Origin of the sequence: Vineibacter terrae (assembly GCF_008039615.1) — a bacterium.
Taxonomy (GTDB): domain Bacteria; phylum Pseudomonadota; class Alphaproteobacteria; order Reyranellales; family Reyranellaceae; genus Vineibacter; species Vineibacter terrae.
The window spans coordinates 56294-113964 of sequence record NZ_VDUZ01000015.1 but is presented as its reverse complement, the minus strand read 5'-3'; the positions used below and the strand labels follow the sequence as shown (position 1 = coordinate 113964).

The following is a 57671-nucleotide window of genomic DNA, read 5'->3' as shown; positions in this document are numbered from 1 at the left end:
GCACAGCTGCCGGCCTGGCATATCCCGACGCCCGAGGTGATGCCGGAATACACGACCCTCGTCCTGCGCAAGGCGATCGGCGAGCTGCTGACGCCACCGTCGCGCGCCATCCTGGAGACCGAGGTGCTGCCCGCCTACCTGCCGAAGCGGCGCTGGTTCTCGGCCAAGCAGGATCGCCTCGAGCGGGTGCAGATCGCCTATGCCCTCCCGCGGTCGATCGAGGGGCGCGGCGAGGAGGTGATGCTCACCGAGATGGAGGTCGAGCACGACAGCCGCCGCGGCCGCTATCTGCTCCCCTTGGGAATCGTCTGGGAGGACGAGAACCCGGGGTCCCTGGCACAGCAACTCGCGTTGGCGCGCGTCCGCCGCGGCCGCCGCGTCGGACTGCTCACCGACGCCTTCGCCATGGGCATGCTGCCGCGGACGTTGCTGACCGCGCTGAAATCGAGCGCGACGGTGCCCAGTCCTGAAGGGACCATCGAATTCCGGGCCACGAGCCTGATCGACAGCATCGAGATCTCCCAGGAACCACAGCTGCGCTATCTCTCCGTCGAGCAGTCCAACAGCTCGGTGATCATCGACGATCTCGCCATGCTCAAGCTGCTGCGCAGCGTGCAAGGGGGCATCCATCCCGAATCCGAGATGACGCGGTACCTGACGGAGAAGGGCTTCGCCAACGCGCCCCAGCTGCTCGGCGAGATCGTCCGCGTGGCGCCCGACGGCACGCCCAACACGCTCGCCATCGTGCAGAGCTTCGTTCGCAACCAGGGCGACGGCTGGGGCTGGACGCTGGATTTCCTCGCCCGTGCCATCGAGGAGGTCGCCGTCACCGGCGATGTCGGCCAGGGCGAAGCCGATGCCTTTGCCGCCTATACGCGTTTCGCCGAAGCGATCGGCCGGCGGCTGGCGGAAATGCACGCGATCCTGGCTGCGCCCTCGGACCAGCCCGACTTCAATCCCGAACCGGTGTCCCAGGACGACGTCACGGAATGGTCGGATGCCATCGCCGAGAGCCTGAGCGCCGCCCTCGACGTGGTGCGCGCAACCAGGACCTGGCCAGACCAGCAGGCCGCCGACAGCGCATCGAACGTGCTGGCCCGGCGCCGGCAGCTGCTGGCCCTGCCGAAGCAGCTTGCGCCGGCGGGCATGGGCGCGCTCAAGACCCGCACCCATGGCGACTTCCACCTCGGCCAGGTCCTGGTCGTGCAGGGCGACGCCTTCATCATCGACTTCGAGGGCGAGCCCGCCCGGCCGCTGTCCGAGCGGCGGCGCAAGAGCAGCCCGTTGCGCGACGTCGCCGGCATGATGCGCTCGTTCCACTACGCCAGCGCCGCCGCGGCGCCGGGCCGTTCGGCGACCTCGCCACAGACCGGCGAACGGCGTGCCACGCTGCTTGAACGTTTCCGGCGCGACGCCAGCAGCGCTCTGCTGCGGGCCTACCGCGCCGCGCTCGGGACCGCCCCACATCCCTGGGTCGGCAAGCGCGCCGCCCCACACCTGCTGGAGCTCTTCCTGCTGGAGAAGGCCGCCTACGAAATCCACTACGAGGCCGCCAACCGGCCGACCTGGCTGGCATTGCCGGTCCTGGGCCTCGCCGGCCTTGCCGACCGACTGCTGAAGAAATCACCGGTGCTCGAGGATGCCTAAGGCCATGGTTCAGCACGCAGCCATCGACACCGGCGTCATCGATGCGCTGGTCAGCGGGCACGCCGGCGACCCGTTCGCCGTGCTGGGGCCCCATGACGGCCCTGGCGGCCACACCATCCGCGCCTTCCTCCCGGGCGCCTGCCGGGTCGACGTGCTGGCCCGGGACACCGGCGAGGCGCTGGGCACGCTGACGGAGGTGCATCCCGGCGGCGTGTTCTGCGGACCGGCCAAGAACAGACGACCCTACGTGCTGCGCATCGATTGGGGCAGCGCCGTGCAGGAGACGGAGGATCCCTATTCGTTTGGTCCTTTGGTCGGCGAGCTCGACCTCCATCTGATCGCCGAGGGCACGCATCAGGACCTGTCGTCCTGCCTCGGCGCCGTGCCCATGGCGGTCGAGGGCGTGCGGGGCGTCCGCTTTGCGGTCTGGGCCCCCAACGCACGCCGCGTCTCCGTGGTCGGCGATTTCAATCAATGGGATGGGCGCCGGCATCCGATGCGACGGCGCCACGGGGCCGGCGTCTGGGAGATCTTCATCCCCCGCCTCGTCGTGGGCGCGCCCTACAAGTACGAGCTGATCGGCCCCTCGGGCACGCCACTGCCGTTGAAGGCCGATCCCGTCGCGCGTGCCAGCGAGCCGCCGCCGGCGACCGCCTCGGTCGTCGCCGATGCTGCCCCCTTCCATTGGACCGACCAGGCATGGTGCCACGAGCGCGCCAGCCGCCAGTCCGCGACCGCGCCGATCTCGGCATACGAGGTCCATGCCTTGTCATGGATGCGGCCGGATGGCCGATCCCTGGATTGGGACGGCCTGGCCGATCGGCTCGTGCCCTACGCGGCCGACATGGGCTTCACCCACCTGGAGCTGCTGCCGGTCATGAACCACCCGTTCGCGGGCTCCTGGGGCTATCAGCCGATCGGGATGTTCTCGCCATTGGGCGGACTGGGCCCGCCGGTCGGCCTGGCGCGCCTGATCGATCGCTGCCATCGCGCCGGTATCGGCGTGCTGCTCGACTGGGTGCCAGGACATTTCCCCAGCGATGCCCATGGCCTGGTCCGCTTCGACGGCACGGCGCTGTACGAGCACGAGGATCCGCGCGAGGGCTTCCATCGCGACTGGAACACGCTGATCTACAACTACGGACGGCACGAGGTGCGCGCGTTCCTGATCGCAAGCGCGCTGCACTGGCTGGAGCACTATCACGTCGATGGCCTGCGGGTGGATGCCGTGGCCTCGATGCTCTATCGCGACTACAGCCGGCCGGCCGGCGAATGGATTCCCAACATCTACGGCGGCCGCGAGAATCTGGAAGCCGTCGCGTTCCTGCGCCAGCTCAATCAGACGATCGCCCAGCGCTATCCCGGCGCCGTGACCATCGCCGAAGAATCGACGGCATGGCCCGGCGTGACGCGTCCGATCGGCGAGGGCGGCCTCGGCTTCACGTTCAAGTGGAATATGGGCTGGATGCACGATTCGCTGCAGTACATCGGGCGCGATCCGACCCACCGCAGATACCACCATGACGAGTTCACGTTCAGCGCGGTCTACGCTTTTTCTGAGCGCTACGTGCTGCCGCTGTCGCACGACGAGGTGGTGCACGGAAAGCGATCGATCATCGGACGGATGCCAGGCGACCACTGGCAGCGTTTCGCGAATCTGCGCGCCTATTACGGCTTCATGTGGGCCCATCCGGGCAAGAAGCTGCTGTTCATGGGAGACGAGTTCGCGCAGGAGCGGGAATGGAACCACGACGCCCAGCTCGACTGGCATCTGCTTGACGATCCCATGCATCGCGGCGTGCAGATGCTGGTGCGCGACCTCAACAGGATCTACCGCGTCGAAGGCGCCCTGCATCGCCTGGACAGCGATCCCGGCAGCTTCCACTGGGTGGTGGTGGACGATCGCGACCAGAGCGTGTTCGCCTTCCTGCGATACGGACATGCCGGCGACCGCACCATCCTGTGCGTCTGCAACATGACGCCCGTCCCGCGCCACGGATATCGGCTGGGGGTTCCGGCCGCTGGCCTGTGGCACGAGCTCCTGAACAGTGATGCGGCCGTCTACGGCGGCTCCAATGTCGGCAATGGGGGAATCGTCATGGCAACGGACGTGGAAGCGCACGGCCTTCCAGCATCGCTCACGCTCACCCTGCCGCCGCTGGCCACCGTCCTGCTGCGCCAGGGCGGCTGATAGATGGTCCCCATTGCCGATCGTCTGCTGGCGGGCCGGCCCTATCCCTTCGGCGCGACCTGGGACGGCCTGGGGGTCAACTTTGCGGTCTTCTCCGCCCACGCGCACAAGATCGAGTTGTGCGTCTTTGACGCCTCCGGCCGCAAGGAAGTGGCGCGGCTGGCGCTGCCGGAATGCACCGACGAAGTGTGGCACGGCTATCTGCCCGACGCACGACCCGGATTGATGTACGGCTACCGAGCTCACGGCCCCTACGAGCCCCGGCATGGCCATCGTTTCAACCCGCACAAGCTGCTGCTGGACCCGTACGCCAAGCGCATCGCCGGAGAGGTGCGGTGGACCGACGCCCTCTTCGGCTACCGCGTTGGTAGCCCGCGCGGCGATCTGTCGTTCGACCGGCGCGACAGCGCCGCCGCCATGCCGCGGGCCATCGTCACCGTCGACGATATGTTCAGCTGGGAGAACGACAAACGGCCGGACATCCCGTGGGCGCAGAGCGTCATCTATGAGATGCATGTCCGGGGCGCCACGATCCGTCATCCCGACATCGTCGTTCCCGACCGTGGAACATTCTCGGCGCTGGCCGATCCGAGATTCATCGACCATCTCCACACGCTGGGCGTGACGGCCGTCGAGCTGCTGCCCGTTCAGGCGTTCCTCCAGGATCGCTTCCTTGCCGAAAAAGGGCTGCGCAACTTCTGGGGCTACAACACGCTGTGCTTCTTCGCGCCCGAGCCCCGCTACCTGGCCGACGGGTCGCTCATGAGCCTGCAGATCGCCATACGGCGGCTGCACGCAGCGGGCATCGAGGTGATCCTCGATGTCGTCTACAATCACACCTGCGAGGCCGGCGAGGCTGGTCCGACGCTGTCGCTGCGTGGACTGGATCACGCCAGCTACTATCGCCTGCAGCCGGATAATCCGCGGCAGCTGGTCAACGATACCGGCTGCGGCAACACCCTGAACCTGCCGCATCCGCGCGTCCTGCAGATGGTCATGGACTCGCTGCGCTACTGGGCCACGATGTTCCATGTCGACGGGTTTCGCTTCGATCTGGGCGCCAATCTGGGCCGAGAGGCCTCCGGTTTCGATCCCGGCTCGGGATTCTTCGATGCCCTGCGGCAGGATCCCGTCCTGTCCCGGCTCAAGCTGATCTCCGAGCCGTGGGACGTGGGGCCCGGCGGCTATCAGCTCGGCAACCATCCGTCGGGCTTCGCCGAATGGAACGACAAGTTCCGCGACTGCGTGCGGCGCTTCTGGCGCGGCGACGAAGGGCAGCGGCCCGAGCTAGCGGCCCGGTTGCTGGGATCCGGCGACATCTTCGAGCATCACGGACGCCGGCCCTGGGCGTCGATCAATTTCGTCACGGCGCATGACGGATTCACGCTGCAGGACGCCGTGAGCTACAGCCAGAAGCACAACGAGGCCAATGCCGAGGATAGTCGCGACGGACAGAATGAGAATTTCAGCGCCAACTGGGGCGTTGAAGGACCAAGCGACGATCCCGCGATCATCGATGTGCGCGAACGCATCAAGCGCGCGATGCTGGCGACGCTTCTCTTCTCGCATGGCACGCCGATGCTGCTGGCCGGCGATGAGATCGGGCGAACCCAGCACGGCAACAACAACGCCTATTGCCAGGACAACGAGACGACCTGGACCGACTGGGACGCCGCGCGGCTTCGCAGGAACCAGGCAATGATGCGGTTCACGGCCCGACTGCTCGAGCTGCGCCGCAGCCATCCGAGCCTGCGGAGCGATCGCTTCCTCCATGGCAGGGTCGAGCTGCTGCCGGGGCTGCGGGATGTCGGCTGGTTCGACGTTGATGGCGGACCGATGCCGGACGAAGCCTGGAACCAACCCCAAGACCACACGTTGGCACTGCGACGGGCCTGCCGAGTGGCACGAAGTGGCATCGACGCGACCCTGTTGCTGCTGAACGCCGGTGCCGCCAGGCAGAACTTCAAGCTGCCAGCGCCGGCATTGCCCTGGGTGACGCTCCTGGACTCGGCTGCGATCGAGCGCGCAAGCCGCGATGCCGTTCATGACGTGGTGAGGGTCGAGGCACGCAGCATCGTCCTGCTCGCCGCGCATATCGATGGAAAGGCGTTGTGATCAATCGGTTCTCGCACGCACTTCCCTTCGGCGCGTCGCTCCAACCGGACGGCAGCACGCGCTTTCGGCTATGGGCGCCGGACTGCGAGTCGGTGGGGCTTGAGGTTGACGGCCTCCCTGCCATCGCGATGCAGCCCGAGGCCGGCGGGTGGTTCAGCATCGTCGCCCCCTGCGCGGCGTCTGCACACTATCGTTATCGGGTGCGGCCGGACCTTGCCGTGCCGGATCCGGCGGCGCGCGCCCAGGCAGATGACGTCCATGGCGCCAGCGTCGTCGTCGATCCTCATGGCTATGTCTGGCAGCACGCCGACTGGTGTGGCCGGCCCTGGCACGAGACGGTCCTTTACGAAACGCATGTCGGCCTGATGGGCGGCTTCACAGGCTTGGCGAAGCGGCTGCCGGCCCTGGCGGCGCTGGGCGTGACGGCCGTCGAGCTGATGCCCATCGCTGACTTTCCGGGTGACCGGAACTGGGGCTACGACGGCGTGCTGCCATTCGCGCCCGACGCTGCTTATGGCACGCCCGATGAGCTGAAGGCATTGATCGACACCGCCCATGGCCTTGGCGTCATGGTGTTCCTGGACGTCGTCTACAACCACTTCGGCCCCGACGGAAACTACCTCAACGCCTATGCATCGCGCTTCTTCAGCGCCGACAAGCCGACTCCCTGGGGCGCCGGCATCGATTTCCGCCTGCCGGAGGTCCGGTGGTTCTTCATCGAAAACGCGCTCTACTGGCTGCAGGAATATCGCTTCGACGGCTTGCGGCTGGATGCCGTCCACATGATTGCCGAGCCCGATTGGCTGGACGAGCTTGCGCGCTCGGTTCGCGGCGCAATCGAGCCCCACCGGCATATTCATCTTGTCCTCGAGCATGACGGCAATGCCGCCGGCCATCTCACACGCGGCTTCGACGCACAGTGGAATGATGACGGCCACCACGCCCTGCACGTCCTGCTGACGCAGGAGCGCGGGGGCTACTATGCCGACTATGCCGATGCGCCCGCCAAGCATGTCGCGCGCTGCCTGGCGGAAGGCTTTTCGTATCAGGGCGAACCGTCCGCCTATCGCGGCGGCGAAGCACGCGGCGAGCCCAGCGCCCATCTGCCGCCGACGTCCTTCGTGCTCTTCCTTCAGAACCACGACCAGATCGGCAACCGCGCTTTCGGCGAGCGCCTCACAACCCTATGCCGGCCGGAGGCGTTGCGGGCGGCAACGGCGTTGCTTCTGCTGTCGCCCCAGATCCCGCTGGTCTTCATGGGCGAGGAATGGGGCTGCACCAAGCCCTTCCTGTATTTCACCAGCTATACCGATGCGCTCGCGGAAGCTGTCCGCGAAGGGCGGCGGCGGGAATTCGCGCGCTTCCCGGCGTTCGAGTCACCTGAAGAGCGGTCGCGTATCCCCGACCCCAACGCGCCATCGACCTACCGCGCCTCCGATCCGCAGGCTCCGTCGGCCGCATCGAGCCACGATCAGGGCTGGCTCGCCCTGTATCGCGGGCTCCTGGCGATCCGCCACAAGGCGATCGTGCCACACCTGCCCGGGGCCCAGGCCCTGGAGGCGCTGGCTGTCGACGACGCTGCCGTGCGCGCATCGTGGCGGCTGGGCAACGCCGCGGCACTGACGATCGCCTTCAACCTGGCCGCGGGACCTGCCAACTGCGGACCTCTCCAGGGAGAGGTGGTGTTCGCCACCGACGACGATGCGCGCCGTCTCGGCCCGCACGGCACGCTCCCACCTTTCAGCCTGATCGCCCTGCTAGCCGCCCCGAGCTCATGATCGATCCCACGCTTGCCTCTCTCGCCAAGGCGGCGGGTATCCTGGTTCATTGGAAGGATGCGTTCGGCAATCCGCAAGCCACCAACCCCGAATCACTGCGCGCCGTCCTGACGGCACTGGGCTTGCCCGTGGCGACGGATCGGCAGGTCCGCGAAAGCCGTGCGGCGCTGAAGGCCTCGGCCAAGGCGGCCGCCCTGCCCGCCCTGGTGACAGCCGTCGCAGGAGACGCCGTCGTGCTGCCATCCGGAGCGGCGACACCGGCGCGGTACCGCATCGACTGCGAGGATGGCCAGCAGATCGATGGCATGGCGTCCGTCGCCGCCGGCGGCAAGGTCACCCTGCCGCCTGTCGCAGCGAGCGGATACCACCGGCTGGTCCTGGATCATGGTGCGACGACGCTGGCGGTTGCGCCGCACCGCTGCTTCGGCATTGCCGACAGCCCCGGTCGCGCGCGCACCTGGGGCGCGACCGCTCAGCTCTATGCGCTGCGCCAGGCCGGCGACGGCGGCATCGGCAGCTATGGCGCGCTGGCCGTGCTTGCCCGTGCGCTGGCGAAGGAGGGTGCCGACGCGCTGGCGGTCAGCCCGGTGCACGCCATGTTCGCCAACGCCCCAGCGCGATACAGCCCCTACGCACCATCCAACCGCCTGTTCTTGAACGTCCTTCATGTCGACGTAATCGAGCTTTGCAAGCTGGCTGGTGTTGATCCGGACGCCGAGCCGGCGGCGCGGATGCAGCATGGCGAGGCGCTTGAACTGATCGATTGGCCGGCTGTGTCGGCCGCCCGGCTGAGCTTGATGCGCCAGGCATTCGATGCCCTGACAGCACGCGGCCTGCTGTATCCCGATGCCCCCCTAGGGCGTGATTTCGCCGCGTTCAGGCACGCGCAGGGTGTCGCGCTCGAGCGGCACGCGCGGTTCGAGGCGTTGCAGGCCCGCGTGCTGCGCGAGGACACGAGCCGCTTCCACTGGCAGACATGGCCTGAAGGATTTCGCGATCCCGGCAGCGACGCCGTCGCCGCCTTCGCGCGCGGCAGCAATGACGATGTCGCGTTCCACGCCTTCCTCCAGTGGCGCGCGGCGCTGGGCTTGGCCAAGGCGCAGGCTTCGGCGATCGACGGCGGCATGCGGTTCGGCCTGATCGCCGATCTTGCGGTGGGCACCGATTCGGCCGGCAGTCATGCCTGGGGCCATCAGCGGGAGATGCTGCCGACGCTGTCGGTCGGCGCACCGCCGGATCTCTTCAATCCGCTCGGGCAGGACTGGGGATTGACGACGTTCTCGCCGCACGCGCTGCAGCAGACGGGCTATGCGCCGTTCCTCGACCTGCTGCGGGCCGTGCTGCGCCACGCCGGCGGCGTGCGTATCGACCATGTGCTGGGCCTGAAGCGCCTATGGATGGTCCCGCACGGCGCATCGGCGCGCGACGGAGTCTATCTGACCCATCCCTTGCATGATCTGCTGCGTCTCGTGGCGCTCGAATCCTGGCGTCACAGGGCGCTGGTGATCGGCGAAGACCTCGGCACCGTGCCGCACGGCTTTCGCTCAACGCTGCGCGACGCCGGCATCCTGGGCACGCGCGTGCTGTGGTTCGAGCGCCGCAGCACCGGCTTCGTGCCAGCGCAACGATGGCCCGCGGAGACAGTGGCCACCAGCTCCACGCATGATCTGCCGACCATCGCCGGCTGGTGGGCGGGGCGGGACATCGAGTGGCGCGACCGCCTCGGCCTCCTGGGTGCGGACGACACGGCGGCAGGCTTGCAGGAGGACCGGCAGGCCGACCGCAAGGCGTTGTGGAGCACCTTGTGCAAGGCTGGCGTTGCCCAGGGTGAGCCGCCTGCGCGCGACGCCCCCCAGGATGTGCTGCGCGCCATCGCGGCTTTCGTCGGCAGCACGCCCTGCACGCTGGCGCTGCTGCCCTTGGAAGACATCCTGGGACTGGTCGAGCAACCGAACCTGCCGGGAACCATCGAAACCCATCCCAACTGGCGGCGCCGGCTGCCGCTCGCGGTCGACCGCCTGATGCAGGACCCCGCGGTCCGACTGCGGCTCGACGCGCTGTCGTCCAGCCGGCGAGCCCAATGACCGCGCCACGGGCAACCATCCGGCTGCAGTTCCATCGCGGCTTCACGCTCGACGACGCCGCGGCGCATGTGCCGTATCTCGCGGCCTTGGGCATCAGCCACGTCTACGCATCGCCGCTGCTGGCAGCACGTAAGGGTTCGAACCACGGCTACGATACGATCGACCACGGTGCCATCAACCCGGAGCTGGGCGGCGAGACCGCCCTGCACCGCCTGGTGACCGCTCTGCGTGCCCACGGCATGGGGCTGATCCTCGACATCGTGCCCAACCACATGGCTGTCGGCGGCGACGACAATGCCTGGTGGCTCGACGTCCTCGAGTGGGGGCGCCACAGCCTGCATGCGACGTTCTTCGACATCGACTGGCGGCCGCGCGATCCGTCACTGCACGGCAAGGTGCTCGCACCGTTCCTGGGCAGGCCCTACGGCGATTGCCTGCGGGACGGCGAGATCGCGCTGCGATTTGATCCCCAGGACGGGCGGCTGTTCGCCGCCTACTACCATCATCGGTTTCCCCTGGCGCCGCGGACCTACGCCGGCGTCCTGGAAGGCAGCCCCGCCTTTCATGAGCTTGCGGGCTATTTCTCCCGGACGCTCGCCGGCCCTCGCAATCGTCGTGCGACGCGGCGCGCGATGGCCGAGCTGCGCCATCTGCTGCAGGAACGCGCTGCGGGCAGCGACGGCGGCACGGCGATGGACACGCTGCTGGCCGGCTTCGATGGCCGGCATCATGAGGGACGGCAGCGGCTGCATGCGCTGCTGGAGCAGCAGCACTACCGCCTTTGCTGGTGGCGCCTCGCGGCCGACCGCATCAACTGGCGCCGCTTTTTCGACGTCAACGGCCTGGCGGCCCTGCGGGCCGAGCTGCCACGCGTATTCGACGCAACGCACGCCTTGATCTTGCGGCTCTTCGGTGAAGGGCTGATCGACGGCGTGCGTGTCGATCACGTCGACGGCGTGGCCGACCCGCAGGGCTATTGCCGCCGGCTGAGGGAGCGGCTCGAGGCGCTCGCCGGCCGGCGGACCGGCGATGCGCCTGCCGGCACACCCTATGTCGTCGTCGAGAAGATCCTGGCGCCCGGGGAGCAGCTGCGCGCCTCGTGGCGGACCGACGGCACGACCGGCTACGACTTCATGAGCGAGGTCTCGGCGCTGCAGCACGACCCGGACGGCGAGGCCGCGCTCGCGGCCCTGTGGCGCGACATCGCGAACCAGTCCGGCGACTTCGAGGACGCAGCGCATGCCGCCAAGCGAGAGCAGCTGAGCACGGCTTTTGTCGGCGCCTTCGATGCGGTCGCAGCCGAGCTGATCGGCTTCATGGCGCAGGATCCGACGGCCCGGGATATGTCGCCCAGCGCCGTGCAGCGCGCCCTGGGCGCCCTGCTTGTCCATCTGCCTGTGTACCGGCTGTATGGTGGCCCGCCCCTGGACAAGGATGACCGCGCCGTGCTGGCGACGGCGCTGCGTGGCGCGTGGCGGCGTATCGCCCCGCCGGACCGGCCGGCATTGCGCCTCGTTGCCCGCGCGCTCGGCCGGCCTGGATTCCTGGCGACGCCGGACCGGCAGCACCATCTGGCGCTGCAGCTGCAGAAGCTCTCCGCGCCGCTGGCCGCCAAGGCCGTCGAGGACACGGCGTTCTATCGCTATGGATGCCTGCTGTCGCGCAACGAGGTCGGCGCGTCACCCTCGCAGTTTGCGCTCTCGCCCGCGGCATTCGACGCCGCCTGCCGGCAGCGCCTGGAGACATTTCCCGACGCGCTGCTCGCAACCGCCACCCACGACCACAAGCGGGGCGAGGACACGCGCGCACGCCTTGCCGTCCTCAGCGAGACGCCGCAGATCTGGGCCGACGCCGTGCGTGGCTGGATGGCGATGAACCGGCATCTGCACGTCGGCGCCGGCCCAGATCCCGCCGACGAGCTGATGCTCTACCAGATGATCGTCGGCGCCTGGCCGCCGGACCTGCAGCCCCGCGACAGCGCGGGACTCACGGCCTACATCGAGCGGCTCGCCGCCTGGCAGCAGAAGGCGACGCGGGAAGCCAAGCGGCGCACCAGCTGGCAGATGCCTGATGTCCGCTACGAGGATGCCTGCCGCCAGTTCCTGACGCGGTCGCTTGGCGAGCATGTGCCGTTTCGCGACAGTGTCCACCAGCTCGTGCGCCGGATCGAGCGCGCGGGCGTGGTGAACGCCCTGACACAGGCCCTGCTCCGCATGACGGTGCCGGGGGTGCCCGACCTGTACCAGGGCACGGAGCTGTGGGATTTCAGCATGGTCGACCCTGACAACCGCCGGGCCGTCGACTTCGCGCTGCGCCAGCGGCTGCTGCAGCACGCCGGGCCGGCCGCATCGCTCCTCGCCAACTGGCGTGACGGGACGATCAAGCAGCACGTGGTCGCCCGCACCCTCGACTTGCGTCGGCGCCGCCCCACCCTGTTTGCACGGGGAGAATACCTGCCCCTGCAGACGGATGGTCCCCATGGAGCCAGCGTGATCGCCTTCGCACGCCTGCTTGAAGACGCCGCCGTCGTCGTCGTGGCGACACGCCTGCCCTTGCGCGTGCATCCCGACATGCAGGCGGCGCTGGTTCGGCCGGACCTGTGGCAGGACACGTCCGTCGTCCTGCCGCCATCGCTGCGGCAAGCGGCATGGAAGGACGTCCTCAACGAGAGGGCGCCGTTTGCGGCCAGCGAGCGCCTGATGCCGCGCGATGTTCTGGGCACCCTGCCCGTCACGCTGCTGGAGCGCGTCGCGTAGCGGCAGCCTCAATCGGCTGACGTCTCGCGCAGGCGCTGGGCGTACACGTTGATGATCAGGGCCAGCAGCAGGATCAGGCCGCGGATCAGGATCTTCAGGAAGCTGTCGATATTGACGTGGTCGAGGCCGTTGTTCAGCACGCCCAGCACGAACAATCCGACGATGGTGTTGCCGATGCCGCCACGGCCGCCGAACAGGCTCGTGCCGCCGACCACGACGGCGGCGATCGAATCCAGCAGGTAGGTGTCGAACTCGTTCTGCTGGGCGCTGCCGAAATGGGCCACGCCCAGCATGCCGGCAATGCCCGAGCAGACCGCTGATATCACCATCACGGCCCCGAGGATCAGCTTGACGTTGACGCCGGCATTCTCGGCCGCCTCGCGATTGCTGCCGACCAGGTACACGTAGCGGCCGAAGCGCGTGTAGGTGAGCACGAGATGGCTCAACAGCAGCACGAAAGCGGCGACCAGGACGATGCACGGGATGCCGCCGACCGAGCCCGAGCCCAGGGTCGAGATCAGGGCGGGAATCTTGTAGGCGATCTGGCCGCGCACCAGCAGCGCCGAGATGCCGGCGGCGATCTGCATCATGGCCAAGGTCATGATGAAGGACGGGATGCCGATCACCACCAATCCGGCAGCGTTGACCACCCCCAGCGCGCTGCAGGCCACCAGCGCCAGCAGGATCGCCACCCATCCCGGGACAGGGACGTTGGCGATGTTGACGTAGGAGTCCTGCAGCGTGAAGTAGGCGACGGCGATGCCCGTGGCGTTGGCGATGCTGGCCACCGACAGGTCGATCTCGGCGCACAGGATCACGAAGGTCAGGCCGGCGGCGATGATGCCGGTCACCGAGACCTGGGTGAGGATGTTGCCGACATTGCCCAGCGTCGCGAACGACGGGCTGACGACCGAGAAGAACACGATGAGCACGATCAGCGTCAGGAACGGCGCGATGTTGCGCATCTGGCTGCGCGCGATCGCGCCCAGGCCACGCCGGGCCGGCGCCGGATGAGCCGTGGAAGCGCTGGTGATGTCGTCATTCATCGCTCACGCCGCCTCCAGCAGCCGATCCTTGCTGACGATCTCGTCGGCGAACTCGCGCACCAGCTCACCCTTGCGCAGGACCAGGATACGATCGGCCATCGAGAGCACCGTCTCCGGCTCGCTCGACACGATGACGACGGCCAGGCCCTGCGCCTTGAGGCCGTGCACGATCTTGACCACCTCGTCCTTGGCGCCCACGTCCATGCCGCGGGTCGGCTCGCTCAGCACCAGCACCTTGGGCGGATAGGTCAGCCACTTGGCGAGCGCCACCTTCTGCTGGTTGCCGCCGGACAGCGCGCCGAGCAGGGCATCGACGCGCGGCGGCCGGATGCGCAGCGCCTCGATCTGGCGCTGTGCCAGTGCCCGTTCCTGCGCCGGCTTCAGGAACAGCCGCGACAGGCGGCCCAGGATGCTGATCGACGTGTTCTTGTAGACCGGCTCCTGGTGGAACAGCATCGCGCGGCGACTGTCGGGCACAAAGGCGACGCCGGCGCGCCGCGCGCCCGCCGTCCCGCCGCGCCGCAAGCGCCGGCCCGCGACGCGGATCGATCCGCGCTCGGGCGTCATCTTGCCGAACAGCACGCGCGCCAGCTCCGCCTGGCCGCAGCCCATGAAGCCGTAGATGCCCACGACCTCGCCGGCCCGGACCGACAGCGAGACGTCGCGCAGGCTGCGTCCCAGGCACAGGCCGTCGGCCTCGAGCACGACCGGGCCGGCGGCCGGCGCGGCCAGACGGATATCGTTGGTGTAGCTCTCCTCGAGCTCGGCATGGCCACGCCCGATCATGCTCTGGATCAGCCCGCCCTTGGTCGTGTCGGCCGCCGGGACCGTCATGATCTTGCGGCCGTTGCGGAACACGGTGACGGTGTCGGCGATGCTGAGGATGTCGTCGATGAAATGCGAGATGAACACGATGCTGCGGCCGGCGGCCCGCAGGTGACGCAGCGCCGAGAACAGACGCGCGATCTCGGGCGGCGACAGCGCCGAGGTCGGCTCGTCCAGGATGATGATCCGCGCGCCCGAGAACAGCACGCGCGCGATCTCGACCAGCTGCTGCATGCCGATCGGCAGGTCGCCCATCTGCTGCCGCGGGTCGGCATGCACGCCCAGCCTGGCCAGCAGCGACTCGGCCTCCTGCGCCATGCGCCGCCATTGCACCATGCCGAGCCGGTTGGTGATCTGGGTGCCGAGGAAGACGTTCTCGGCGACGCTGAGGTCCGGGGCGATGCTGAGCTCCTGATGGACCATGGCGATGCCGGCCGCGTGCGCGTCGCGCGTCGAGCGGAAGCGCACCTCGCGGCCGTCGAGCAGGAAGCGGCCGGCATAGTCGGCGTGAACGCCGGCGATGATCTTCATCATCGTGCTCTTGCCGGCGCCGTTCTCGCCGACCAGGCCGTGGACCTCGCCGGCGCGCAGCGTGAAGTCGACATCCTGCAGGGCCTGCACGCCGCCGAAGGCCTTCGAGACGCCGACCAGCGACAAGATCGGCGGCGGTGCGTCGGCCACGAGCCGGCTCAGATCAGGAAGTGATCCTGCATCCACTGCATGCCGGCTGCGTTCGCCTTGGTGACGACGGGCCCGTCGGTGATGACGTGCTTGGGGATCCCCTTGCCCGTCTTCTCGCCGCCGGCCACGGCCGCGACGCCGGCCACGATCGCCCCGCCATGGATGCGGCAGGAGGGATTGCGCACGGTCGCGAACATGCGGCCGTCGCTCACCGCCTGGATGGCGGGCGGCATGGCATCGACCCCGCCGATCAGGATGTTGGTGCGGTTGCGCGCCTTCATGATGTTGTAGGCCGCCAGCGCCATGTCGTCGTTGTGGAAGAAGGCGGCGTCGATCTGCGGGTACTTGGTCAGGTAGGTCTCCCACAGCCGCGCCGTCTTGGACACGTCCCAGTCGGCCGGCTGGGTGTCGAGCACCTCGATGTTGGGATACTGCTTGATCACCGACTGAAAGCCGCGCGCCCGGCCCTGCGCGCCGGTATGGCCCAGCGCGCCCTGGGTCATGATGATCTTGCCCTTGCCGCCCATGGCCGTGGCCAGGGCCTGCGTGACGGCGCCACCCATGAACTCGTTGTCCGGCGCCAGGAAGGAATGCACGTTGATCTGCTCCAGCGGGGCGATCAGCGTGTCCATGTCGATCACGGGGATCCCGGCGTCGATCATCTTCTGCACGGGCTGCGTCAGCGTGCCGATGCCGAAGGCCTGGATGGCGACGAAGTCCCATTTCTGCGAGGCCATGTTGTCGATGGCCGAGCGCTGCTTGACGGCATCGAGCTGGCCGTCGAACCACGTCACCTCGACGTTGAACAGCTTGCCCCACCATTCGGCGGCCTGCTTGCCCTGCGCGCACCATGTCGCCTGCAGGCCGGCGTTGGAGAAGGCGGCTTTCAGCGGCTTCTCCGACCGGCCGATCACGGCCTGCGCCAGCGCCGGGCTGATGCCGGCGCTGGCGAGCAATGCCGCCGCCAGGCCGGATGCGGCCGCGACCTGCATGAAGTCGCGCCGCGTCGTCGGGAGATCATCGTCCGTCCTAGACATCGTTTCGCTCCCTTCTTGCTTGACGGGGGATGGTTTACCGCAACCCGATCGATGTCAATTGCCCGCCGCGCGGGGTCGCCGACGGGCTGCTGCCGCCCCACCAGCGGCGGTGCAGCTTGTCGAGCCAGAGGTAGATCACGGGCGTGGTGTAGAGCGTCAGCGCCTGCGACAGGATCAGCCCGCCGATGATGGTCAGGCCCAGCGGCCGGCGCAGCTCCGAGCCCGGGCCGCTGGCGATCAGCAGCGGCACCGCGCCCAGCAGCGAGGCCAGGGTCGTCATCAGGATGGGCCGGAAGCGCTCCAGGCAGGCCTGGAAGATCGCGTCCTCGGCGCTGAGCCCGCGGCGGCGCTCGGCCTCGAGCGCGAAGTCGACCAGCATGATGCCGTTCTTCTTCACGATGCCGATCAGCAGGATGATGCCGATGACGGCGATCACCGTCAGCTCGGCGCCCGACACCTGCAGCGCCAGCAGCGCGCCCAGCCCCGCCGACGGCAGGGTCGAGATGATGGTCAGCGGATGCGCCAGGCTCTCATAGAGCACGCCGAGCACGATGTAGACGGCGATCAGCGCCGCCAGGATCAGGAGCGGCTGCGTGCCGGCGCCGGACGCGAAGGTCTTGGCGTCGCCCGCGAACTCGGTGCGGATCGTGGCCGGCATGTGCAGTTCCGCCACCGCCCTCTGGATGTCGGCGCTGGCCTGCTCCAGCGCCGTGTCGCTGGTCAGGTTGTAGGAGACGGTGACCGACGGGTACTGGCCCTGATGGTTCACGACCATCGGCGCCGAGCCGCGCTCGATGCGGGCCACCGCCGACAGCGGCACCAGGATGCCGCCGGCCGCCGGCACATAGATCTGCCCGATATCGGATGGGTCGCGCTGGAACTGCGGCTCGACCTCCATCACCACGCGGTACTGGTTGCGCTGGCCGTAGATCAGCGAGATCTGGCGCTGGGCGAAGGCGTTGTTCAGCGCGCTGTCGATGTCCTGGATGCGCACGCCCAGGCGTGAGGCGGCGGTGCGGTCGATCACGACATTGGCCTGCAGGCCGGCCTGCTGGCGGTCGGTGGTAATGTCGGTGATACCGGGCAGCTGGCCCAGGCGGTCGACGACGCGCGGCACCCAGCGCTGCAGCTCCTCCAGATCGTCGCTCCACAGGGTGAACTGGTACTGCGACTTGGAGCTGCGCGCGCCGGCACGCAGGTCCTGGATCGCCGCCAGGAAGGTGTTGATGCCGGCGATGCGGGCCAGCCGGACCCGCAGCCGGTCGATGACGCGCTGCGGCGAGATCCCGTCGCGCTCGGCCAGGGGCTTGAGGCTGATGAACAGGCGCCCCTGGTTGGCCGTGGTGCTGAAGAACGAGGCGCCCAGCGACGAGCCGACGCCGGCGATCGCCGGATCGGAAGTCACGACCTCGACCACGCGCCGCTGCAGCTCGACCATGGTGCGGAACGACACGTCGGTCGAGGCCTCGGTGAAGCCGAACAGCAGGCCGGTATCGTCCTGCGGGAAGAAGCCCTTGGGCGTCTTGATGTAGAGCGCGACGGTGAGCGCCAGGGTGGCGAACACCACGACCAGCGCCACGACCCGCATGTGCAGGAAGAGCCGCAGGCTGCGCGCATAGACGTTGACCATGGCCGACTGCACGGCCTCGACGGCGCGGTCGAGCCAGGTTGCGGTCGCGCTCGGCGCGGCGCGCACGAAATGGGCGCACACCATGGGCGTCACCGACAGCGACACCACGGCCGAGATGGCGATGGCGAAGATCAGGGTGACCGAGAACTCGCGCAGCAGCGCGCCCAGGATGCCGCCCATGAACAGCAGCGGGATGAAGGCCGCGACCAGCGAGACGCTGATCGACACCACCGTGAAGCCGATCTGCTGCGCGCCGGCGAAGGCGGCCCGCAGCGGCGAGAGCCCCTTCTCCAGGTTGCGGAAGACGTTCTCGATCATGACGATGGCATCGTCGACCACGAAGCCGACCGACACGGCCAGCGCCATCAGCGACAGGTTGTTGATCGAGAACCCGGCCAGCCACATCGCCGCCAGGGTGCCGGCCAGCGACAGCGGCACCGTCACGCCGGCGGCCACCGTGGCGGCGCCGCGGCGCAGGAACAGGAACACCACCATCATCACCAGGATGGCCGCCGCCATCAGGGTGAGCTGCATGTCGTCGACGCTGGCGCGGATGGTGGTGGTGCGATCCGACAGCACCGACACGTTGATGCCGGCCGGAACCCAGCGCCGCAGCTCGGGCAGCAGGGCATGGATGCGGTCGACCGTCTCGATGACGTTGGCGTTGACCTGCTTGGTGATGTTCAGCAGGATCGCGGGCTGGCGGTTGAACCACGCCGCCGAACGGCTGTTGCGGGTCGACTGCTCGATGGTGGCGATGTCCGACAGCCGCACCACGACGCCGTCGGCCGACACGCGCACGACGATGTTGCCGTAGGCGGCCGGCGAGCGCAGCTGGTCGTTCAGCGCCAGCGTCGCGGTGCGGTCGGTGCCGTCGAGGATGCCGACCGGCGAGACGGCATTGGCGTTGGCGATCGCGGTGCGCACGGTTTCGGCCGACAGCCCCATGGCCGCCAGCCGGCCGGGGTCGAGCCGCACCCGCACCGCCGGCTGGTCGGCGCCACTCACCGTGACGTCGGCCACGCCGTCGATCTGCGACAGGCGCTGGGCGATCACCGAATCGGCGGCGTCGTAGATCGCGCTGGCCGACACCGTGTCCGACGTCAGCGCCAGGATCATGATCGGCGTGGCGTTGGGATTGGCCTTGCGGAAGGTGGGCAGCGACGGCAGGTCCAGCGGCAGGTCCGTGGCCGCCGCATTGAGCGCCGCCTGCACGTCGCGCGCCGCCTTGTCGACGTTGCGGCTGAGGTCGAACTGGATCGCGATCGAGGTCGAGCCCAGCGTGGTGGTCGAGGTGAGCTCGGTGACGCCCGCGATCTTGCCCAGCCGCCGCTCCAGCGGCGCGGCCACGGTCGCGGCCATGGTGGCGGGATCGGCGCCCGGCTGCGACGCGCTGACCCGGATGGTGGGCAGGTCGATGCTGGGCAGGCTGGCCACCGGCAGGAAGCGGTAGGCCACCGCCCCGATCAGGATCAGGCCGATCGCCAGCAAGGTCGTGCCGACCGGCCGGCGGATGAACGGGCGCGAGATGTTCATGGCATCCCCCTCCCCCGGAGGGCAGGGCATTCGCATATGACCTCGCTGTCATCCCGAGCGCCAGCGAGGGATCTCCTGCGGCAAGGCGCACGGTGCGCAATTCGCGGGAGATCCCTCGCTACGCTCGGGATGACGGTAGGGGCATATGCGATCGCCCTGGCCTTCGCGGGGAGAAGGGAGGAATGCATCGCGCCGAACACCGCCCCTACTCCGCGCCCTGCGCCTGGGGCCGCGGGGCCACCAGGGGCGGGCGGCCGCCGAGGCGCACGCGCAGGCCTTCCATGGCGAGATACACCACCGGCGTGGTGTAGAGCGTCAGCAGCTGGCTCAGCAGCAGGCCGCCCACGATGGTGATGCCCAGCGGGAAGCGCAGCTCCGAGCCGGTGCCGTTCTCGAACACCATCGGCAGCGCGCCGAACAAAGCCGCCAGGGTGGTCATCATGATCGGCCGGAAGCGCAGCAGGCAGGCCTGCATGATGGCGTCGTGCGGCGAGAGGCGCTCCTTGCGCTCGGCCTCGAGCGCGAAGTCGATCATCATGATCGCGTTCTTCTTCACGATGCCCATCAGCAGCACGATGCCGATCAGCGCGATCACCGACAGGTCCTGCCGGCACACGATCAGTGCCAGCAGCGCGCCGACGCCGGCCGACGGCAGGGTCGACAGGATGGTGAGCGGATGGATGAAGCTTTCGTACAGGAAGCCCAGCACGATGTAGATCGTGATCACGGCGGCCAGGATCAGCCACGGCTCGCCGGCCAGCGACTTGGCGAACTCGGCGGCATCGCCCGAGAAGCTGCCGATCACCGACTCGGGCATGCCGATCGCGCGCTCGGCGTCGGCGATGGCCTTCACCGCATCGCCCAGCGACGCGCCGGGCGCCGGATTGAAGCTCAGCGTCACCGACGGGAACTGCTCCTGGTGCGCGATCACCAAAGGCGCGGTGATGCGCCGGACCTGCGAAAACGCGCCCAGCGGCACCTGCGGGCCGGCGGTGGACTGGACGTAGAGGCTGGCGAACGCTGCCGGATCCTGCTGGTAGCGCGGCATCGCCTCCAGCACCACGCGGTACTGGTTGGCCTGGCCGTAGATGGTCGAGACCTGGCGCTGGCCGAAGGCGTCGTAGAGCGTGTCGCCGATCATCTGCATGCTCACGCCCAGGCGGCCGGCCATCTCGCGGTCGACCTGGACGAACACGCGCAGCCCGTCCTCCTGCGCTTCCAGCGCCACGTCCCGCAGCACCGGCGCGCCGCGCAGCGCATCGGCCAGCTTGTGGGCCCAGGCCGTGACCTCGCTGCGGTCGGTCGACACCAGCGTGTACTGGAACTGGGCCCGGGCGGAACGGGTGCTGATCTGGATGTCCTGGACCGGCTGGAAGTAGACCGTGAGCCCGGGGATCTCGGCCGCCACATGCTGCAGCCGCTCGACGATCTCGCTGGCGACCGCGCGGCGCTCGTCGCGCGGCCGCAGCGCGATGCTGAGCGTGCCGGTGTTGGGCGCCGGGTTGACCGGGCTGACGCCGACCACCGACACGACGCCGGTCACGTCAGGGTCCTTGCGGATCGCGGCCTCGATCTGACCCTGCAGGCGCTGCATCTCGGCGAACGAGGCCTGCGGGTTGCCTTCGGTGATGGCAGTGATCAGGCCGGTGTCCTGCTGCGGCAGGAAGCCCTTGGGCGTCACGACATAGAGCCAGACCGTGGCCACCAGGGTGACGGCCGTGACCAGCAGCGTCAGCGTGCGATGCCGCAGCACCCATTCCAGGGTGACGCGGTAGAAGGCCAGCGTGCGGCCGCTGGCCGCCTCGCCTTCCGATCGATGGCCGGTGCGGCCGGCCGACAGCAGCCGGCTGCACATCATGGGCGTCAGGGTCAGCGAGACGATGGCCGACACCACCACGGCGATGGTCAGGGTCAGGGCGAACTCGCGGAACATGCGCCCGACCAGCCCGGTCATGAACAGCAGCGGGATGAACACCGCCACCAGCGACACCGTCAGCGAGATCACGGTGAAGCCGATCTCGCGGGCGCCGCGCAGCGCCGCGTTGAAGGGCGACTCGCCCTTCTCCATGTGGCGCACGATGTTCTCGATCATCACGATGGCGTCGTCGACCACGAAGCCGGTGCCGATCGTGAGCGCCATCAGCGACAGGTTGTCGAGGCTGAAGCCGCAGAACCACATGACGCCGAAGGTGGCCACCAGCGACAGCGGCAGGGTGACGCCGGCGATGATCGTGGCGCGCACCGTGCGCAGGAAGATGAACACCACCAGCACCACCAGCGCGGTGCTGAGCGCCAGGGTGAACTGCACGTCGTGCACGGAGGCGCGGATGGTGTTGGTGCGGTCATAGACGATGGCGAGGTTGACGCCGGCGGGCATGGCGCGCTGCAGGCGCGGCAGCTCCTCATGGATGCCCTTGATCGTGGCGATGACGTTGGCGCCGGGCTGGCGCTGGATGGCCAGCACCACAGCCGGCGTGCCCTGGTACCAGCCCGCGACCTTGTCGTTCTCCAGGCCGTCGATGATGTCGGCGACGTCGCTCAGCATCACCGGCGCGTCGTTGCGGTAGGCGACGACAACCGACCGGTAGGCCTGCGCCGCCACGATCTGGTCGTTGGCGGCGATGGTGTAGGCCTGCTGCGGGCCATCGAGCAGGCCCTTGGGGCCGGCGACATTGGCGCCGGCGATGGCGGTGCGCAGATCCTCCATGTCCAGGCCGTAGCCGGCCAGCCGCGCCAGGTCGGCCTGGATGCGCACCGCCGGACGCACGCCGCCCTGCACCGCCACGTTGCCCACGCCGGTGACCTCGCTCAGGCGCTGCGCCATCATGGTGTCGGCGATGTCGCTCAGCTGCCGCAGCGGCAGCGTCGCCGAGGTCAGCGCCAGGGTGACGATCGGCGTGTCGGCCGGGTTCACCTTCAGGTAGACCGGCGGATAGGGAAGATTTCGCGGCAGGGTCGAGCCGGCGGCGTTGATGGCGGCCTGCACGTCCTGGGCCGCCGCGTCGATGTCGCGACCGAGGTCGAACTGCAGCGTGATCTGGCTGACGCCGTAGGAACTCGACGACGTCATGGTCGTGAGCGACGAGATCTGGCCGAACTGGCGCTCCAGCGGCGACGTCACCAGCGCCGCCATGGTGTCGGGATTGGCGCCCGGCAGCTGGGTCGTGACCTGGATGGTGGGGAAATCGACCTGCGGCAGCGCCGAGACCGGCAGCCACCAGTAGCCCAGCATGCCGCCCAGCATGATGGCGATGCCCAGCAGCGTGGTGGCGATGGGCCGGCGGATGAAGGGCGCCGAGACGCTCATGGCTTGGCGTCCGGCTTCCCTTCGGACTTGCCCGCCTTGTGACGGCCCTCGCCGCCACCACCGGCACGGGCGCCGGGCGGGCGGGCGCCGTCGGGTGGATTGCCCGCGGGCGGCCGCGCCGTGTCGCCGGCGGGCTGCGAGATGGCGACGCGGGTGCCGTTGGCCAGGCGGGCGAAGCCGCTGGTCACCACCTGCTCCTGGGCATCCAGGCCGGTGGCGATCACCGCCCGCCGCTCGTCCTGCTGCGTGATGGTCACGGGACGCATCGCGATGGTGCTGTCGGGCTGGATCACGAACACGTAGGGGCCATTGGGGCCGCGCTGCACGGCCGCGGCGGGCACCACCACGACCTGCTTCAGGGTCGCGGTCAGCAGCCGCACGCCCACGAACTGGCCGGGCCAGAGCTGCAGATCTGCGTTGGGGAACTCGGCCTTCAGCCGCACGGTGCCGGTGGTCTGGTCGACCTGGTTGTCGACCACCTGCAGGATGCCGCGATCGGCCACGGTGCGCCCGTCGGCAGCCAGGGCCTCGACCCGCAGCGGCTCCTTCGCGAAGGCCTTGTTGACCTCGGCCAGGTTCTGCTGTGGCAGGTTGAACAGCACCGAGATCGGCCGGATCTGGGTGATCACGACGATGCCGGTCGCGTCGGAGGCATGCACGATGTTGCCTTCGTCGATCTGGCGGATGCCGGTGCGGCCGCTGATCGGGGCCACGACCTTGGTGTAGCCCAGGATGGCGCGCGCGTTCTCGATGGCGGCTTCGTCGGCCTTGATCTGGGCCTCGAGCTGGGCCGCCTGCGCCCGCGCCGCATCGGCCTGCTGCTGCGAGCCGGCGTTCAGCTTCGCGAGCTGGGTGTAGCGGTCGACATCCATCCTGGCGTTGGCGAGCTGGGCCTGGTGCTGGGCCTTGAGCGCGACCGCCTGGTCGAGCTGGGCCTGGTAGGTGGTGGGGTCGATCTCGGCCAGCACGTAGCCGCGCTCGACGTCCTGGCCCTCCTTGAACGAGATCTTGATGAGCTTGCCGTCGACCTGCGGCCGCACGGTCACGGTGTTGAGCGCCTTGATGGTGCCGACGCCGTTCAGGTAGACCGGCACGTCGGCGATGCTGGCCGCCGCGGCCAGCACCGGCACCGGCCGGTCGGCGGGCGCGCCCGGACGGCCGCCGGCGGGCCGCTGGCCCTGCTGTTGCTGCTGCGAGCGCGGCATCACGGCGATCGCGACCGCGCCGGCGGCAACGACCAGGACAGTGACCAGGAGCAGCGGCCGAACCAGCTTCTTGATCATGGGCCCAAGGCGCATCTAACGCCCCTCCCCTTGACCGCGTCGAGGCATGTATCGGCCCCTTTCATAGCCCAGAATCGACGGGCAGGCGTGCCAGGATTTCAACGGACCGGCCCGCAAGGACGGTGGCGGCATCGTGACCGCAGGTATACGCAAGGCGATCCCCCAACATGGCCTCTACGGCTCCATACGCGGCGGCCGTCCGATCCATCCCCGGTCCCGTGGTTGCCCCGGACATGCGGCACGCGCTGTTCGGGCATGCACGAAATTTTTCTGCGCCGGATATGCCGGCAATTCGATTCGGCAACGGTCGCAAAGACTTGGAGGGTCGCTGACGACTACCGGAAATTACCGGAAACCCTGTATCCGCGACGCCCGGAGCATGTGATCCATTCCTTCCCCCGGAGGGCAGGGCGATCGCACATGAACGGAAGTTTCGACTACCTTCCCCCGCTTGCGGGGGAAGGTGGCGCGAAGCGCCGGTTGGGGGGCGCTTCAACGCAAATGGTGCATCTCATCGAGCACCTGCGCCGTTGCAACACCCCCCATCCGCCCTTCGGGCACCTTCCCCCGCAAGCGGGGGAAGGTAGTCGAAAACCCATATGCGATCGCCCTGCTCCGGCAGAAGGGGGATGGTCGAACTGACTCGATCGCGCGGCTAATATCGAATCCGTTACAACATCCCCCTTCCGGCGCTTCGCGCCACCTTCCCCCTCCGGGGGAAGGCAAGATCCGAGAGGAAGGTCGACGATGCATCGCTTGCCGGAGAAGGGCATCGCCTGGGAGGCGCTGGAGCGGCAGATGCAGGCTGCCAAGGCGCAGGACGTCGACTGGGTCCATGGCCGCGCCGCCGTCTACATCCACTATGCCGGCGAGGACGTGCTGGAGGTGGCGAAGAAGGCCTACCTCATGTTCTTCTCGGAAAACGGCCTGGGGCTGCGCGCCTTCCACAGCCTCGCCACCTTCGAGCGCGAGGTGGTCGGCATGGGGCTCAGCCTGCTGAACGGCGGCAATGACGGCCGCGGCGCGATGACGACCGGCGGCACGGAGAGCATCTTCCTGGCGGTGAAGGCGGCGCGCGACTGGGCGCACCGCACGCGGCCCGTGGCCGGCACGCCTGAGATCCTGCTGGCGCGCACCGCGCATCCCGCCTTCGACAAGGCCGCGCATTTCCTGGGCCTCGGCACCGTGCGCGTGCCGGTCGGCCCCGACTTCACCACCGACGTGGCCGCCATGCGCCGGGCGGTCACGCCGCGGACCGTGATGGTGGTGGGCTCGGCGCCGGCCTATCCCCACGGGGTGGTCGACCCGATCACGGACCTGGCCGCGCTGGCCGCCGAGGCCAATCTCTGGATGCATGTCGATGCCTGTGTCGGCGGCTATATCGCGCCCTTCGCCAGGAAGCTGGGCGCGCCGATCGCCGATTTCGACTTCGCGGTGCCGGGTGTCACCTCGATATCGGCCGACCTGCACAAGTACGGCTATGCCGCCAAGGGCGCCTCGACCTTGTTCTTCCGTGACGCCGACGCCTTCGGCTTCATGGCCTACGATTTCGACAACTGGCCGCGCGGCCGCTACCTCACCAACACGCTGGTGGGCACCCGCGCCGGCGGCGCCATCGCCGCCGCCTGGGCGGTGATGAACTACCTCGGCGAGGCAGGCTACCTGCGGGTCACCGAGCGCATCCTCGCCACACGGCGTGCCTACGAGGACGGCCTGGTCAGGCTGGGCCTCAAGGTGTGGGGCCGGCCGGAGCTGGGCATCCTCGCCTATGGCAGCGAGCGGCACGACATCCAGGCGATCGGCGAGCGGCTGGCCAGCAAAGGCTGGCTGGTCGGCTACCTGACCGAGCCGATGGGCATCCACCTGATGCTGAACCTGACCCACGAGCCGGTGGTCGATGCCTATCTGGCCGATGTCGCCTGGGCCATGGAGACGGCCGGCACGACGGCGGGGACCGCACGCACCGCGACCTACTGAGGCCGTCATGGCCGGCCTCGCGGCCGCAGGCGGCGCGGCGGCGGGTCGGCGTCGTCCGCCAGGCGTTGCGCCCGCAACGCCTGGCGCAGCAGGACCAAGTCAAGCCGACGCTCGATCAGCTCGCGTTCCAGCACCGCGATGCGCTGGCGGGCCCGCGCAAGATCGCGTCCGCCCGTTGCGGATACCGTCGGCAGGCGCGGCCGCCCCGGCCCGCGCAGCGCGTCAGCGCCACCACGGCGGAACCGATCTCGCCAATCGTAGAGGAGCTGACGCCGCAGCTTCAGCCGCCGCGCCAGAGTGCCCAGCCGCTCACCGGCCTCCAGCCGCGCCACCACCACGAGCTTCAGCAACAGCGAATGCGCTGCCGTCGGCGCGGCATCGCCCTCAAAAACCGTCCCCATTATCGCTGCCCTGAATCGGGGACACGCTGCGGCGATTCCGTCTGCGGGAAGGCCGCGAAGAGCGCGCAGCGGGTCCGCGCCGGATGGTGCCTGGCGCGCGTCATTGACAGCAGCGCCCGTAGTGCCGGGATCGATGGCGCCTGCCGGCAGGGCAAGCGTCCTCGATATCGGCACCTGCAACTGGGGACACGGCGTTGCCAATCCGCCTGCGCCATTTGCGCTGTCAGCGGCGTGGGGCGCCTCCAGGGTCGAAGGCGACATGCCGGGCACGTTCTGGACCGGTGCAGCAAAGCTCATGTGTCGATCCCGATGACGAATGGAAGAGGTCGGGCCGGATAGCGGCCACCGGCGCCAGCCTGTCCAGCAAGCGCGACGATGGCGGGCTCCGTGTCGTGGAGCTGACGCAAGCGCCCGTGCCTCGACCCGGCGGCGGCCTTGCCCCTTGCGGCGGGGCCCACGAATGCGCCCGTTGGCCCCGGCGGCGGGCAGGTTAACTCCAGCCACATCTATACGCTATTCTTCTTTGGAGAACAAGAATTTTCGGTCTTCGGGTCCCGACTCTGCCGTCCCGTCCAGGGACACTCGTCGAATTCTCCCACCCATGACAGGTTACATGTAACCAGGATCGGAGCGCCTCCCATGGCCTCGGCATCAAAGCCCGCGCCGTCCCGCGTGAAGGTGCGGGAGCATCGTGAGCGCCTGCGGCGGCAGGGCTTGCGCCCCATACAGATCTGGGTGCCTGACGTGCGCGCGCCGTCGTTCCGGTCGGAAGCGCATCGCCAGTCGCTCGCGGTCGCAGCGAGCGCCCATGCGAGCGAGGATCAGGCCTTCATCGACGCAGTATCGGATCGAGGCGATGAATGAGACGGGGCGACATTTGGACTGTCGCGGGCGGCCAGGATTACGCCGGCAAGCCACATCCTGTGGTCATCGTGCAGGATGACAGTTTCGATGCGACGGCCTCGATCACAATCTGCGCCTTCACCACCGATGAGACCGATGCTCCGCTGTTTCGCCTGCTCGTGGAGCCGAACGACCGCAACGGACTGCGCGCCGCTTGCCGTCTGATGGTGGACAAGATCACCACTGTCCCGAAGACCAAGGTCGGCACGTATCTCGGAAGACTGGACGACGAAGACGTTCTACGGCTCAACCGGGCCATCCTGGTGTCCTGGGACTGGCCGTGTCGCTGAAAAGCAAAGCCTGAGGCTTGAGCCAGTTGCCCAAGAATCGCGGTCGAGGCCTCATGGTTCGAGGCATCGCATCTGCAGACTCAACCAAAGCACCATCAACGCGATCGGCAGCGGCATCGACAGCGCACCTGGTACCGACCATCGGTGGAAGGTGAGTCGCGACTGTCGTCCCGAGCGCCCCTTCGACAGGCTCAGGAGAGGGATCTCCTGCGAATAGCGCACTGTGCGTCCCACGCGGGAGATCCCTCGCTGCGCTCGGGATGACAGTCGCGACGCGCCACGGAGTGGCGCGCCCCCAGCGTGTGATCGCGATGATGCCCAAGATCGGCGCCCGCCCAAGGCCCAGAGTCCAGGGTTGCCACCGGCCGGCGAGGAGCACCGAACCTATGGGGTTCAATGACCGTGAGCGGGCGGTGATGATGGTACACTGATTTGTGGAAGTGCGGGAGGGAAGGTGTGCGCACCGGTTTGCCAGAACGCGGTAGTCCACAATGGGTAGGAATTGTCGTTGCGGCGTTGCTCTGCGGCATCGCCAGCCCGGCGCAGGCACAGACCAGTGAAACGCCCACGGGGAACGCCGAGCAGACGATCGTCCAATGGAAAGCCAGCAACGCGACCTGCCGTGGTCAGCCTGTGCCGGCGCTCGCCGCGGTTGCTGCCTGCGAGCAACGCGACACCTTCTCCAAGCTTCTCGCCCAGATGAGCTATTGCTACGGACCGGCCGACAACGCTGGGCCGGCGACCTGGAGCCCGTGCGACGCCGCCAAGGCCGCGCAGGCCTCCGCCCTGGCGCGCACGACAGTCCGCTTTCACAGGATGGGCGGCGTTTTCGTGCTGTCGGCGGCGATCAATGGCAGTGCCAAAGCCCACTTCGTCGTCGATTCCGGTGCTGCCAACGTGCAGATCCCGCAGGAAGTCGCCGACGAAATGAAGCGCAACGGCACGCTCACCGACGCCGATTTCCTGGGCCAGCGGCGATTCCTGCTGGCCGACGGCAGCGGGCTGCAGCAGCGGGTGTTCCGGCTGAGGACTTTGCAGATCGGCGGCAGGACCATGGAGAATGTCCTGGCCGCGGTCGGCGCGCCGCGGAGCCGGGCTCTGCTGGGACAAAGCTTCCTGCGGCGGTTGAGCTGGTGGAAGATCGACAACGTGAAGAACGCCATCGAGCTCGAGTTCACCGGGTCGTTCCACGAGCCTGACTGGAAATAAATCTGAGCGACAAGACCGGCTCACCGTACTCAGTAGTCTTCATGGTGAGCTTGTCGAACCATGAAGGCATCGCACTGGCAGCGGTGCGGTGCTTCATGGTTCGACAAGCTCACCATGAAGCGCTTTCCCTATTTCCAGTTCCAAGGTCACCGCGCGAGTCTTCTACTGGGGCCAGCTGATGGCAGCGGCATTGCTCGGCTCGATTCCCGTGGCGATCATCTATTCGTTCTTCGTCGAGCACTACGTCGCGGGACTGACGGCCGGCTCGGTCAAGGGCTGAATGCCGCGCCGGAATGCGAGGAGCTGAGCCGCTTCGCGATCGGTGCAGGACCCTGCTTGCAACAGGCGCATCCGCACCTATGTTCATGGCCCGGCCCTTCAGGTCGGATCGACACGCTTCCGGCAACGATCTCCCTGCCTGAAAAAGGGACATCCTGAGCGCCGCCCGGGCGGCACGGCCGTTTTGTTGCGTGCGGTAGTCGGAGGTGTTATGCCGCGACAATCGACATTGAGCTTCGAGGCAATCTCGATGGCGCGAGGCGAGCCTGGGGGGCCGGCACAACCGCATCGCGCCACGGCGCGGTCCGTGCTCGGCGGAGTCCATCTGCTGCTGGCACTGGCGATGGGCGGGACCGCCGCTGCCCAGGCACCGCCGCCGGCGGTCACGGTGGCCGCGCCGCTGCAGCGCGAGGTGGTGGAGTACGACGAGTTCACCGGCCAGTTCGCCGCCGTCGAGTTCGTCGAGCTGCGCGCGCGCGTGAGCGGCTACCTGCAGTCGCACCATTTCGAGGAAGGCCAGATCGTCAAGAAGGGCGACCTGCTGTTCGTGATCGATCCGCGGCCGTTCGAGGCGGCGCTGGCCTCGGCCAAGGCCCAGCTCGGCCAGGCCCAGGCGCGTGTCGAGCTCGCCGACCGGCAGCTGGCGCGCGCCGCCGAGCTGCGCGGCCGGGATTTCGTCGCCGCCAGCACCTACGACGAACGGCTGCAGGAGCAGCGCGTCGCGACGGCCGCCGTCGAGATCGCCAAGTCGGCCGTGCGCACGGCCGAGCTCGATGTGGAATTCGCGCGCATCCTGGCACCGGTCAGCGGCCGCATCGGCCGGCGCGAGGTCAGCGACGGCAACCTGGTGAGCGGCGGCTCGGGCGCCGGCAACACCCTGCTCACCACCATCGTGTCGATCGATCCGATCTATTTCGTGTTCGACATGAGCGAGGGCGATTTCATCGCCTATCAGCGCGCCGTGCAATCGGGCAGGCTGCAGTCGACGCGCGATGCCATCACCGTCTTCGCCCGGCTGCGCGACGAGCCCGACTGGCCGCGCGAGGGCAAGCTGAACTTCGTCGACAACCAGGTGAATCGCAGCGCCGGCACGATCCGCGCCCGCGCCGTGTTCCCCAATCCGGACGGCTTCCTCACGCCCGGCCAGTTCGGCCGCATCCGCCTGCCGGGCTCGGAGCCCTACAAGGCGCTGCTGATCCCTGATGCCGCGATCCTCACCGACCAGTCGCAGAAGATCGTGATGACGGTGAATGCCGAGGGCGTGGTGTCGCCGAAGATGGTGCGGCCGGGCCCGATCTACGACGGCCTGCGCATCATCCGCTCCGGGCTCACGCTCGAGGATCGCGTGATCATCAACGGCCTGGTGCGGGCGCGGCCCGGCGCCAAGGTCACGCCGCAGCCGGGCGAGATCAAGGGCGCCGGCGAACGTCGGCCGGGATGACGACGTCATGCGGTTCACGCACTTCTTCATCGACCATCCGATCTTCGCCTCCGTCCTTTCGATCCTGATCACCATCATCGGCACGGCGGCCTATTTCACCCTGCCGGTGGCGCAGTTCCCCGACATCGCGCCGCCCACCATCGAGGTGCGCACCTCCTATCCGGGCGCCTCGGCCCAGGTGATCAGCGACACGGTGGCGACGCCGATCGAGCAGGAGATCAATGGCGTCGAGAACATGCTCTATGTCTCGAGCCAGGCCACGGGCGACGGCCAGCTCGTGATCCAGATCACCTTCGCGCTGGGCACCAACCTCGATACGGCGCAGGTGCTGGTGCAGAACCGCGTCGCCATTGCCGAGCCGCGCCTGCCCGAGGAGGTGCGCCGCATCGGCGTGACGGTGCGCAAGAGCTCGCCCGACCTGCTGATGGTGATCCATCTCAGCTCGCCCGACGCCAGCCGCGACCTGCTCTACATCTCCAACTACGCCACCCTGCAGATCCGCGACGTGCTGGCGCGGCTGGACGGCGTCGGCGACGTGCGCGTGTTCAGCGCCCGCGACTACGCCATGCGCGTCTGGCTCGACCCCGACCGGATCGCCGCGCGCGGGCTCACCGCCGGCGACGTGGTGGCGGCGCTGCGGGCCCAGAACGTGCAGGTCTCGGCCGGCGTGCTGAACCAGCCGCCCATACCGCGCCCGTCGGCGTTCCAATACAACATCGAGGCCCTGGGCCGCCTGCAGGATCCGCGGCAGTTCGAGAACATCATCGTGCGCAACGACCCGGACGGCCGCGTGACCCGCGTGCGCGACATCGGGCGGGTCGAGCTCGGCGCCCAGGACTACACCACCAACGGCTACCTGGAGCAGCGCGAGGCCCTGCCGCTGCTGATCTTCCAGCGCCCCGGCTCCAACGCGCTCGAGACCGCCGCCCGCCTGCAGGCCACGATGGCGCAGCTCTCGAAGTCGTTCCCGCCCGGCCTGCACTACGACATCAAGTACAACCCGACCGAGTTCATCCAGCAATCGGTCGACGCCGTGGTGCACACCATCTTCGAGGCCGTGGTGCTGGTCGTGCTGGTGGTGATCCTGTTCCTGCAGACCTGGCGCGCCTCGCTGATCCCGATCATCGCCATCCCGATCTCGCTGGTCGGCACGTTCGCGGTGCTGGCGGCGATGGGCTATTCGCTCAACAACCTGTCGCTGTTCGGGCTGGTGCTGGCGATCGGCATCGTGGTCGACGACGCCATCGTCGTGGTCGAGAACGTCGAGCGCAACCTGCGCAACGGCATGAGCCCGCGCGACGCGGCGCACGAGACCATGGACGAGGTCGGCGGCGCGCTGGTCGCCATCGCCATCGTGCTGTCAGCGGTGTTCATTCCGGCGGCCTTCATTCCCGGCATCTCCGGCCAGTTCTTCCGCCAGTTCGCCGTCACCATCGCGGCCGCGACGCTGATCTCGTGCTTCGTGTCGCTGACCCTGAGCCCGGCGCTGTGCGCCATCCTGTTCAAGCCGCACCAGGCGCATGCGACGCCGTCGCGGCTGACGCGGCCGATCGTCGCCTTCTTCGACGGCTTCAACCGCGGCTTCGATTGGCTTGCCGCATCCTACGGCCGCATGACGGCACGACTGGTGCGGATGATCGCCGTCGTGCTCGCGGTCTATGCCGGCCTGCTGGTCCTGACCGGCTGGCAGTTCGGCCGCGCCCCCACTGGCTTCATCCCGCAGCAGGACCAGGGCTACCTGATCACCGTGATCCAGCTGCCGCCGGGCGCCTCGCTGGCGCGCACCGACGAGGTGGTGCGCCGCGCCGCCAAGGAGATCATGCAGATCGAAGGCGTAGAGTCGCTGGCCGCCTTCGCCGGCTTCGACGGCGCCACCTTCACCAACGCCTCCAACGCCGGCGCGATCTTCGTGGTGGAGAAGAGCTTCGAGGAGCGGGCCAAGACGGGCATCACGCAGGACAAGATCCAGGCCGAGCTGCAGCGCCGCCTCGGCGCCTTCCAGGAAGCGTTCATCATCACCATCAAGCCGCCGCCGGTGCGCGGCATCGGCAATGCCGGCGGCTTCAAGATGATGGTCCAGGACCAGCGCGGCCGCGGCCCCGACGCGCTGGCCGCCGCCGTGGCCAGCCTCAGCCAGGCGGCGGCGCAGTCCGGCGACGTGGCGGGGCTGTTCTCGCTCTTCAACACGCGGACACCGAAGATCTACGCCGACATCGACCGCGTCCAGTCCGAGATCCTGGGCGTGCCGGCCAATCGCGTGTTCGAGGCGCTGGAGATCTATGTCGGCTCCTCCTTCGTCAACGAGTTCAACCTGCTGGGCCGCACCTACCGCGTGACGGCGCAGGCCGACGGCCAGTTCCGGCAGGACCTGCACGCCATCGCCAACCTCAAGACGCGCAACGACGCCGGCGAGATGGTACCGATCGGCGCCATCGCCACGTTCCGCGACCTGACCGGCGCCTACCGGGTGCCGCGCTACAACCTCTACCCGGCCGCCGAGCTGCAGGGCTCGGCCGCGCCCGGCCGCTCCACCGGCCAGTCGCTCGCCACCATGGAGCGGCTGGCGGCCACCGAGCTGCCGGACGGCTTCTCCTTCGAGTGGACCGAGCTTGCCCTGCAGGAGAAGCTCGCCGGCAATTCGGGCCTGCTGGTCTTCGTCGCCGCCGCGATCTTCGTCTTCCTGCTGCTGGCGGCGCAGTACGAAAGCTGGTCCCTGCCGCTGGCGGTGATCCTGATCGTGCCGATGTGCCTGCTGGCGGCGGTCAGCGGCATCCTCCTGCGCGGCATGGACGTCAACATCCTGGCCCAGGTCGGCTTCGTGGTGCTGGTGGGCCTGGCGGCCAAGAACGCCATCCTGATCGTCGAGTTCGCGCGCCAGGCCGAAGCCGAGGGCAGGGACCGCTTCACGGCCGCGGTCGATGCCGCGCGCACACGGCTGCGCCCCATCCTGATGACCTCGTTCGCCTTCATCCTGGGCGTCGTGCCGCTGGCCATCGCCACCGGCGCCGGCGCCGAGATGCGCCAGTCGCTGGGCACCGCGGTCTTTTTCGGCATGCTGGGCGTGACGATCTTCGGACTGGTGTTCACGCCGGTCTTCTACGTCGCGCTGCGCGGGCTGGTCGCCTGGCTGCCGCGCCGACGGCAGCCACCACCACCGCCGGCCGAGGCGGAACCAACACAGGGCAGCGCATGATGGACGAGATCGATGTCGGCACCCTGGCGCGCATGCGCCGCGAGGGTGCCGCGCACACGGTGCTGGATGTGCGCGAGCCGCAGGAGGTGGCGATCTGCGCCATCGCCGACAGCCTGTGCATCCCCATGCAGCAGATCCCGCAGGCGCTGGCCCAGCTGCCGCGGCAGGCGCCGCTGGTCGTGCTGTGCCATCACGGGGTACGCAGCGCCCGGGTGACGGCCTATCTGCGGCACAACGGCCTCGACAACGCCACCAACCTCGCCGGCGGCATCGACGCCTGGGCGCGGTTGGTTGAAACCGACATGCCGCGGTATTAGGTAGTTCAGTGCTTCCCCGCAGGGGCGGGGTATTCGCATGCGGCACTGAGCGGCGACGTTTCCTTACCTTCCCCCGCTTGCGGGGGAAGGTGGCGCGAAGCGCCGGATGGGGGGTGCCTCAAAGAGGAATGATGCTCGCCATCAACGTCGACACTGTTGATGCAACCCCCATCCGCCCTTCGGGCACCTTCCCCCGCAAGCGAGGGAAGGTAGGAAAAAGAGCAAAGGACGTGATCTGATGCCCGACATGCCGGCAGAGATGCCCCAATCCGCAGCGCCGATCGCGTTCGACAACAGCTATGCGCGGCTGCCCGACCGCTTCTTCGCGCGGCTGGCCCCGACACCGGTGCCGCAACCGCGTCTGGTGCGCGTGAATGAGGCGCTGGCGCGGCATCTGGGGATCGACCCGCAACGGCTCACGGCACCGGAGGGCGTCGCGATCCTGGCCGGCAATCGCGTGCCGGCCGGGGCCGAGCCGCTGGCGATGGCCTATGCCGGACACCAGTTCGGCAACTGGGTGCCGCAGCTGGGCGACGGGCGCGCGGTGCTGCTGGGCGAGGTCATCGACCGCGACGGCGTGCGGCGCGACATCCAGCTCAAGGGCGCCGGGCGCACGCCGTTCTCGCGGTCGGGCGACGGGCGGGCCGTGCTGGGGCCGGTGCTGCGCGAGTACATCGTGAGCGAGGCCATGGCGGCGCTGGGCATCCCGACCACGCGGGCGCTGGCGGCCGTCACCACCGGCGAGCAGATCCTGCGCCAGACGCTGCTGCCCGGCGCCATCATCACCCGGGTGGCGCGCAGCCATGTGCGCATTGGCACGTTCCAGTTCTTCGCCCGGCGTGGCGACCTCGAGGGCGTGCGCCTGCTGGCCGACCACGTGATCGAGCGGCTCTATCCCGAGGCGGCCGCGGCGGCGCAGCCCTATCGCGCCCTGCTCGACGCCGTGATCGAACGCACCGCCGCGCTGGTGGCGCGATGGCAGCAGGTCGGCTTCATCCATGGCGTGATGAACACCGACAACATGTCGATCGCCGGCGAGACCATCGACTATGGCCCCTGCGCCTTCATGGACACGTACCATCCCGGCACCGTGTACAGCTCGATCGATTCAGGCGGGCGCTACGCCTACGGCAACCAGCCGCGTATCGCCCATTGGAACCTGGTGCGCTTCGCCGAGACGCTGCTGCCGCTGCTGGGCGACGACGAGGCCGCCGCCATCGCCGCGGCACAGGCCGCCATCGACGCCTTCCCGGCCCGCTTCGAGGCCGCCTGGCTGGCCGGCTTCCGGCGCAAGCTGGGGCTGGCGCAGGCCCGGGACGACGATGCGGCCCTGATCCAGGACCTGCTCAAGCGCATGGCCGAGAACAGCGCCGACTTCACGCTGACCTTCCGGCGGCTGGCCGATGCCATCGAGACCGACACCCCGGCGCGGGACCTGTTCGACGATCCCGCCGCGTTCGATGCCTGGGCGGTGTCGTGGCGGCAGCGGCTGGCCGCCGAGGGCGGCGCCGCGGCCGAGCGCCGGATCGCCATGCGGGCGGCAAACCCCGCGTTCATCCCGCGCAACCATCGGGTCGAGGCGGTGATCGCGGCGGCGCAGGAGTCGGCGGATTTCGCGCCGCTGGACGAGCTGCTGGCGGTCCTGTCGGCGCCCTACGACGACCAGCCCCGGTTCGCGCGCTACACCGACCCGCCCAAGCCGCACGAGGTCGTGCACCAGACATTCTGCGGCACGTGACGCGGCCGCTCCGTCCACCGGAGCGGGCCGGTGTCACTGTCATCCCGAGCGCAGCGAGGGATCTCCTGCGGAAGACGCGCAGTGCGTCGTTCACGGGAGATCCCTCGCTGCGCTCGGGATGACAGTGGCTGGGACCGCGCCGCTCCAGCGGCGCTCATCGCCGTGAGCCGGCGCTTCGCGCCGGTGCGTCGCTGGAGCGACGCGGTCCGACCCGTCACCAGGCGCAGCCGGTTCTCCATCGACACCGCAAGATCCTCAGGACCGAGAGAAAATCCGACCCGACCACCCTGGAAGCTGCCATCACGCCGATTTACTTGGGGGCGCACCCGGGTATAAAGTATCGCATCACAGCAAGAAGAACTGACGGCCGGAGGCGTGTGCTTCGCGTGTCGTTCAAGCGTTCGCCTCGACCACGTGCACGTGACAGGGAGGACGAACCATGACGGTGCAGCTTGACCGCAGAAGTTTCCTGAACACGCTTGGAGTCACCATGGGTGCTGCCGCCGCGGCCACGGCGGTGCCGCCGATCGTGCCGGCCGCGGCGCAGACCAGCCCGCCGCCCAAGGGCAGCATCCCCTCCACCCCCCTCAAGTTCGGCCACATGACGTTCCTCACCGGCCCCGGCGCGGTGCTGGGCGAGCCGTCGCTCAAGGGGCATCTGCTGGCGGCCGAGGAGATCAACGCTCGGGGCGGCATCCTGGGCAAACGCAAGATCGAGACCATCACGGCCGATGAAAACGCCGGCACCGACGCCAATGTGAAGGAGCTTCGCCGCATGAAGCTCTCCGAGAAGATCGACATGTTCACCGGCGTCATCTCCAGCGGCAACACCCCGGCGCTGGGGCCGGTGGCCGAGGAGCTCAGCGTGCTCACGATCTTCGTCGACGGCTGCACCGATTTCCTGTGGGACAAGGCGGTGCCGAACCCGAAGTACACGTTCCGCATCACCAACATCCAGTCGGCCGACGGCGTGACCTGTGCGGTGGCGGCGGCCCAGACCTGGCCGACAGCCAAGAAGATCGCGCACATCCACCCCGACTACAGCTACGGGCGCAACGCCTTCGATCACTTCATGATCGCCTACAAGAAGATGGTGCCGGGAGCCGAGGTCGTCTCGGAGGGCTGGCCGAAGCTCGGCACGACCGACTTCACGGCGCACATCACCAAGACGATCTCGTCGAACCCCGACCTGATCGTGTCCTCGGTGTGGGGCGGCGACTACGTGGCGCTCTACAAGCAGGCCCTGCGCTTCGGCATGTTCAACAACGCCAAGTTCGCAAGCACGATCGCTTTCGGCGTGGCACCGCACGCCATCGGCAAGGACCATCCCGAAGGCGTCATCGCCGGCGTCCATTCCAACTACTACTTCACCTTCCCGCCGGGCAACCGCTGGCCGGCCAACAAGATTTTCGTGGAGAAGTACTTCAAGCGCTGGAACGAGTATCCGAACTTCCAGTCGGACGGCGCCTACCATACGCTCCACATGTACAAGACGGCGGTCGAAAAGGCGAACCGGCTGGTCGGCGGCTGGCCCGACGAGGAAGCGGTCATCAGCCAGCTCGAAGGCATGTATTTCGAGACCGCCGCCGGCTACCTCTACATCCGGCCCGACAACCACCAGGGCTACAAGGACGCGGTGACCGGCTTCTCGAAGAACGTGGCGGAATACCAGTTCCAGACCCTCGACCCCGCCCGGATGATCACCATCCCGATCCGCAACATCACGGCGCCGCCGCACTGGCCCAAGCCCGGCAACGGCCACAACGACCCGACCGCGACCTACAACTGGATCAAGGAAACCTGGCCGCAGGTGGCGGCCTGAGGCGCGCTCGCGGCCAGCGTTCCATGGCCTCTTCCCACCGGGGAGAGGTCATGCGCGATGCGGCGGCCATGACGGCGGAGGGGGCGGATGTTCACGCCGGGACTCCTCACGCGACAGGGTGTGTTGGCGGCGGCGATGCTGAGCGCAGCCGCCGTGCCCGTCGCGCGGGCCGGCCATGAGATCTCGTATTACCCTTCGTTCTATCCGCAGGAGATCCGCATCGAGCCGCTCGATCCGGATGCCGCCGCGCGCGAGTTCGGCAATGCGAAGGACCCGCTGCATGCCTATCTCGGCACGGCGCCGCGCTTTGCCGCCGATGTCCCGGCGAATCTCAAGTCAGCCGTCTCCTTGCGTTCCCTGATCGTCGCGCGCATCAACCCGCAGCGCCTCGCCGGCCGTGACGCGCGCTGCCGCGCCTTGGTCGAGGCTGCTTCCCGGTTGGCGACAGGCCCCGACGTCGTGGCGCATGCCTATCCGATCACCCCCTACCACGCCGACTATCTCGATCACATCGACAGGGTGCTGGACCGCCACCGCGACGCCCCGCCGGCGGCGCCGGAGCCGACGACGCGTGTGCGTGCCGACAGCGACGGGCTGCTCGCCGGCAATGACGGATCCGACGGAGCCTCGTGGGACGTCGACGTGCGCGAGGTGACGATCGATACCCTGACGCGCGATGCCGGCGTCTCGTTCAACACCTGGCCGGGGCCGCCCTGGGCGAAGGACGGCTGGTTCCAGGCCTATCACCTGCTGCGCCCCGTGGTCAGCGACCCCATCGACGCCAGGCGCGCGGACGAGATCCACGACCTCCTGACCGGCGGCGACACGCGCGACGACACACGGCGCATCGGCCTGGAGCGTGACCTGGTCACGGCCCTCACGCGCGGCTGCGACAGCGCCGTGATCGGCTATCGGCTGCGGCGCGAGGCCTACAGCGACGACTTCAGCAACGGCATCGAGAACATCGCGGTCGATTCGCAGTCGGGGTTCAACTCGCCCGTCGTCATGCGCACGTTGAAGCTGAAGGATCTGCCGTGGAACGGCTGGATGCGGCTGGGCATCGACACGCCGGCCGCCGCGGCCTGGAATCCCATCGCCGGCTTCACGGATGCGGCCGGTCGCCTGGTGTGGTCGATCGTCGGCGACAATGCCTTCCTGCCGATCCCCTACAACAGCCTCTGGGTCGCCAACCGCACCCGGATCAAGCCGGTGGAAGCGCCGGCGGCGGGACGGTCCCTGCGGGTTCCTCCCGACGCGCTGATCCCTGAGCCGCAAAATGGTCGGCTGGTGCCGGCCGGTGCCGATCATGGCGCGATGACCAAAATCGTCTACCGCGTGCTGGCTTCACCGTTCCAGGACGGCACCGCGATGGAGGCGGCCGATCTCGTGTATCCCTATGCCTTTGCAGCCAAATGGGGTGCCACGACCGCCGATGCCGAGATCGCCGCCGCGACCCGCCCGATGCGGGAGCAGTTCAAGGGCGTGCGCATCACCGGCGCCGAGGAGACGGCGATCGCGATCGGCGACCGGGTCTTTACGTATCGCTCGCCGATCGTGGAGGTCTATCTCGACGCCATGGCGGTGGCCGACGACCATCGCAATGCGCTGGTCGCGCCGCCCTGGAGCGCGATCCCCTGGCACCTGCTGGCGCTGATGGATGCGGCCGTCACGCGCCGGCTGGCGGCCTTCTCGGAAAGCGAAGCGAGGCGGCGCAACCTGCCCTGGCTCGACCTGGTGCGTGATCCCGCCCAGCGCATCGCGCTGCGTGCCCTGATCACGGAGTTCGCTGCCTCAGGCTATCGTCCGCCGGCCCTCGAAGACCTGGTCGACGCCGCGGCCGCCACGGCGCGCTGGCAGGCGCTCGCACGCTTCGTCGATGCCCACGACCATCTGCTCGTGACCAACGGCCCCTATCAGCTTCGGCGTTTCTCGCCCGACGTCTATACGTTCGATGTCGTCCGCGAGTTCTCGTACCCGGTGGGGCTGGGCACGTTCGACTTCTTCGCCTATCCGGCCACGGCGTTCGTCACAGGCATCGAGCGCGACGGCCCGCGCATGCTGGCGACGGCCGAGGCCGAGATCGCGCTCAAGCAGCAGCGCGACCACCGCCTCGTGCGCATCGCCTTCAAGCCCGACACCTTGCGCGAGACGCTGCCGATCCGGCCCGTGCCCCGCTACATTGTCGTCGGCGCCGACGGCCGCGTGGTCGCCGCCGGCGGCGCCCGTCGCGACGAGGATGGCCGCTTCGCGGTGTCGCTGGCACCGCTGCCGGCCGGCGACTACCGGTTCTTCATGGCCGTCTTCCTCGACGGCAACACGGTCGATCCGGCCATCGGCCGCCTCGACTTTCGAAGCGAGTGACACGGCGGAGCAACAGGAGGTCGCGTAGGACTCCAGCGTCTCCCAGTAGCTTCATGGTGAGCTTGTCGAACCATGAAGCTTCGCACGATCGCGGTGCGGACCACTTCATGGTTCGACCCGGTGAATGCGAAGCATTCACCTGTGCTCACCATGAAGTGGTTTTTCAGCCTCTACGGGGGAAACGGTGACGATCTTCATCATCCAGATCCTCAATTCCCTGTTCTACGCCGCGGTGCTGTTCCTCATCGCGGCCGGCCTGAGCCTGATCTACGGCGTCATGCGCATCGTCAACCTCGCGCACGGGTCGCTCTATGCGCTGGGCGCCTACGTCTCGGCCTGGGTCGTCGGCGGCGCCGTCGGCCATGCCATGAGCGGGGCTCTGGGCCTCGCCGGTGCTCTCCTGCTGCTGCCCATCGGCGCCGTCGTCATCGCGGCCGTCGGCGCGCTGATCGAGCCGACCCTGCTGCGGCCGCTCTACCGGCGCCCGGAGGAATACCATCTGCTGATCACCTTCGGGCTGCTGATGATCCTCGAGGACGCCATGAAGCTCCTGTTCGGCGGCACGCCGCTGTCGGCGGGCTCGATCATGGACAGCATGGGCAGCATCCCGATCGGCCGGCTGCTGTACCCGACCTACAACCTGGTCGTCGTCGCCATCGGGCTGATCGCGGCGCTGGGCCTGTGGTGGTTCATCTACCGCACCAGGTTCGGGGTCATCCTGCGTGCCACGTCGCAGGACCGGCGCATGGCGGCGGCGCTGGGCCTCAATGTCGGGCGCGTCTACGTTCAGGCCTTCGCCATCGGCTGCTTCATGGCCGGGCTCGGCGGTGCCGTGGTGGTGCCGGCGCAGGCCGCCGTGCTGGGCATGGGCGTCGAGGCCCTCGTGCTGGCGTTCGTCGTCGTGGTGATCGGCGGGCTCGGCAGCCTCGAAGGCGCGCTGGTCGGCGCGCTGATCGTGAGCCTGGTGCGCACCGCCGGCATCCAGTTCTTCCCCGAGATCGAGCTTGCCGTTCTCTACCTGATCGCGACCGCGGTCCTGCTGATCCGCCCGACCGGGCTGTTCGGGAGGGCGTGACGATGACCGCGATGACGACCACGACAGCCACGGCCGACACGGGCGGCGCCGCCTTCCTGCGGCTGCTGATCGCGGCGACCGCGATCCTGGTCGGGCTGGCGCTGCTGCCGGCCGTGGTCGATCCCTACCAGACGGTGCTCCTCACCTATGGCCTGGTCATGGCGATCGCGGCGCTCGGCTTCAACCTGCTGCTGGGCTACACGGGCCTGCTGTCGTTCGGCCATTCCGCCTATTTCGGCACCGGCGCCTATACGGTCGCCTTCATCGTGCGCGATCTCGGCGCGCATTCGATGGAGCTCTGCATCCTCGGCGGGCTGGCAGGCACGGTGCTCGTGTCGGCCCTGTTCGGCTTCGTGTGCGTGCGCCACACACGGATCTTCTTCGGCATCCTGACGCTCGCCCTGTCACAGGTGCTGTGGAGCCTCGCCTTCAAGTTCTTCTGGGTGACGGGCGGCACCGACGGCATCCGCGTCGCATACGCCAAGCTGACGCTGCTGGGCGGCCTCGTCGACTTCGCCGGGCCGGGGTCGTTCCAGCGCTTCGTCTTCGCCTACTATTACTACGTGCTGGCCCTGTTCACGCTGGCCACCGTCGTCATGTGGGTCATCGTGCACTCGCCGTTCGGCAAGGCGCTGCAGGCGATCCGTGACAACGAGACGCGCGCCAGCTTCGTCGGCATCTCCGTGCGGCGCCATCGCTGGATCGCCTTCGTCATATCGGGCGCGTTCACCGGGCTTGCCGGCATCCTCTGGGTGCCGCTCAACGGCCTGACCACGCCGGACGTGCTGTACTGGCCGTTCTCCGGCGAGATCGTGTTCATGAGCGTGCTCGGCGGCTTCCGCACCTTCGCCGGCCCGATCGTCGGGGCGGTGACCTTCAACTACCTGAAGACCGCCGCGGTCGCGAGCACGGAGTACTGGCAGCTGCTGCTGGGCGTGGTGCTGGTGACCCTGGTCCTGCTCCTGCCGTCCGGGATCGTGGGAACAGCCATGCGGCTGGTCAGCCGGTGGACGCGGTGACGCCATGAGCCTGCTGGAGACGATCCACCTCAAGAAGTATTTCGGCGACACGCATGCCGTCGACGACGTCAGCCTCGTGATCAAGGAAGGCGAGCTCGTCTCGCTGGTGGGCCCCAACGGCGCCGGCAAGACCTCGTTCTGCAATGTCGTCAGCGCCTACTACACCGCCGATTCCGGCACGATCCTCTTCAAGGGCCGCGACGTCACGCGCGACTCGGTGACGGCGCGCGTCAAGGCAGGGATCGCCCGCAGCTTCCAGCTCGTGAACCTGTTCGATGATCTCACGGCCTTCGACAACGTGGCGCTGGCGATCTTCTCGCGCGAGGGCAAGACCCGCAGCATGGCAGCCCTTGCCCGCCGCGACAGCGCCGTGACCGGCGAGGCCGACGCGGTGCTGGGCCAGTTCGGGCTCGCCGGCAAGCGCAACGAGCTGGCGCGCAGCCTGGCGCAGGGCGAGCGCAAGCTGCTGGACGTGGCGCTGGCCTATGCGCTGCGGCCCAAGCTGCTGTTCCTCGACGAGCCCACGAGCGGGGTCAGCACGCGCGACAAGGGCCAGATCATGGACACGATCGCCGGTGTCGTGCGCGGCGAGGGGATCACGGCGGTGGTGGTCGAACATGACATGGATGTCGTGTTCACCTACTCCGACCGCATCGTCGTGATGCACCAGGGCGCCATCCTCGCCAAGGGCACGCCCGACGAGATCCGGACCAACGAGGAAGTGGCGATGACGCTGATCGGCGCCGCCGGCCCTGACGCCTTCACGCAAAGGAGCGACCATGCTCGCGGTTGAGGGGATCGACACCTACCGTGGCCCCGCCCACATCCTCAACGGCGTGTCCCTGCACGTCGACCGCCAGGAGGTGGTCTGCCTCGTCGGCCGCAACGGCGCCGGCAAGACCACCACGATCGAAAGCATCATGGGCTTCCTGCCGGTGCGGTCCGGACGGATCCTGTTTCACGACGAGGACATGACCACGCTGCCGCCGCACGAGCGGGCGAAGCGCGGCATCGGCTACTCGCCGGAGGATTGCGGCGTCTTCCCGGATCTGTCCGTCGGGGAGAACCTGATGATCAGCCGCTGGCTCGGCGACACGGTCGCCCGGCGCCGCAACGGCGGCCCGCGTCCGGATGCCGAGGCCCAGGCATTCGGCCTGTTCCCCGAGGTGCGCAACCTGCTGCAGCGCCGCGGGCTGCACCTCAGCGGCGGCCAGCGCAAGATGGTCGCGATCGCGCGCGCCATCATGCTGTCGCCGGCGCTGCTGCTGCTCGATGAAGCCTTCGAGGGCCTGGCGCCGGTCGTGGTGAACCGCTTCGCCGAGGCGGTGATGAAGATCAAGGCCATGGGCGTGTCGATCCTCATGGCCGAATCGCATCTGGGCGCGGCGACGCGCATCGGCGACAGGCTCTATGCCATCGACCGCGGCGAGATCATCTTCCACGGTCCGCCGCAGGCGGCGCTCGCCGACGAGAAGGTCGTCAAGGCCCTGCGCGGCTAACGCGATGATCAGGCGCGCCATAGCCGCGATCGTCGTGACCGCCGCCTTGGTCACCGCCGCACAGGGCGGCCACGAGCTGCCGGTCTATCCGTCCTACTATCCGCACGAGATCGAGGTCACGACGGTGGCGCCCGACCGGGCGGCGGACCTGCTGCGTAGCGGCAGGATGCACGCCTATGTCGGGGGGACGCCGGACTTTGCCGGCACCGTTCCGGAGACGGTCGGTGCCGTCGAGTCGCTGGGCTCGTTCGTGACCGCCCGCGTCAATCCGGCATCACCGCATGCGCGCGACACCGCCGCCGCCTGCGCCGCCGTGCGTGCTGCCGCGCGCCGGACCGCGGTGAACGGGCCGATGATCCTGCATCCCTACCCGGTCACGCCGTTTCACGGCGACTACCTGCACCATGCCGACCGTGCCGAGGCCGCCACGAAAAGGATGCTCGAGGGCGAGGCCGCGGGCGCGGACCTGAAGCTGCGGGCCGCGGGCACGCCCGCACCGCAGGATCCGTGGGACGTCGCGATCGAGGAGATCGCCGTATCGGACCTCGTGGGCGGGGCGATGACAGCGATCAACGGCTGGCTGGGACCACCCTGGCTGAAGGCCGGATGGTACCAGGCCTATCGCGTCCTCGGGGACGGCGTCGATGGCGAGGCGAGGGACCAGGTCGAGAGCCGGCTGCGGCGGCTGCAGCACGACGAGGCGGCCGATGCCGTCGAGCGGATCAACCTGGAGCGCGACCTCGTGGCCGACCTCGTCGCCGGCTGCCGCAAGGTCGTCATCGGCTACACCGTGAAGCGTGAATACTTCAGCACCGAGTTCTCGGCCGGAATCGAGAACATCGCCTACGACATGCACCAGGGCTTCAATGCGCCGATCTTCATTCGCACGGTGAAGCTGAAGGACTTCCCCTGGAACGGCTGGCTGGCGTTGGGAATCGGCACGCAGCCGAAGGCCGCGTGGAACCCGATCGCGGGCTTCACCGATCCGTTCGGCCGGCTGATATGGGCGGCGATCGGCGATCCGGCCGCGCTGCCGTCCCCGTACGATGCCGGCTGGGCGCTCAACCGCATCTCCGATGTCGAGCTTGCGCGATGACGCCGGAATGCAAAGCCCTGCCGCGGCTGGCGCGCCGAGGCCTGCTGCGGCTGGCACCGATGGTCGCCGCCCTCACTCCGGCCGGCGGTGCCTGGAGCGCCGAGCTGACCTTCGACCTCACCGTCACGCAGGGCCAGGTGCCGGCCGACATGCGGCTGATCCGGGTCCGGCAGGGCGACATCGTCAGGCTGCGCTGGAGAGCGGACCGGCTGCTCACCGTGCACCTGCATGGCTACGACATCGAGCAGACCGTCGCGCCCGGCGCGGTGGCGGAGATGACATTCACCGCCCGCGTGACCGGACGCTTTCCCATCCATCGCCATGACTCGCACGCTCATGAGGATGCCCCGCTTGTCCGCATCGAGGTCTATCCGCGGTAGCACCGTGATGTGCCTCGCCCTCACAGCCGCGACGGCCGCCAGCGCCCACGGCTTCGGCCAGCGCTACGACCTGCCATTGCCGCTGCCGCTCTACCTCTTCGGGGCCGCCGCCGCGGTGGCGCTGTCGTTCGTGATGTTCGGCCTGTTCGCCCGTCGCGACCGCGCCACGCGCCGCACGCGGCATATCGACCTCTTCGCCACCGGGCCCGGCGCGGCGATCGCACGGTCGGGCCTGGTGCGATCTCTCGCCCTGGCCATCAGGCTGGCCGCCCTCGGCGGCTTCACCGTCACGATCGTCGCCGGCTTCGTCGGCGACCAGAACCCCTACCGCAACATCGCGCCGACGCTGGTATGGATCATCTTCTGGGTCGGGCTGGTCCATGCGTCGGCCTTGCTCGGCAACATCTGGGACCTGCTCAACCCGTGGCGGACGCTGTTCGCGGGCGCCGAGCGGCTCTATCAGCTCGCCGTCGGCGGCGAGCTTGCGCGGCGTCTGCCGTACCCGCCGGCGCTGGGCGTCTGGCCGGCCTGCCTGCTGCTCCTCGCCTTCGCATGGATCGAGCTGGTCTATCCGAGCCCGGCCGTGCCGGCTCATGTGGCGCTCATCGTCACCGCCTATACCATCCTCACGCTGGCCGGGATGTTCGTGTTCGGCCGCGAAGCCTGGCTGCAGCGCGGCGAGGTGTTCTCGATCGTCTTCGGCACGTTCGCGCGTTTCGCGCCGATCAGGGCCACGGCTGGAGCACCGCCGAAATGCATGCTGCGGCCCTTCGGGGCGGGGCTTCACGACGATGCGCCCGTGTCGACGTCGATGATGGCGCTGGTCCTGCTGCTGCTGTCGAGCGTGCTCTATGACGGGCTCATTGCCACACCCGCCTGGTCGGGTACCGAAGCCATGCTTGCCGGCGATCCCGTCACGATCCGGACGGCGGGCCTTGTCGGCTTCTGGCTCCTGTTCGTGGGTGCGTACCTCGCCGCCTGCGCCGCCGCGGCGGCCCTGCTGGGCGGGGGTCAATCCGCCCTGAGGTTCGGCCGCGGCTTTGCGCTCACGCTCGTGCCGATCGCGATCGGCTACCACGTCGCGCATTACCTGGTGTTCCTGCTGATCCAGGGCCAGTACATCGTGCCGCTGCTGTCCGACCCGTTCGGCTACGGCTGGGACCTCTTCGGCACCGCCGCATACCGCGTCGACATCGCGATCGTCGGCGCGCGCTTCGCCTGGTACGCGGCCCTCGCCGCGATCGTGATCGGCCATGTTGCGGCGGTCTATCTTGCTCACGCCCGCGCGATGCGGATCCTTCCAGGGACCCGGCTCGCGATGCGCTCGCAGGTTCCGCTGACGGCGCTCATGGTCGTCTACACCTTCATCGGTCTGTCCATCACGGCAGAGCCCATCGTGACGCAGCGCGACTCCGCGCCGCCCGCCGCCGTGGCCGGTGCGATCCCGGTGCCGGCCGATGCTGTTCTGCCCGAACCCGGTGACGGGCGCTTGCGACCGGTCGGTGCCGAGAAGGTCGCCGCAGCGAAAATGACCTACCGCGTGCTGGGCTCGCTCTTCCATGACGGCTCGCGCATGACCATCGCCGACCTGCTCTACGCCTACATGTTCGCCTATCGCTGGGGTGTCCGCCGTCCCGGCGACGAGGCGCACTACGATCCCGCCATCGATGCCGCAACGGCGGTGCTGCGCCGGGCCCTGGCCGGCGTGCGTGCCGTCGGCAGCGACACCACGGCGAGGACCTTCCGGGTCGGCGATATCAGCTTCGTGCGCGAGCTGCTGATCGTCGATGTCTATCTGACGGCCGCGGCACCGGACGATCCGGACTACAACGCCGTGCTGGCGCCGCCCTGGAGCACCCTGCCCTGGCATCTGGTGGTGCTGATGGAGGAGGCCGTGAGCCGCGGCTGGGCGGCGTTCTCGCAGGCAGAAGCGCAGCGTCGCGACGTCGACTGGCTCGACCTCGTGCGCTTGGAGCCCCTCAAGCGCAAGCTCCTGGCGCTGGTCGAGGCTTTCGAGCGCGCGGCATACCGCCCGGACGCGCTGCAATCGCTGGTGAGCGCCGATGCCGCGCGCCAGCGCTGGTCGGCGCTCGCCGCCTTCTACCGCGACCACGGCCACTTCCTGGTGACCAACGGGCCGTATCAACTGACGCGATGGTCAGCCGACAGCGCCACGCTAGGCGCGTTCCGCGACATGACCTATCCCTTGGGCGTGGGAACGTACGACGCCTACGCAATCCCGCGGCACGGCCATGTCACCCGGGCCGACTGGGACGGCCGGCGCGTCACGCTGTCCGGCGACATCGAGATCGTCGAGAAGTTCCAGCGAAGTTATCGCCTGGTGCGCATGCCGCTGCCATCGATCGCGCCCGTGGTGCGCAGCCGTGCCGCGCCGTCGTGCCGCTACACGGTGGTCGACGACCAGGGTCGTGTCGTGCTGGCCGGCGTCGCGCCGCTGGCCGAGGACGCCACCTTCCGCATCGAGGTCGGCGGGCGCCTGTCTGGCGGACGCTACACGATGCTCGCCGTCATCGCCGTCAACGGCAACGTCACGAATCCGGAGATCCGGCGCATTCCCATCTCTGTCGCCGCAGATCGGTGACGGTCCGCGCGTGTCACTTGCGCGGCCCGCCGTCATGCGTCCACTGTGATGGGGCAGATCGTCCAGGAGGAGACGCCATGCGATGGGTTCATACGGCTGTCGTGGCGCTGTTCGTTGCGCTGATCGTCGATCTGGCGGTGGAGAACTTCCAGATCGTCACCATGTCGTTTCTCGGCTTCAGCATGACGGTGCCGATGGTGCTCCAGGTCGTCATCGTCTACCTGCTCGGCATGGCGACCGGCAGCAGCCTGCTGGCGCTGCTGCGGCGCGCGATCGAGGGGGTGCGGCGGCCAGCGACGGACGCAACCCGGCCATAGCGGGCGAGGAACGCTGCGCGTCCCGCAGCGCCTCGATGGCTTTTGGCCGGTGGTCAGCCATCGAGATGCTGGATGCGGCGCGGTCGTGGAGGCAGACTGTCCATCGCTATCGGGAGGAAGAAGCGCGATGTTCGACCTCGTCATCAAGGATTGCGTCATCTATGACGGCACGGGCGGCGCGCCGCGGCACGGTGATCTCGCCGTCACCGACGGCAGAATCGCGGCGATCGGCGGCAAGCTCGGCCCCGCCCGCGACACGGTGAACGCCGACGGCCTTGCACTGGCGCCCGGCATCATCGACGGCCATACGCACTACGACGCGCAGATCACCTGGGATCCCTTCATCGATCCCTCGCCGGCGCTGGGCGTGACCACGGCCGTGCTGGGCAATTGCGGCTTCACCATCGCGCCCTGCAAGCCCGCCGACCGCGACCTGACCATGCGCCACCTCACCCATGTCGAGGGCATGTCGCTGGACGCGCTGCGGGCCGGCATCCGCTGGGACTTCGAGAGCTTCCCGCAATATCTCGACATGCTGGCCCGCCAAGGCGTCGGCCCCAACGTCGCCTGCTTCGCCGGCCACTCGGCGATCCGCACCTTCGTCATGGGCGCCGATGCGACCGAGCGCGCCGCCACCGACCGCGAGATCGCCCGCATGGCGGCGCTGGTGCGCGAGGCCATGGCCGCCGGCGCGGTCGGCTTCGCCACCTCGACGGCCGAGGCGCATAACGGCGAAGGTGGCACGCCCATGCCCTCGCGGCTGGCTGACGACAAGGAGCTGCGCGCGCTGGTGCGGGCGATGGGCGACAGCGGTGTCGGCGTCTACATGCTGACCAAGGGCAGCAAGACCTCGATTCCCTATCTCGAGGAGCTGGCGGTCGAAGCCCGGCGGCCGGTGGTGATCGCCGCCCTCTTCCACTCCAACACCAACCCGACGGCCGCCTTCACCTGGCTCGAGCAGGTGAATGCGGCGCGGGCGCGCGGCCGCACGCTGGTGGCGCAGACCTCATGCTGCCCGCTCAGCATGGATTTCACCTTCAGGAGCCCGTACCTGTTCGAGAGCATGCAGTCGTGGAAGCCAGCCATGGCGGCGCATGATGGCGAGGCGCTGAAGCGCGTCTATCGCGACCCGTCCTGGCGCGACGCCGTCCGCCGCGAGCTCGCGGCGGCGCGCGGGCGGCTGGTCTTCAACAGCGAATGGGACAGACTGTTCGTGGTCGAGACCGCCAAGGACGAGAACCGCGCGCTGGAGGGCATGACGCTGGCGGCGCTGGCGGCGAAAGCCGGCAAGGATCCGCTCGACTGCATTCTCGACCTCGCGCTGTCGGAGGATCTCGACACGCTGTTCGTCGCCCAGCTCCTGCACAACGACGAGACGGCGGTGGGCAGGATCCTGGCCGATCCCGACACCCACATCTCGCTGTCCGACGCCGGCGCGCATCTCACCTTCTTCTGCGACGCCGGCTTCGGCCTGCACCTGATGGGCCACTGGAGCCGCGACCTGGGGGTGCTGGACCTGGCGCAGGCCGTGCATCGCCTCACCGGCCAGCCGGCCCGGCTGTTCGGGCTCCAGGACCGCGGCCTGCTGCGCGAGGGCCATGCCGCCGACCTGATGCTGTTCGACCCCGGCACGGTCGCGCGCGGCCCCAAGCGGCGCGTCCACGACCTGCCCTCGGGTGCCGCCCGCCTCACGACCTCGGCGGTCGGCCTGCATGGCGTGTGGGTGAACGGCACCAGGATGGCCGACGCCCGGGGCCTCTGCGCCGATCCCGCGGCGCGTCCGGGCGAGGTGCTGCGCCGGTTCTCGAGCTGAGATGTCTTCTTACCTTCCCCCGCTTGCGGGGGAAGGTGCCCGAAGGGCGGATGGGGGGTGGTGCAACAGCGCGGATGCTCGATGGGATGCACCATTTGCGTTGAAGCGTCCCCCATCCGGCGCTTCGCGCCACCTTCCCCCGCAAGCGGGGGAAGGTAGGGTTTCCTCAAATATTTTAAGCCTAAAATTTTAGGCTTGAAACAATCCGGGTGTGGTGCCAGTGTTCCGGGGTGCGCTGGGACGGAGGATGCCTCGGATGAAGGTTGCTGTTCTTGGCGCCGGCCCCGCCGGCCTCTACTTCGCGATCTCGATGAAGGGCAGGAATCCTGCCCACGACATCACCGTGTTCGAACGCAACCGGCCCGACGACACGTTCGGATGGGGCGTCGTTCTTTCAGCCGAGACGCTCGACAACCTCGCGGCCAACGACGCCGTCAGCGCCGACTGGATCCGGGAGCACTTCGCGTACTGGGACGACATCGCCGTCTTCCACAAGGGCGTGCGCACGGTCTCCAGCGGGCATGGCTTCTGCGGCATCGGCCGCAAGCGGCTGCTCCTGCTGCTGCAGCGCCGCGCCCGCGAGCTGGGCGTCAAGCTGGTGTTCCAGACCGAGATCGACGACCCCAAGCCCTACATGGCGACACATGACCTGGTGGTCGCCGCCGACGGGCTGAACTCGCGCGCCCGCGCCGCCTTCGCGGACGTCTTCAAGCCCGACATCGACGTGCGCAAGTGCAAGTTCGTCTGGCTGGGCACGCAGCAGAAGTTCGACGACGCCTTCACCTTCATCTTCGAGAAGACGGCGCATGGCTGGGTGTGGGCGCACGCCTACCAGTTCGAGCCCGAAACTGCGACCTTCATCGTCGAATGCAGCGAGGCGACGTGGCGCGGCTTCGGCTTCGAGGCCATGAGCCGCGAGGAGTCCATCGCCGCCTGCGAGCGGATCTTCGCCAGACATCTCGGCGGCCACCGCCTGATGTCGAACGCGAGCCACCTCCGCGGCTCGGCCTGGATCAACTTCCCGCGCGTGCTGTGCGCCCGCTGGTCGTGCCAGAACCTGGTGCTGATGGGCGATTCAGCCGCCAGCGCCCATTTCTCCATCGGCTCGGGCACCAAGCTGGCGCTGGAGAGCGCGATCGCGCTGGCCGACTATCTCCACGCCGAGCCCGACCTGGAGGCGGCCTTCGCCAAGTATGAAAGCGCGCGGCGCGTCGAGGTGCTGCGGCTGCAATCGGCCGCGCGCAACTCCCTGGAGTGGTTCGAGGAGGTCGAGCGCTATCTCGACCTCGACCCGGTGCAGCTCAACTACTCCCTGCTCACGCGCTCGCAGCGCATCAGCCACGAGAACCTGCGGCTGCGCGACCCGCGCTGGTTGAGCGATGCCGAGGCATGGTTCCAGCGCCGCGCCGGCAACAGCGACAACGTGCGGCGCGCCCCGATGTTCGCGCCGTTGCGGCTGCGCGACATGACCGTGAAGAACCGCGTGGTCGTGTCGCCCATGGCGCAATACAAGGCCGTCGAGGGCTGCCCCACGGACTGGCATTTCGCGCACTACGCTGAGCGCGCCAAGGGCGGCGCCGGCATGGTCTGCATCGAGATGACCTGCGTCAGCCCCGAAGGCCGCATCACGCCGGGCTGCACGGGCCTCTACGCGCCCGCGCACGAGGCGGCGTGGCGGCGGCTGGTCGACTTCGTGCACCGCGAGACGGACGCGAAGATCTGCGCCCAGATCGGCCATTCCGGCCCGAAGGGCTCGACCCAGCTCGGCTGGCACGAGATGGATGCGCCGCTCGAGCGCGGCAACTGGCCGGTCATGGCCGCATCGGACGTGCCGTGGTCGGCGGCCAACCAGGTGCCGCGGCCGATGGATCACGCCGACATGGCGCGCGTGCGGGCAGAGTTCGTCGCCGCCGCCGGGATGGCGGCGCGCTGCGGCTTCGACATGCTCGAGATCCATGCGGCGCACGGCTATCTGCTGTCGTCCTTCATCACGCCGCTGACCAACCGGCGCACTGATGCCTATGGCGGCACGCTCGAGAACCGCCTGCGCTATCCGCTCGAAGTCTTCCACGACGTGCGCGCCGCATGGCCGGCGCACAAGCCGATCTCGATGCGCATCTCGGCCACCGACTGGGTCGACGGCGAAGGCGTCACCCCTGGCGAGGCGGTCGAGATCGCGCGCCTGCTGCAGGCCGCCGGCGTCGATATCTGCGACGTGTCGGCCGGCCAGACGTCGATCCGGGCGCGGCCGGTCTACGGCCGCATGTTCCAGACACCCTTTTCCGACCGGATCCGCAACGAGACCGGCATGGCCACCATGGCCGTGGGCAACATCTACGAGTTCGACCACGTGAACTCGATCCTGCTGGCCGGGCGCGCCGACCTCGTCTGCCTGGCGCGGCCGCATCTCGCCGATCCCTACTGGACCTTGCATGCCGCCGTCGCCCTGGGCGACCGCGACACCAGGTGGCCGGACCCGTACCTGCCCGGACGCGATCAGGCTCTGCGGCTGGCCGAACGCACTGCAACGATGGGGTTGAAAGTATGATCATGGGACGTCATGCGCTGGTGACGGGCGGCGGCTCGGGCATCGGCCGCACCGTGGCGCTGGCGCTCGCCGACGCCGGGGTCGCCGTCACGATCTGCGGCCGTCGGCCGGCACCGCTGGAGGCCACGGCCGGCGAGAACGACCGCATCTTCGCCGTCGCTGCCGACGTCACGGACGAAGCCGCGATGGCCAAGCTCCATGCCGAGGCCGAAGCGGCGCGCGGACCGTTCGACATCGTCGTGGTCAACGCCGGCATGTCGGAAAGCAGCCCGGCGCACCGCACGTCGCTGGCCGACTGGCAGCGCACGCTGGACGTCAACCTGACCGGGTCGTTCCTGACCGTGAAGCCGGCGCTGGCCGGCATGGCCAAGCGCAAGGCCGGCAGGATCGTCTTCGTGGCCTCGACGGCCGGCCTGAAGGGCTACGCCTATGTGGCGCCCTATGTCGCCGCCAAGCACGGGGTGATCGGCCTGATGCGGGCGCTCGCCACCGAGATGGTCCGGACGGGTGTCACCGTCAATGCGGTATGCCCCGGCTTCGTCGAGACCGACATGCTGGCGCAGTCGGTCGAGCGCATCGTGCGCACGACCGGCCGCAGCGCCGAGGAGGCGCGCGCCAGCCTGTCCGCCACCAATCCGCAGGGCCGCTTCATCCAGCCGCAGGAAGTGGCGGCCGCCGTGCTGTGGCTGTGCGGCGATGCGGCGGGATCGATCACCGGCCAGGCGCTGTCGCTGTCGGGAGGCGAGACATGGTGAGCACGCCGCAGGCCGCGCCGGAGCTGTCGTCCGACAGCAAGGACCGGCTGCGGCTGTGGATCAGGCTGCTGCGCGCCAACCGCCTCATCGAGGCCGAGCTGCGCGAGCGGCTGCGCACGACGTTCGACACGACGCTGCCGCGCTTCGATGTCTTGGCGGCGCTCTATCGCGCCCCGGACGGCATGCTGATGAGCGACCTGTCGCGCTTCCTGCTGGTTTCCAACGGCAACGTCACCGGCATCATCGACCGGCTGGCCGCCGAGGGGCTGGTGCTGCGGGCCCAGCGCGACGGCGATCGCCGCACGTCGATCGTGCGCCTCACCCGCGCCGGCGAGGAGCAGTTCCGCACCATGGCCGCCGCGCACGAAGGATGGATCGACGCGCTGCTGGGCGGCGTGTCCGGCAACGACGCGCGGCGGCTGGCGACAATGTTGAAGACGTTTCGCAGCAATTGGGAGAAGCAGGAATGAGCAGCATGGCCGGGCTGAAGCCCAAGCACTTCCTCTGGCAGGCCGACGGCAAGGTGGCGCGCATCCGGCTCGACCGGCCCGAACGCAAGAATCCGCTCACCTTCGATTCGTACGCCGAGCTGCGCGACACGTTCCGCGCCCTGCGCGACGCCGACGACATCGACACGGTCGTGTTCCTGCCCAATGGCGGCAATTTCTGCTCCGGCGGCGACGTGCACGACATCATCGGCCCGCTGGTGGGCATGGAGATGAAAGCGCTGCTGGCCTTCACGCGCATGACCGGCGACCTGGTCAAGGCGATGCTGAACTGCGGCAAGCCGATCATCGCCGCGGTCGACGGGATCGCCGTCGGCGCCGGCGCCATCATCGTCATGGCATCCGACATCCGCATCGCCACGCCCGAGGCCAAGACCGCCTTCCTGTTCACGCGCGTCGGCCTCGCCGGCTGCGACATGGGCGCGTGCGCGATGCTGCCGCGCATCATCGGCCAGGGCCGCGCGGCCGAGCTGCTCTACACCGGCCGCGCCATGTCGGCCGCCGAAGGCGAGCGCTGGGGCTTCTACAATCGCCTGGTCGACGCCGCGTCTTTGGAGGCCGATGCGCTCGACATGGCCCGGCGCATCGCGTCGGGGCCGACCTTCGCGCACGGCATCACCAAGACGCAGCTCAACCAGGAATGGGCGATGGGGCTGGAGCAGGCCATCGAGGCGGAAGCCCAGGCTCAGGCGATCTGCATGCAGACGCGTGATTTCGAGCATGCCTACCGCGCTTTCGTCGCCAAGGAGAAGCCGATCTTCGAGGGAGCCTGACGCCATGCTGGGACCGAGCGCGCATGTCGACACGTTCGCCCGGGACAATCTCCCGCCGGCCGACCAGTGGCCCGACTTCCTGCTGTCGGGCTTCGACTACCCCGAGCACGTCAATATCGGCGTCGAGCTCACCGACCGCATGGTCGAGAAAGGGTTCGGCGATCACACGGCGCTGATCGGCAACGGGCGGCGCCGCACCTACAAGGAGCTGTCCGACTGGACCAACCGCCTCGCCCACGCGCTGGTCGAGACCTACAACGTGCGGCCCGGCAACCGGGTGCTGATCCGCTCGGCCAACAACCCGGCCATGGTCGCCTGCTGGCTGGCCGCCACCAAGGCCGGCGCCGTGGTGGTCAACACCATGCCGATGCTGCGCGCCGGCGAGCTGGCCCAGATCGTCGACAAGGCCGAGGTGGCGCTGGCGCTGTGCGACACGCGGCTGATGGACGAGCTGGCCGCCTGCGCCAAGACCAGCCGCCACCTCAAGCAGGTGGTGGGCTTCGACGGCACGGCCAACCACGATGCCGAGCTCGACCGCGTCGCCCTCAACAAGCCGGTGCAGTTCCAGGCGGTGCGCACGGGCCGCGACGACGTCGCCCTGCTCGGCTTCACGTCCGGCACGACCGGCGTGCCCAAGGCCACCATGCATTTCCATCGCGACCTGCTGGTGATCGCCGACGGCTACGCCAGGGAGGTGCTGGGCGTCACGCCGCACGACGTGTTCGTGGGCTCGCCGCCGCTGGCCTTCACCTTCGGCCTGGGCGGGCTGGCGGTCTTTCCCCTGCGCTTCGGCGCCGTGGCGACACTGCTGGAGGACGCCTCGCCCGCCAACATGATCGAGATCATCCAGACCTACGGCGCCACCGTCAGCTTCACCGCGCCCACGGCGTACCGCGCCATGCTGGCGGCCCACGACAAGGGCGCCGACCTGTCGTCGCTGCGCCTGGCGGTCTCGGCCGGCGAGACGCTGCCGGCGCCGGTGTTCGACGACTGGATCCGCAAGACGGGCAAGCCGATCCTGGACGGCATCGGCGCCACCGAGATGCTGCACATCTTCATCTCCAATCGGCTCGACGATCTCGCGCCGGGCTCCACCGGACGGCCGGTCACCGGCTACGAGGCCCGGATCGTGGACGAGGAGATGAACGAGGTGCCGCGCGGCACGGTCGGCCGGCTGGCCGTGCGCGGCCCGACCGGCTGCCGCTACCTCGCCGATGCGCGCCAGCGCAACTATGTGCGCGACGGCTGGAACCTCACCGGCGATTCCTTCGTGCAGGATGAGGCCGGGTGCTTCCACTTCGCGGCGCGGTCCGACGACATGATCGTCTCGTCGGGCTACAACATCGCCGGGCCGGAGGTCGAGGCGGCGCTGCTGACCCACGCCGACGTGCGCGAATGCGCCGTGATCGGCGTGCCCGACGAGGAGCGCGGCCAGATCGTGCAGGCGCATGTCGTGCTGGCCGACGGCGTCGCCGAGAACGACGAGACGGCCAGGCGCCTGCAGGACCACGTCAAGGCGACGATCGCGCCCTACAAGTATCCGCGCTCGGTGAAGTTCACGCCCGCCCTGCCCAAGACGGCGACGGGCAAGATCCAGCGCTACCAGCTCAGGAAGCAAGGCCAGCCATGACCGTGCACACGATCCTGCAACCCCCGGGCTGGGTCCAGCCCAAGGGCTACGCCAACGGCATCGCAGCCGAAGGTCGGCTGGTCTTTGTCGGCGGCCAGATCGGCTGGAACAGCCAGAACCGGTTCGAGACCGACGACCTGGTCGAGCAGGTGCGCCAGACATTGCGCAACGTGGTCGAGGTGCTGGCCCAGGCCGGCGCCGGCCCGGAGCATGTCGTGACGATGACCTGGTACCTCACCGACAAGAAGGACTACCTGAACAACCTCGCCGGCATCGGCCGCGCCTACCGCGAGATCATCGGGCGGCACTTTCCGGCGATGGCCGCGGTCGAGGTCACGGCCCTGGTGGAGGACCGGGCCAAGGTCGAGATCCAGGCCATGGCCGTCATCCCGAAATAGTCCAGGGATACGGACCGGGCTCAGATCGCGTAGCCGCCATCGACCATGAGGGTCTGGCCGGTGATGTAGGACGCATCGTCGGAGGCGAGGAAATCGACGGTCTGGGCGATCTCGGCCGCGGTGCCCAGGCGCCCGAGGGCGACCGCCTTCTTCGTGGCCTCGATGAAGCGCTCGTCGAAATCGCCCTTGGCGATCAGCTCGTGGAACATGCCGTCTCCGATCATGCCGACGCCGACCATGTTGGCGCGGATGCCGTGACGGCCCTCCTCGGCCGCGATCCCCTTGACCAGCGATTCGAGCGCGGCCTTGGGCGCCGAGGACAGGATGTCCTTCTTGGCATAGCGCCGCATCGCAGGCGTGCCCAGGCAGATCGCGACACCGCGCGCGGCGCGCAGCCCGCTTATCGCGTGATGGAAGAAGTTGTAGGCGCCGAAGACGTCGCTGCCCAGCGTGCGCTCGAACAAGGCCGGCTCGAGATTGCCGATGTGACGCATCTCGATGTAGGGGCCAGCCGCATAGACGGCGGTATGCAGGCCGCCGAAGCGCGCCACCACCTGGGCATGGAAGCGCGCGACGGCATCGGCATCGCGCAGATCGACCTGGAAGGCGGCAGCCTCGCGCCCGAGCGCGGCAATGGCGCCCGCCACCTCTTCCGCGGCCTGGCGGTTGCGGTTGTAGGTCACCGCGACGTTGGCGCCCGACCGCGCCAGGGTGCGGGCGATGGCGCCGCCCAGGCCGCCGGACCCGCCGGCGATTGCCGCCGCTCCCGCCGCGTAGCGCTGCGCCTTGCGCAGCGGTGCTTCCGTCGTCGTCATGCTTGCCCCCGAGCCATAGACTGCACCTGCGCGTGATGGCGGCCGGCGACCTCGCGCAGCTTCACCTTCTGCACCTTGCCCGATGGTGTCATGGGGAAGCCGTCGACGATGAAGACGTGCCGCGGGATCTTGAAGCTCGCCACCCGGCCGCGGCAATGCCGCTGGACGGCGGCGATATCGACCGCGGCCGCCTTGTCGACGATCAGGAAAGCCGCGGCCACCTCGTTGAGCCGATCGTCGGGATAGCCCACGACCGACGCATCGAGCACGCCGGGCAGCTCCAGCAGCAAGGCCTCGACCTCGGCCGGCGCGACGTTCTCGCCGCCGACCTTCAGCATGTCCTTGTAGCGGCCGGTGAAGCGCAGATAGCCGTCCTCCCGCAGGTAGCCGGCATCGCCGGTGCGCAGGAACCCGTCGGGCAGCAAGGCCGCTTCCGACTCCGCCGGCATGCGGTAGTAGCCCTGCATCAGCGAGAAGCTGCGGACCTGGATCTCGCCCAGCGCGCCGGCGGGCTGGGCGCGACCGGTTTCCGGATCGACGATGCGCACCTCGACCCCGGGCACGGGAAAGCCCGAGGCCTCGCTGCGCTGCTCGACGT

General features: G+C 68.7%; 40 protein-coding genes (2 of these 40 running past the window's edge). 31 read left to right on the top strand and 9 right to left on the bottom strand.

Features of this window, described 5'->3' with window-relative positions; translation table 11 throughout:
- The 6 genes in view from treS to treY are tightly spaced (at most 4 nt apart) and all read left to right on the top strand, a layout consistent with a single transcriptional unit that may run on beyond the window.
- Positions 1-1647, top strand: partial view of a maltose alpha-D-glucosyltransferase gene (gene treS, locus FHP25_RS15110; protein WP_147847769.1) — the final stretch only. It extends 1659 nt beyond the left edge of the window; the window shows 1647 of its 3306 coding nt (coding positions 1660-3306); its start codon lies off the left edge, out of view; it ends in the stop codon at positions 1645-1647.
- 4 nt (positions 1648-1651) lie between these two features.
- Positions 1652-3838 (top strand): 1,4-alpha-glucan branching protein GlgB, encoded by a 2187-nt coding sequence (gene glgB, locus FHP25_RS15105; protein ID WP_218578390.1) that lies wholly within the window; start codon positions 1652-1654, stop codon positions 3836-3838.
- Positions 3839-3841: 3 nt separating this feature from the next.
- Complete coding sequence (gene glgX, locus FHP25_RS15100) at positions 3842-5953, top strand: glycogen debranching protein GlgX (RefSeq protein ID WP_147847767.1); 2112 nt, start codon at positions 3842-3844, stop codon at positions 5951-5953.
- Positions 5950-7731 (top strand): malto-oligosyltrehalose trehalohydrolase, encoded by a 1782-nt coding sequence (gene treZ / locus FHP25_RS15095; protein WP_218578389.1) that lies wholly within the window; start codon positions 5950-5952, stop codon positions 7729-7731. Before glgX ends, treZ begins: the two co-directional genes overlap by 4 nt.
- Positions 7728-9815: a 4-alpha-glucanotransferase gene (malQ, locus tag FHP25_RS15090; protein ID WP_147847766.1), complete on the top strand. Its 2088-nt coding sequence runs from the start codon at positions 7728-7730 to the stop codon at positions 9813-9815. Before treZ ends, malQ begins: the two co-directional genes overlap by 4 nt.
- Entirely contained in the window at positions 9812-12571 is a 2760-nt protein-coding gene (gene treY, locus FHP25_RS15085; RefSeq protein ID WP_147847765.1) for a malto-oligosyltrehalose synthase, read from the top strand. The genes malQ and treY overlap by 4 nt, the downstream gene beginning before the upstream one ends.
- An 8-nt stretch (positions 12572-12579) precedes the next feature.
- On the opposite strand, the gene FHP25_RS15080 is transcribed toward treY, so the two are convergent.
- The 6 genes from FHP25_RS15080 to FHP25_RS15055 all read right to left on the bottom strand — a co-directional run bounded on the left by FHP25_RS15080 (position 12580) and on the right by FHP25_RS15055 (position 23931).
- Positions 12580-13605 carry an ABC transporter permease gene (locus FHP25_RS15080; RefSeq protein WP_408068529.1) on the bottom strand — a complete coding sequence of 342 codons (1026 nt, stop codon included), beginning with the start codon at positions 13603-13605 and terminating at the stop codon, positions 12580-12582.
- A 15-nt stretch (positions 13606-13620) separates the two neighbouring features.
- A complete protein-coding gene (locus FHP25_RS15075) occupies positions 13621-15123 on the bottom strand; it encodes a sugar ABC transporter ATP-binding protein (protein WP_147847763.1) in 1503 nt (500 codons plus the stop codon).
- Between the two features lie 8 nt (positions 15124-15131).
- Entirely contained in the window at positions 15132-16160 is a 1029-nt protein-coding gene (locus tag FHP25_RS15070; protein ID WP_147847762.1) for a sugar ABC transporter substrate-binding protein, read from the bottom strand.
- 34 nt (positions 16161-16194) lie between these two features.
- Positions 16195-19326, bottom strand: coding sequence for an efflux RND transporter permease subunit (locus FHP25_RS15065; protein ID WP_147847761.1), 3132 nt, complete (start codon positions 19324-19326; stop codon positions 16195-16197).
- 205 nt (positions 19327-19531) lie between these two features.
- Positions 19532-22633: a multidrug efflux RND transporter permease subunit gene (locus FHP25_RS15060; RefSeq protein WP_147847760.1), complete on the bottom strand. Its 3102-nt coding sequence runs from the start codon at positions 22631-22633 to the stop codon at positions 19532-19534.
- Positions 22630-23931 (bottom strand): efflux RND transporter periplasmic adaptor subunit, encoded by a 1302-nt coding sequence (locus FHP25_RS15055; RefSeq protein ID WP_147847759.1) that lies wholly within the window; start codon positions 23929-23931, stop codon positions 22630-22632. The genes FHP25_RS15060 and FHP25_RS15055 overlap by 4 nt, the downstream gene beginning before the upstream one ends.
- A 732-nt stretch (positions 23932-24663) precedes the next feature.
- On the opposite strand from FHP25_RS15055, the gene FHP25_RS15050 reads away from it, so the two are divergent.
- The gene (locus tag FHP25_RS15050; RefSeq protein WP_147847758.1) at positions 24664-25893 is read left to right on the top strand and encodes a pyridoxal phosphate-dependent decarboxylase family protein; all 1230 of its coding nucleotides are present in this window, start codon (positions 24664-24666) and stop codon (positions 25891-25893) included.
- 5 nt (positions 25894-25898) lie between these two features.
- Here the strand turns inward: FHP25_RS15050 and FHP25_RS40810 are convergent, their stop codons facing one another.
- Positions 25899-26294, bottom strand: a complete 396-nt coding sequence (locus tag FHP25_RS40810; protein ID WP_178133547.1) for a helix-turn-helix domain-containing protein — start codon at positions 26292-26294, stop codon at positions 25899-25901.
- 639 nt (positions 26295-26933) lie between these two features.
- Between FHP25_RS40810 and FHP25_RS15040 the strand changes: the two genes are divergently transcribed.
- The 24 genes from FHP25_RS15040 to FHP25_RS14920 all read left to right on the top strand — a co-directional run bounded on the left by FHP25_RS15040 (position 26934) and on the right by FHP25_RS14920 (position 56258).
- Complete coding sequence (locus FHP25_RS15040; protein WP_147847756.1) at positions 26934-27158, top strand: antitoxin MazE family protein; 225 nt, start codon at positions 26934-26936, stop codon at positions 27156-27158.
- Complete coding sequence (locus FHP25_RS15035; RefSeq protein ID WP_147847755.1) at positions 27155-27487, top strand: type II toxin-antitoxin system PemK/MazF family toxin; 333 nt, start codon at positions 27155-27157, stop codon at positions 27485-27487. Before FHP25_RS15040 ends, FHP25_RS15035 begins: the two co-directional genes overlap by 4 nt.
- A 456-nt stretch (positions 27488-27943) precedes the next feature.
- Entirely contained in the window at positions 27944-28696 is a 753-nt protein-coding gene (locus FHP25_RS15030) for a retropepsin-like aspartic protease family protein (RefSeq protein WP_147847754.1), read from the top strand.
- A 586-nt stretch (positions 28697-29282) separates the two neighbouring features.
- Complete coding sequence (locus FHP25_RS15020; RefSeq protein WP_231712329.1) at positions 29283-30416, top strand: efflux RND transporter periplasmic adaptor subunit; 1134 nt, start codon at positions 29283-29285, stop codon at positions 30414-30416.
- Positions 30417-30423: 7 nt separating this feature from the next.
- Positions 30424-33609: an efflux RND transporter permease subunit gene (locus FHP25_RS15015; RefSeq protein WP_147847752.1), complete on the top strand. Its 3186-nt coding sequence runs from the start codon at positions 30424-30426 to the stop codon at positions 33607-33609.
- Complete coding sequence (locus FHP25_RS15010; protein ID WP_147847751.1) at positions 33606-33926, top strand: rhodanese-like domain-containing protein; 321 nt, start codon at positions 33606-33608, stop codon at positions 33924-33926. The genes FHP25_RS15015 and FHP25_RS15010 overlap by 4 nt, the downstream gene beginning before the upstream one ends.
- Before the next feature lie 247 nt (positions 33927-34173).
- Positions 34174-35664, top strand: a complete 1491-nt coding sequence (locus tag FHP25_RS15005; RefSeq protein ID WP_231712334.1) for a protein adenylyltransferase SelO — start codon at positions 34174-34176, stop codon at positions 35662-35664.
- Positions 35665-36103: 439 nt separating this feature from the next.
- Positions 36104-37486, top strand: coding sequence for an ABC transporter substrate-binding protein (locus tag FHP25_RS15000; RefSeq protein ID WP_147847750.1), 1383 nt, complete (start codon positions 36104-36106; stop codon positions 37484-37486).
- A 135-nt stretch (positions 37487-37621) separates the two neighbouring features.
- Positions 37622-39847, top strand: coding sequence for a hypothetical protein (locus FHP25_RS14995; protein WP_178133546.1), 2226 nt, complete (start codon positions 37622-37624; stop codon positions 39845-39847).
- A gap of 184 nt (positions 39848-40031) precedes the next feature.
- Complete coding sequence (locus FHP25_RS14990) at positions 40032-40922, top strand: branched-chain amino acid ABC transporter permease (RefSeq protein ID WP_147847748.1); 891 nt, start codon at positions 40032-40034, stop codon at positions 40920-40922.
- A gap of 2 nt (positions 40923-40924) precedes the next feature.
- Positions 40925-41941 carry a branched-chain amino acid ABC transporter permease gene (locus FHP25_RS14985; RefSeq protein WP_147847747.1) on the top strand — a complete coding sequence of 339 codons (1017 nt, stop codon included), beginning with the start codon at positions 40925-40927 and terminating at the stop codon, positions 41939-41941.
- Positions 41942-41945: 4 nt separating this feature from the next.
- Positions 41946-42734, top strand: coding sequence for an ABC transporter ATP-binding protein (locus FHP25_RS14980; RefSeq protein WP_147847746.1), 789 nt, complete (start codon positions 41946-41948; stop codon positions 42732-42734).
- Positions 42721-43440 (top strand): ABC transporter ATP-binding protein, encoded by a 720-nt coding sequence (locus FHP25_RS14975; protein WP_147847745.1) that lies wholly within the window; start codon positions 42721-42723, stop codon positions 43438-43440. The genes FHP25_RS14980 and FHP25_RS14975 overlap by 14 nt, the downstream gene beginning before the upstream one ends.
- 4 nt (positions 43441-43444) lie before the next feature.
- Positions 43445-44536: a hypothetical protein gene (locus FHP25_RS14970; RefSeq protein ID WP_147847744.1), complete on the top strand. Its 1092-nt coding sequence runs from the start codon at positions 43445-43447 to the stop codon at positions 44534-44536.
- Complete coding sequence (locus FHP25_RS14965) at positions 44533-44916, top strand: cupredoxin domain-containing protein (RefSeq protein WP_147847743.1); 384 nt, start codon at positions 44533-44535, stop codon at positions 44914-44916. Before FHP25_RS14970 ends, FHP25_RS14965 begins: the two co-directional genes overlap by 4 nt.
- A gap of 7 nt (positions 44917-44923) precedes the next feature.
- Positions 44924-47518, top strand: coding sequence for a hypothetical protein (locus FHP25_RS14960; RefSeq protein WP_147847742.1), 2595 nt, complete (start codon positions 44924-44926; stop codon positions 47516-47518).
- A gap of 77 nt (positions 47519-47595) precedes the next feature.
- Complete coding sequence (locus FHP25_RS14955) at positions 47596-47835, top strand: hypothetical protein (protein ID WP_147847741.1); 240 nt, start codon at positions 47596-47598, stop codon at positions 47833-47835.
- 127 nt (positions 47836-47962) lie between these two features.
- On the top strand, positions 47963-49648 hold the full coding sequence (locus FHP25_RS14950; protein ID WP_147847740.1) for an N-acyl-D-amino-acid deacylase family protein: 1686 nt from the start codon (positions 47963-47965) through the stop codon (positions 49646-49648).
- Between the two features lie 256 nt (positions 49649-49904).
- Positions 49905-52196, top strand: a complete 2292-nt coding sequence (locus FHP25_RS14945) for a bifunctional salicylyl-CoA 5-hydroxylase/oxidoreductase (RefSeq protein WP_147847739.1) — start codon at positions 49905-49907, stop codon at positions 52194-52196.
- A complete protein-coding gene (locus FHP25_RS14940; RefSeq protein WP_147847738.1) occupies positions 52193-52951 on the top strand; it encodes an SDR family NAD(P)-dependent oxidoreductase in 759 nt (252 codons plus the stop codon). The genes FHP25_RS14945 and FHP25_RS14940 overlap by 4 nt, the downstream gene beginning before the upstream one ends.
- Entirely contained in the window at positions 52945-53421 is a 477-nt protein-coding gene (locus FHP25_RS14935; RefSeq protein ID WP_147847737.1) for a MarR family winged helix-turn-helix transcriptional regulator, read from the top strand. Before FHP25_RS14940 ends, FHP25_RS14935 begins: the two co-directional genes overlap by 7 nt.
- Entirely contained in the window at positions 53418-54230 is an 813-nt protein-coding gene (locus FHP25_RS14930) for an enoyl-CoA hydratase family protein (protein ID WP_147847736.1), read from the top strand. The genes FHP25_RS14935 and FHP25_RS14930 overlap by 4 nt, the downstream gene beginning before the upstream one ends.
- A gap of 4 nt (positions 54231-54234) precedes the next feature.
- Entirely contained in the window at positions 54235-55860 is a 1626-nt protein-coding gene (locus FHP25_RS14925) for an AMP-binding protein (protein ID WP_147847735.1), read from the top strand.
- Between the two features lie 2 nt (positions 55861-55862).
- Complete coding sequence (locus FHP25_RS14920; protein ID WP_147847805.1) at positions 55863-56258, top strand: RidA family protein; 396 nt, start codon at positions 55863-55865, stop codon at positions 56256-56258.
- Between the two features lie 20 nt (positions 56259-56278).
- Here the strand turns inward: FHP25_RS14920 and FHP25_RS14915 are convergent, their stop codons facing one another.
- Both FHP25_RS14915 and FHP25_RS14910 read right to left on the bottom strand, forming a co-directional pair.
- On the bottom strand, positions 56279-57073 hold the full coding sequence (locus FHP25_RS14915) for an SDR family NAD(P)-dependent oxidoreductase (protein ID WP_147847734.1): 795 nt from the start codon (positions 57071-57073) through the stop codon (positions 56279-56281).
- A protein-coding gene (locus tag FHP25_RS14910) for a class I adenylate-forming enzyme family protein (protein ID WP_178133545.1) crosses the window boundary here: on the bottom strand, positions 57070-57671 show its 3' end. The gene runs 1054 nt beyond the window's last position; only the last 602 of its 1656 coding nucleotides appear in the window; its start codon lies off the right edge, out of view; its stop codon occupies positions 57070-57072. Before FHP25_RS14910 ends, FHP25_RS14915 begins: the two co-directional genes overlap by 4 nt.

Excerpts from the sequence above, each read along its gene's own strand:
- FHP25_RS15065 (WP_147847761.1), bottom strand. The coding sequence starts at position 19,326 with ATGAACATCTCGCGCCCGTTCATCCGCCGGCCGGTCGGCACGACCTTG.
- FHP25_RS15010 (WP_147847751.1), top strand. The coding sequence starts at position 33,606 with ATGATGGACGAGATCGATGTCGGCACCCTGGCGCGCATGCGCCGCGAG.
- FHP25_RS14980 (WP_147847746.1), top strand. The coding sequence starts at position 41,946 with ATGAGCCTGCTGGAGACGATCCACCTCAAGAAGTATTTCGGCGACACG.
- FHP25_RS15005 (WP_231712334.1), top strand. The coding sequence starts at position 34,174 with ATGCCGGCAGAGATGCCCCAATCCGCAGCGCCGATCGCGTTCGACAAC.
- FHP25_RS14915 (WP_147847734.1), bottom strand. The coding sequence starts at position 57,073 with ATGACGACGACGGAAGCACCGCTGCGCAAGGCGCAGCGCTACGCGGCG.
- FHP25_RS14925 (WP_147847735.1), top strand. The coding sequence starts at position 54,235 with ATGCTGGGACCGAGCGCGCATGTCGACACGTTCGCCCGGGACAATCTC.
- glgX (WP_147847767.1), top strand. The coding sequence starts at position 3,842 with ATGGTCCCCATTGCCGATCGTCTGCTGGCGGGCCGGCCCTATCCCTTC.
- FHP25_RS14935 (WP_147847737.1), top strand. The coding sequence starts at position 52,945 with ATGGTGAGCACGCCGCAGGCCGCGCCGGAGCTGTCGTCCGACAGCAAG.
- malQ (WP_147847766.1), top strand. The coding sequence starts at position 7,728 with ATGATCGATCCCACGCTTGCCTCTCTCGCCAAGGCGGCGGGTATCCTG.
- FHP25_RS14965 (WP_147847743.1), top strand. The coding sequence starts at position 44,533 with ATGACGCCGGAATGCAAAGCCCTGCCGCGGCTGGCGCGCCGAGGCCTG.
- FHP25_RS14970 (WP_147847744.1), top strand. The coding sequence starts at position 43,445 with ATGATCAGGCGCGCCATAGCCGCGATCGTCGTGACCGCCGCCTTGGTC.
- FHP25_RS14995 (WP_178133546.1), top strand. The coding sequence starts at position 37,622 with ATGCTGAGCGCAGCCGCCGTGCCCGTCGCGCGGGCCGGCCATGAGATC.
- FHP25_RS15040 (WP_147847756.1), top strand. The coding sequence starts at position 26,934 with ATGGCCTCGGCATCAAAGCCCGCGCCGTCCCGCGTGAAGGTGCGGGAG.
- FHP25_RS15070 (WP_147847762.1), bottom strand. The coding sequence starts at position 16,160 with ATGTCTAGGACGGACGATGATCTCCCGACGACGCGGCGCGACTTCATG.
- FHP25_RS15035 (WP_147847755.1), top strand. The coding sequence starts at position 27,155 with ATGAGACGGGGCGACATTTGGACTGTCGCGGGCGGCCAGGATTACGCC.
- FHP25_RS14985 (WP_147847747.1), top strand. The coding sequence starts at position 40,925 with ATGACCGCGATGACGACCACGACAGCCACGGCCGACACGGGCGGCGCC.
- FHP25_RS15060 (WP_147847760.1), bottom strand. The coding sequence starts at position 22,633 with ATGAGCGTCTCGGCGCCCTTCATCCGCCGGCCCATCGCCACCACGCTG.
- FHP25_RS14930 (WP_147847736.1), top strand. The coding sequence starts at position 53,418 with ATGAGCAGCATGGCCGGGCTGAAGCCCAAGCACTTCCTCTGGCAGGCC.
- treY (WP_147847765.1), top strand. The coding sequence starts at position 9,812 with ATGACCGCGCCACGGGCAACCATCCGGCTGCAGTTCCATCGCGGCTTC.
- FHP25_RS14975 (WP_147847745.1), top strand. The coding sequence starts at position 42,721 with ATGCTCGCGGTTGAGGGGATCGACACCTACCGTGGCCCCGCCCACATC.
- FHP25_RS15015 (WP_147847752.1), top strand. The coding sequence starts at position 30,424 with ATGCGGTTCACGCACTTCTTCATCGACCATCCGATCTTCGCCTCCGTC.
- FHP25_RS40810 (WP_178133547.1), bottom strand. The coding sequence starts at position 26,294 with ATGGGGACGGTTTTTGAGGGCGATGCCGCGCCGACGGCAGCGCATTCG.
- FHP25_RS14955 (WP_147847741.1), top strand. The coding sequence starts at position 47,596 with ATGCGATGGGTTCATACGGCTGTCGTGGCGCTGTTCGTTGCGCTGATC.
- FHP25_RS14950 (WP_147847740.1), top strand. The coding sequence starts at position 47,963 with ATGTTCGACCTCGTCATCAAGGATTGCGTCATCTATGACGGCACGGGC.
- FHP25_RS15000 (WP_147847750.1), top strand. The coding sequence starts at position 36,104 with ATGACGGTGCAGCTTGACCGCAGAAGTTTCCTGAACACGCTTGGAGTC.
- FHP25_RS14945 (WP_147847739.1), top strand. The coding sequence starts at position 49,905 with ATGAAGGTTGCTGTTCTTGGCGCCGGCCCCGCCGGCCTCTACTTCGCG.
- FHP25_RS14940 (WP_147847738.1), top strand. The coding sequence starts at position 52,193 with ATGATCATGGGACGTCATGCGCTGGTGACGGGCGGCGGCTCGGGCATC.
- FHP25_RS15050 (WP_147847758.1), top strand. The coding sequence starts at position 24,664 with ATGCATCGCTTGCCGGAGAAGGGCATCGCCTGGGAGGCGCTGGAGCGG.
- glgB (WP_218578390.1), top strand. The coding sequence starts at position 1,652 with ATGGTTCAGCACGCAGCCATCGACACCGGCGTCATCGATGCGCTGGTC.
- FHP25_RS14960 (WP_147847742.1), top strand. The coding sequence starts at position 44,924 with ATGTGCCTCGCCCTCACAGCCGCGACGGCCGCCAGCGCCCACGGCTTC.
- FHP25_RS15055 (WP_147847759.1), bottom strand. The coding sequence starts at position 23,931 with ATGCGCCTTGGGCCCATGATCAAGAAGCTGGTTCGGCCGCTGCTCCTG.